At 58.2% G+C, this 57,328-nt stretch carries 53 protein-coding genes and 1 pseudogene (2 of these 54 only partly in view); 22 read left to right on the plus strand and 32 right to left on the minus strand.

The window, feature by feature from the left end; genetic code table 11:
* Positions 1–820 carry the end of an efflux RND transporter permease subunit gene (locus CU103_RS10295; RefSeq protein WP_106663793.1) on the plus strand. Its footprint begins 2,324 nt before the window's first position, so 820 of the gene's 3,144 nt are visible here — the last part of the coding sequence; its start codon lies beyond the left edge, outside the window; the stop codon is at positions 818–820.
* 124 nt (positions 821–944) lie between these two features.
* Here CU103_RS10295 and CU103_RS10300 read toward each other — a convergent pair whose 3' ends face one another.
* Positions 945–1,892, minus strand: a complete 948-nt coding sequence (locus CU103_RS10300; protein ID WP_106663946.1) for a homocysteine S-methyltransferase family protein — start codon at positions 1,890–1,892, stop codon at positions 945–947.
* Positions 1,893–2,188: 296 nt separating this feature from the next.
* Here CU103_RS10300 and nuoH point away from each other — a divergent pair, with 296 nt between their 5' ends.
* The 3 genes from nuoH to CU103_RS10315 are packed head-to-tail and all read left to right on the plus strand — an operon-like array spanning position 2,189 to position 4,258.
* The gene (gene nuoH / locus CU103_RS10305; protein WP_106663794.1) at positions 2,189–3,175 is read left to right on the plus strand and encodes an NADH-quinone oxidoreductase subunit NuoH; all 987 of its coding nucleotides are present in this window, start codon (positions 2,189–2,191) and stop codon (positions 3,173–3,175) included.
* 30 nt (positions 3,176–3,205) lie between these two features.
* Complete coding sequence (locus CU103_RS10310) at positions 3,206–3,772, plus strand: NADH-quinone oxidoreductase subunit I (protein WP_106663795.1); 567 nt, start codon at positions 3,206–3,208, stop codon at positions 3,770–3,772.
* 45 nt (positions 3,773–3,817) lie between these two features.
* Positions 3,818–4,258: a CBS domain-containing protein gene (locus CU103_RS10315; RefSeq protein WP_106663796.1), complete on the plus strand. Its 441-nt coding sequence runs from the start codon at positions 3,818–3,820 to the stop codon at positions 4,256–4,258.
* Positions 4,259–4,320: 62 nt separating this feature from the next.
* Here the strand turns inward: CU103_RS10315 and nuoG are convergent, their stop codons facing one another.
* From nuoG to CU103_RS10385, 14 genes are all read right to left on the minus strand, one after another.
* On the minus strand, positions 4,321–6,903 hold the full coding sequence (gene nuoG / locus CU103_RS10320; RefSeq protein WP_106663797.1) for an NADH-quinone oxidoreductase subunit NuoG: 2,583 nt from the start codon (positions 6,901–6,903) through the stop codon (positions 4,321–4,323).
* Between the two features lie 21 nt (positions 6,904–6,924).
* The gene (nuoF, locus tag CU103_RS10325; RefSeq protein WP_106663798.1) at positions 6,925–8,190 is read right to left on the minus strand and encodes an NADH-quinone oxidoreductase subunit NuoF; all 1,266 of its coding nucleotides are present in this window, start codon (positions 8,188–8,190) and stop codon (positions 6,925–6,927) included.
* Positions 8,191–8,194: 4 nt separating this feature from the next.
* Positions 8,195–8,707: an NADH-quinone oxidoreductase subunit NuoE gene (locus tag CU103_RS10330; protein ID WP_106663799.1), complete on the minus strand. Its 513-nt coding sequence runs from the start codon at positions 8,705–8,707 to the stop codon at positions 8,195–8,197.
* An 18-nt stretch (positions 8,708–8,725) separates the two neighbouring features.
* Entirely contained in the window at positions 8,726–9,940 is a 1,215-nt protein-coding gene (nuoD, locus tag CU103_RS10335) for an NADH dehydrogenase (quinone) subunit D (protein ID WP_106663800.1), read from the minus strand.
* A gap of 27 nt (positions 9,941–9,967) precedes the next feature.
* Positions 9,968–10,498: an NADH-quinone oxidoreductase subunit C gene (locus CU103_RS10340; RefSeq protein WP_106663801.1), complete on the minus strand. Its 531-nt coding sequence runs from the start codon at positions 10,496–10,498 to the stop codon at positions 9,968–9,970.
* A complete protein-coding gene (locus CU103_RS10345) occupies positions 10,495–10,998 on the minus strand; it encodes a NuoB/complex I 20 kDa subunit family protein (RefSeq protein WP_106663802.1) in 504 nt (167 codons plus the stop codon). Before CU103_RS10345 ends, CU103_RS10340 begins: the two co-directional genes overlap by 4 nt.
* Positions 10,986–11,351 carry an NADH-quinone oxidoreductase subunit A gene (locus CU103_RS10350; protein WP_106663803.1) on the minus strand — a complete coding sequence of 122 codons (366 nt, stop codon included), beginning with the start codon at positions 11,349–11,351 and terminating at the stop codon, positions 10,986–10,988. The genes CU103_RS10345 and CU103_RS10350 overlap by 13 nt, the downstream gene beginning before the upstream one ends.
* Positions 11,352–11,501: 150 nt before the next feature.
* Complete coding sequence (locus CU103_RS10355) at positions 11,502–12,941, minus strand: NADH-quinone oxidoreductase subunit N (RefSeq protein ID WP_106663804.1); 1,440 nt, start codon at positions 12,939–12,941, stop codon at positions 11,502–11,504.
* Positions 12,938–14,413 carry an NADH-quinone oxidoreductase subunit M gene (locus CU103_RS10360; RefSeq protein ID WP_106663805.1) on the minus strand — a complete coding sequence of 492 codons (1,476 nt, stop codon included), beginning with the start codon at positions 14,411–14,413 and terminating at the stop codon, positions 12,938–12,940. The genes CU103_RS10355 and CU103_RS10360 overlap by 4 nt, the downstream gene beginning before the upstream one ends.
* A gap of 8 nt (positions 14,414–14,421) precedes the next feature.
* The gene (locus tag CU103_RS10365; RefSeq protein ID WP_106663806.1) at positions 14,422–16,182 is read right to left on the minus strand and encodes a Na(+)/H(+) antiporter subunit D; all 1,761 of its coding nucleotides are present in this window, start codon (positions 16,180–16,182) and stop codon (positions 14,422–14,424) included.
* Positions 16,175–16,429: a hypothetical protein gene (locus CU103_RS10370; RefSeq protein WP_106663807.1), complete on the minus strand. Its 255-nt coding sequence runs from the start codon at positions 16,427–16,429 to the stop codon at positions 16,175–16,177. Before CU103_RS10370 ends, CU103_RS10365 begins: the two co-directional genes overlap by 8 nt.
* Positions 16,426–17,889 (minus strand): monovalent cation/H+ antiporter subunit D family protein, encoded by a 1,464-nt coding sequence (locus CU103_RS10375; protein ID WP_106663808.1) that lies wholly within the window; start codon positions 17,887–17,889, stop codon positions 16,426–16,428. Before CU103_RS10375 ends, CU103_RS10370 begins: the two co-directional genes overlap by 4 nt.
* 4 nt (positions 17,890–17,893) lie before the next feature.
* On the minus strand, positions 17,894–18,196 hold the full coding sequence (nuoK, locus tag CU103_RS10380; RefSeq protein WP_106663809.1) for an NADH-quinone oxidoreductase subunit NuoK: 303 nt from the start codon (positions 18,194–18,196) through the stop codon (positions 17,894–17,896).
* Positions 18,196–18,696 (minus strand): NADH-quinone oxidoreductase subunit J, encoded by a 501-nt coding sequence (locus CU103_RS10385; RefSeq protein ID WP_106663810.1) that lies wholly within the window; start codon positions 18,694–18,696, stop codon positions 18,196–18,198. The genes nuoK and CU103_RS10385 overlap by 1 nt, the downstream gene beginning before the upstream one ends.
* A 508-nt stretch (positions 18,697–19,204) precedes the next feature.
* Here CU103_RS10385 and CU103_RS10390 point away from each other — a divergent pair.
* The 6 genes from CU103_RS10390 to CU103_RS10415 all read left to right on the plus strand — a co-directional run bounded on the left by CU103_RS10390 (position 19,205) and on the right by CU103_RS10415 (position 23,686).
* Entirely contained in the window at positions 19,205–19,759 is a 555-nt protein-coding gene (locus tag CU103_RS10390) for a DedA family protein (RefSeq protein ID WP_106663811.1), read from the plus strand.
* Between the two features lie 268 nt (positions 19,760–20,027).
* Positions 20,028–20,753: a GntR family transcriptional regulator gene (locus tag CU103_RS10395; RefSeq protein WP_106663812.1), complete on the plus strand. Its 726-nt coding sequence runs from the start codon at positions 20,028–20,030 to the stop codon at positions 20,751–20,753.
* 32 nt (positions 20,754–20,785) lie between these two features.
* Positions 20,786–21,571 carry a transporter substrate-binding domain-containing protein gene (locus tag CU103_RS10400; protein ID WP_106663813.1) on the plus strand — a complete coding sequence of 262 codons (786 nt, stop codon included), beginning with the start codon at positions 20,786–20,788 and terminating at the stop codon, positions 21,569–21,571.
* Between the two features lie 84 nt (positions 21,572–21,655).
* Positions 21,656–22,327, plus strand: coding sequence for an amino acid ABC transporter permease (locus CU103_RS10405; protein ID WP_106663947.1), 672 nt, complete (start codon positions 21,656–21,658; stop codon positions 22,325–22,327).
* The gene (locus CU103_RS10410) at positions 22,324–22,983 is read left to right on the plus strand and encodes an amino acid ABC transporter permease (RefSeq protein WP_106663814.1); all 660 of its coding nucleotides are present in this window, start codon (positions 22,324–22,326) and stop codon (positions 22,981–22,983) included. Before CU103_RS10405 ends, CU103_RS10410 begins: the two co-directional genes overlap by 4 nt.
* Entirely contained in the window at positions 22,961–23,686 is a 726-nt protein-coding gene (locus tag CU103_RS10415) for an amino acid ABC transporter ATP-binding protein (protein WP_106663815.1), read from the plus strand. Before CU103_RS10410 ends, CU103_RS10415 begins: the two co-directional genes overlap by 23 nt.
* Before the next feature lie 195 nt (positions 23,687–23,881).
* Here CU103_RS10415 and CU103_RS10420 read toward each other — a convergent pair whose 3' ends face one another.
* Together CU103_RS10420 and CU103_RS10425 are read right to left on the minus strand one after the other, a co-directional pair.
* A complete protein-coding gene (locus CU103_RS10420; RefSeq protein ID WP_425350581.1) occupies positions 23,882–24,811 on the minus strand; it encodes a proline iminopeptidase-family hydrolase in 930 nt (309 codons plus the stop codon).
* 98 nt (positions 24,812–24,909) lie between these two features.
* Positions 24,910–25,671, minus strand: coding sequence for a helix-turn-helix transcriptional regulator (locus CU103_RS10425; RefSeq protein WP_106663817.1), 762 nt, complete (start codon positions 25,669–25,671; stop codon positions 24,910–24,912).
* A gap of 144 nt (positions 25,672–25,815) precedes the next feature.
* Here CU103_RS10425 and CU103_RS10430 point away from each other — a divergent pair, with 144 nt between their 5' ends.
* The 5 genes from CU103_RS10430 to CU103_RS10450 are packed head-to-tail and all read left to right on the plus strand — an operon-like array spanning position 25,816 to position 31,809.
* Positions 25,816–26,709, plus strand: coding sequence for a proline iminopeptidase-family hydrolase (locus CU103_RS10430; protein WP_106663818.1), 894 nt, complete (start codon positions 25,816–25,818; stop codon positions 26,707–26,709).
* Between the two features lie 42 nt (positions 26,710–26,751).
* Positions 26,752–27,690 (plus strand): ABC transporter permease, encoded by a 939-nt coding sequence (locus CU103_RS10435; protein ID WP_106663819.1) that lies wholly within the window; start codon positions 26,752–26,754, stop codon positions 27,688–27,690.
* A complete protein-coding gene (locus CU103_RS10440; RefSeq protein WP_106663820.1) occupies positions 27,687–28,538 on the plus strand; it encodes an ABC transporter permease in 852 nt (283 codons plus the stop codon). The genes CU103_RS10435 and CU103_RS10440 overlap by 4 nt, the downstream gene beginning before the upstream one ends.
* Complete coding sequence (locus CU103_RS10445) at positions 28,535–30,298, plus strand: dipeptide ABC transporter ATP-binding protein (protein WP_106663821.1); 1,764 nt, start codon at positions 28,535–28,537, stop codon at positions 30,296–30,298. Before CU103_RS10440 ends, CU103_RS10445 begins: the two co-directional genes overlap by 4 nt.
* A gap of 11 nt (positions 30,299–30,309) precedes the next feature.
* Entirely contained in the window at positions 30,310–31,809 is a 1,500-nt protein-coding gene (locus tag CU103_RS10450) for an ABC transporter substrate-binding protein (protein ID WP_425350589.1), read from the plus strand.
* 388 nt (positions 31,810–32,197) lie between these two features.
* On the opposite strand, the gene CU103_RS10455 is transcribed toward CU103_RS10450, so the two are convergent.
* Together CU103_RS10455 and CU103_RS10460 are read right to left on the minus strand one after the other, a co-directional pair.
* The gene (locus CU103_RS10455) at positions 32,198–32,824 is read right to left on the minus strand and encodes an exopolysaccharide biosynthesis protein (protein WP_106663823.1); all 627 of its coding nucleotides are present in this window, start codon (positions 32,822–32,824) and stop codon (positions 32,198–32,200) included.
* A 631-nt stretch (positions 32,825–33,455) separates the two neighbouring features.
* Positions 33,456–34,514, minus strand: a complete 1,059-nt coding sequence (locus tag CU103_RS10460; protein WP_106663824.1) for a GlxA family transcriptional regulator — start codon at positions 34,512–34,514, stop codon at positions 33,456–33,458.
* A gap of 210 nt (positions 34,515–34,724) precedes the next feature.
* Between CU103_RS10460 and CU103_RS10465 the strand changes: the two genes are divergently transcribed.
* From CU103_RS10465 to CU103_RS10475, 3 genes and pseudogenes are all read left to right on the plus strand, one after another.
* Positions 34,725–35,798 (plus strand): class I SAM-dependent methyltransferase, encoded by a 1,074-nt coding sequence (locus tag CU103_RS10465; protein WP_106663825.1) that lies wholly within the window; start codon positions 34,725–34,727, stop codon positions 35,796–35,798.
* A 649-nt stretch (positions 35,799–36,447) separates the two neighbouring features.
* Positions 36,448–37,498 (plus strand): annotated as a pseudogene (locus tag CU103_RS10470) (aldo/keto reductase).
* Positions 37,499–37,719: 221 nt separating this feature from the next.
* A complete protein-coding gene (locus CU103_RS10475) occupies positions 37,720–38,190 on the plus strand; it encodes an aminoacyl-tRNA deacylase (RefSeq protein ID WP_106663948.1) in 471 nt (156 codons plus the stop codon).
* 187 nt (positions 38,191–38,377) lie between these two features.
* Here the strand turns inward: CU103_RS10475 and CU103_RS10480 are convergent, their stop codons facing one another.
* A complete protein-coding gene (locus tag CU103_RS10480) occupies positions 38,378–40,093 on the minus strand; it encodes a cation:proton antiporter domain-containing protein (RefSeq protein WP_170117020.1) in 1,716 nt (571 codons plus the stop codon).
* A 226-nt stretch (positions 40,094–40,319) separates the two neighbouring features.
* Positions 40,320–41,258, minus strand: coding sequence for a hydrogen peroxide-inducible genes activator (locus CU103_RS10485; RefSeq protein ID WP_106663826.1), 939 nt, complete (start codon positions 41,256–41,258; stop codon positions 40,320–40,322).
* A gap of 289 nt (positions 41,259–41,547) precedes the next feature.
* Here CU103_RS10485 and katG point away from each other — a divergent pair, with 289 nt between their 5' ends.
* Entirely contained in the window at positions 41,548–43,743 is a 2,196-nt protein-coding gene (gene katG / locus CU103_RS10490; protein ID WP_106663827.1) for a catalase/peroxidase HPI, read from the plus strand.
* Positions 43,744–43,854: 111 nt separating this feature from the next.
* On the opposite strand, the gene CU103_RS10495 is transcribed toward katG, so the two are convergent.
* On the minus strand, positions 43,855–44,283 hold the full coding sequence (locus tag CU103_RS10495) for a hypothetical protein (RefSeq protein ID WP_106663828.1): 429 nt from the start codon (positions 44,281–44,283) through the stop codon (positions 43,855–43,857).
* Positions 44,284–44,447: 164 nt separating this feature from the next.
* Between CU103_RS10495 and CU103_RS32005 the strand changes: the two genes are divergently transcribed.
* Both CU103_RS32005 and CU103_RS10505 read left to right on the plus strand, forming a co-directional pair.
* Complete coding sequence (locus CU103_RS32005) at positions 44,448–44,528, plus strand: DUF6516 family protein (protein WP_245448724.1); 81 nt, start codon at positions 44,448–44,450, stop codon at positions 44,526–44,528.
* Positions 44,529–44,573: 45 nt separating this feature from the next.
* Positions 44,574–44,933 (plus strand): HVO_A0114 family putative DNA-binding protein, encoded by a 360-nt coding sequence (locus tag CU103_RS10505; RefSeq protein ID WP_106663829.1) that lies wholly within the window; start codon positions 44,574–44,576, stop codon positions 44,931–44,933.
* Between the two features lie 189 nt (positions 44,934–45,122).
* On the opposite strand, the gene CU103_RS10510 is transcribed toward CU103_RS10505, so the two are convergent.
* The 5 genes from CU103_RS10510 to CU103_RS10530 are packed head-to-tail and all read right to left on the minus strand — an operon-like array spanning position 45,123 to position 49,589.
* Positions 45,123–45,920 carry an amino acid ABC transporter ATP-binding protein gene (locus tag CU103_RS10510; RefSeq protein WP_425350582.1) on the minus strand — a complete coding sequence of 266 codons (798 nt, stop codon included), beginning with the start codon at positions 45,918–45,920 and terminating at the stop codon, positions 45,123–45,125.
* Positions 45,917–46,879 carry an amino acid ABC transporter permease gene (locus CU103_RS10515; RefSeq protein WP_106663830.1) on the minus strand — a complete coding sequence of 321 codons (963 nt, stop codon included), beginning with the start codon at positions 46,877–46,879 and terminating at the stop codon, positions 45,917–45,919. Before CU103_RS10515 ends, CU103_RS10510 begins: the two co-directional genes overlap by 4 nt.
* Positions 46,876–47,763 carry an ABC transporter substrate-binding protein gene (locus CU103_RS10520; protein ID WP_425350590.1) on the minus strand — a complete coding sequence of 296 codons (888 nt, stop codon included), beginning with the start codon at positions 47,761–47,763 and terminating at the stop codon, positions 46,876–46,878. Before CU103_RS10520 ends, CU103_RS10515 begins: the two co-directional genes overlap by 4 nt.
* Positions 47,764–47,811: 48 nt before the next feature.
* Positions 47,812–48,600 (minus strand): deaminated glutathione amidase, encoded by a 789-nt coding sequence (locus CU103_RS10525; RefSeq protein WP_106663832.1) that lies wholly within the window; start codon positions 48,598–48,600, stop codon positions 47,812–47,814.
* Complete coding sequence (locus CU103_RS10530) at positions 48,597–49,589, minus strand: substrate-binding domain-containing protein (RefSeq protein WP_106663833.1); 993 nt, start codon at positions 49,587–49,589, stop codon at positions 48,597–48,599. Before CU103_RS10530 ends, CU103_RS10525 begins: the two co-directional genes overlap by 4 nt.
* A gap of 101 nt (positions 49,590–49,690) precedes the next feature.
* On the opposite strand from CU103_RS10530, the gene CU103_RS10535 reads away from it, so the two are divergent.
* Positions 49,691–51,031, plus strand: a complete 1,341-nt coding sequence (locus CU103_RS10535; protein WP_106663834.1) for an aminotransferase-like domain-containing protein — start codon at positions 49,691–49,693, stop codon at positions 51,029–51,031.
* A gap of 141 nt (positions 51,032–51,172) precedes the next feature.
* Here the strand turns inward: CU103_RS10535 and CU103_RS10540 are convergent, their stop codons facing one another.
* The 5 genes from CU103_RS10540 to CU103_RS10560 form a co-directional block, all read right to left on the minus strand.
* The gene (locus CU103_RS10540) at positions 51,173–52,495 is read right to left on the minus strand and encodes an NAD(P)/FAD-dependent oxidoreductase (RefSeq protein ID WP_106663835.1); all 1,323 of its coding nucleotides are present in this window, start codon (positions 52,493–52,495) and stop codon (positions 51,173–51,175) included.
* A gap of 14 nt (positions 52,496–52,509) precedes the next feature.
* Entirely contained in the window at positions 52,510–53,397 is an 888-nt protein-coding gene (locus tag CU103_RS10545) for an ABC transporter permease (RefSeq protein WP_106663836.1), read from the minus strand.
* Positions 53,398–53,407: 10 nt separating this feature from the next.
* The gene (locus CU103_RS10550) at positions 53,408–54,358 is read right to left on the minus strand and encodes an ABC transporter permease (RefSeq protein WP_106663837.1); all 951 of its coding nucleotides are present in this window, start codon (positions 54,356–54,358) and stop codon (positions 53,408–53,410) included.
* Positions 54,359–54,454: 96 nt separating this feature from the next.
* On the minus strand, positions 54,455–56,131 hold the full coding sequence (locus tag CU103_RS10555) for a peptide ABC transporter substrate-binding protein (protein ID WP_106663838.1): 1,677 nt from the start codon (positions 56,129–56,131) through the stop codon (positions 54,455–54,457).
* Between the two features lie 109 nt (positions 56,132–56,240).
* Positions 56,241–57,328, minus strand: the 3' portion of a protein-coding gene (locus CU103_RS10560; RefSeq protein WP_106663839.1) for an NAD(P)/FAD-dependent oxidoreductase. 244 nt of this gene lie beyond the right edge of the window; the window shows 1,088 of its 1,332 coding nt (coding positions 245–1,332); its start codon lies beyond the right edge, outside the window — the gene reads right to left on this strand; the stop codon is at positions 56,241–56,243.

Raw genomic sequence — 57,328 nt, forward strand, 5'->3', positions numbered from 1 at the left:
TCAGTTTCGCCTTACCCCGGAGAGCATCAACAGTCTGACGGTGCGCAACAAGAACGGCGACATGATCGCTCTTGGGACTGTTCTGACCATAACACCAAGCGTCGGCCCGTCGCTGATCAGCCTCTATAATCTCTATCCATCCGCCTCGATCACCGGCATACCAGCGGCCAACTTCTCATCGGGCGAGGCAATGGCCTTGATGGAGGAAATCGCTGCCAAGACCTTGCCTCCTGGCCTGGGCTTCGATTGGACGGCGCTGTCCTTCCAGGAGAAGATCGTCGGCAACCAGATGTATCTGGTCTTCGCTCTTGCGCTGCTTCTTGTCTATCTCGTTCTTGCCGGACAATATGAGAGCTGGATTGCGCCAGTGTCGGTGTTGTTAGCCGCGCCATTGTCGCTGGTCGGCCCGGTATCGATCCTTCTGGGCGCGCATGTGCCGATCAACCTTTATGTGCAGATTGGACTGATCCTGCTCATTGCGCTGTCGGCAAAGAACGCCATTTTGATTGTCGAAATGGCGCGTGAGCTCAGAGCATCGGGCAAGTCGATTGCTGACTCGGCGATGGAAGCAGCGCGGTCGCGTTTCCGGCCGATCCTGATGACCTCCTTCGCTTTCATCCTCGGCGTCGCGCCGCTGGTCGTTGCCTCCGGTGCCGGGGCGAGTGCCCGTCGGTCGATCGGCATTACCGTCTTCAGCGGAATGATCGCCTCGACCTGTCTTGCCGTACTTTTCGTACCGTCATTCTTTACAATCATGCAGCGCTTTGAAGAGTGGCGTACTTCGCGCAAGCTTCCGGTCAAGGCGGACGTTTCCGGTTAGCGGCAGTTGACTTTGGTATCGACAAATGCGCAAACAGCGGCGAGAAATTCCTCAATCCCAATCCGTCCATCGCTGCTTTCCCCACGCAAAATGACCTCGGCAAATTCGATCGAGGGGTTCGTGATCAAACCACCTCCAGACACCTTAAACAAATCTGCTCGATATGACGGTGATCCGTGCCGCAGCAGCCGCCAAGCACGTTGATGTGCCCGAAACGGCGTCGCAGGTCACGATACTGGGCTCCAAGTTCGATCGGATCACCGTCGTCAAGTTCCGTGGCCTCGTCGAGTTCTGCGTGACTGCGTTTTGACGCGTTTGCGCGCAATCCGCCGATTCGGTCGACCCATGCTTTTCCCGGGGTGAGTTCACGCTCGAAATGAGTCGGGTGGGCGCAGTTGATCATGAAATAGGCCGGACCGCCTTCGGTTGCGCGGTCGACCGTTTCGATCGCTTGCCCCAGGCCTTCACCCGACGGCAGGCGCCCGTCTGTCTCGACAGTGAACGAGATGACCACGGGAAGCCCCAAAGCCTGCGCGGCGCGCGTGACGCCAATTGCCTCATTGGTGTTGGTCATGGTGATGGCCGTCACCAGATCGACTTCGGCTTGCGCAAAGACGCTGATCTGCCGAGCGTGATAGGCCTCGGCTTCCCCCACGCCCATGATCGTGCCCGCATCGTAGCCATCGCCGCGCGGACCTACGCATCCGCTGATCACCATCGGCGAGCGGTCTGTCTCGAATGTCACCTTTAGGTCGTGCAGGAGCGCGACAGCTTTGCGGTTGGCCTCGTCAAGTTCCGCCGGCGTGTAGCCGAGCTTGTTGCCCCAGTCGGCATTGGCTCGCCAGGTCGCGCTTTCCAGGATAAACCCGGTGCCGTTGTCCCGGGCGATGGCTGCGTGACGAGCATAGTAATTGCGCAGGGCCTCGGTGCCTTTTTCATCTTTGAGGAGATGGAAGGCGGCGAAATACGGCAGTTCAAGTCCCTCATGAAAGATCAATGTTGTCTCAATGCCGCCATCGGTCAAAAAAATACGATCACCGAGTTGCGGCAGACGATGTCTGGATCCGGTCATCATGCCATTCCTCTCAATCTTGAAGGGCAAAGCATCACGAACTATAGCAGAAACATACGCGAAATTCGCCTGTGGATACCCCACTCTGTCATGGGGCAGGATGATCGTGTCGAAGACATTCCTGAACCAAGGTCAGTGTCGATCATTGAATAAAGGCAGGCGACACTGTGATGGCATTGCGCGCGGTGCCTCACCGTTGTACCGTGCACACTGATAGATGCGAAAAGTGCTCGGTCAGTAACCGGAGCTAAAGTCCGGTCGCGCGTTTCACCCCGTTGAGTAAGTAGCCGCGGATCATGGAACTTATCGTCGCTCTTGGCCTGATCGTCTTCAAGGTCGCGTTGCTCATCGCGATCCTGTTGCTGCTGCCCTTGCCGCTCACCTGGCTGGAGCGCAAGATCGCCGGGCACATCCAGCAGCGGATGGGGCCGATGCGCGTGGGATGGCACGGGCTGCTGCAGCCGGTGGCGGACGGAATCAAACTCTTATCCAAAGAAGACCATATCCCGGCTGAGGCCGACCGTTTCCTGTTTAAACTGGCGCCAATCCTGGCGCTCGCCCCTCCCTTTGTGGTGTTCGTCGCCATCCCCTTCGGCGAAACTGTCTCGGTCCTCGGCGCCGAGATCACGCTCTACGTTTCCAACATGAATGTGGCACTTCTTTTCGTTTTCGCCGTGATCGGGCTTGAGGTCTACGGCGTCATCTTTGGCGGCTGGGCCGCAAACAGCAAATACGCTGTCCTTGGCAGCCTCAGGACCTGTGCGCAGATGATCAGCTACGAGATCCCAATGGGGTTCGCGGTCATCGGCGTGGTCATGCTAGCGCAATCCATGAGTCTGCTCGATATCGTGCGGGCGCAGGCCGATGTCTGGAACATCGTCTACCAACCGGTCGGCTTCTTCGTGTTTTTCGTCGCCGGATTGGCCGAAGCGCAGCGCATCCCCTTCGACCTGGCGGAAGCGGAAGGCGATCTTGGCGCCGGGTTTCATACCGAATACAGCGGTATCCGCTTTGCGTTCTTCATGGTCAGCGAATACGCCATCGTGCTGCTGGTATCAGTGTTGGTGGTGATTTTATTCTTCGGCGGTTGGAACGGCGTACTGGTGCCCTTGCCACCACTCCTGTGGTTTGTGCTCAAGGTCGCATTCTTCATCTATTTATTCATATGGTTCCGCTTCACTTTCCCCCGCTACCGCTACGACCAACTGATGGCGATCGGATGGAAAGTCTTGCTTCCTTTGTCGATGGCGAACATAATAATAACCGGTATTGTTTTGTTTTAGGGGGCCGCAGCGGCTCCTAGCGAGGCGGCGATGTCGCGCGCACAGGAACGAATAGGTGCATGGATTGGATGGGCGTTCTTCGCCGATCTGGCGAGCGCCTTGGCTTTAACGTTCGGCTACATGTTCTCCAGATCCGTGACCATGCAGTATCCGGACAAGGAAAAATGGTTGCCCTACGCACGTTACCGCGGGCATCATTTCCTCAAACGCGACCAAGAGGGCGAGATCAAATGCGTGGCCTGCGAACTTTGCGCGCGGATCTGTCCCTGCGACTGCATCGAAGTCATCCCCTACCAGGACGACAAGGGTAATCGTCGCCCGGCAAAATTCGAAATCGACATGGCGCGGTGCCTCTTTTGCGGGCTGTGCGAGGACGCCTGCCCGGCGGACGCGATCGCACTTGGCCAGCAATACGAATTCTCTAGTTTTTCCTCGCGTGACCTGGTGATCGGGCGTGACAACCTGCTCGGCAAGCCGGGCAAAGCGGCGACCGGCGGCGGCGTGGTTGCTGCGCGACTGAACACCGAACAGGACGTTCTCGTCGAGACGAGCGAGCCGCACGGGTACAACTGGTGGCGCAATATCCGGCAAACGTGAACGCGCGCTTGCCGTCAAGCCGGCGCGCGCAGACAGGAGGCTCAGATGCATGTCTGCCAAATCTTGAAGACCAAGTCGCCCGAGCTCATCTCGGTCACACCGGATCAGCCGATGATAGAAGCCTTGCAGCTGTTTCGGGACAACAACATCGGCTTCGTGGTCGTCAGCCGTTCGCCCGGGGAATGCCTGGGCACGCTGTCGGAGCGCGACTGCTGCTATGCGATGGCTGAATTCGGAACCGAGGCACCCTTAATGCGGGTCGCCGACGTCATGAACCGCAGTGTGGCGACCTGTTCGGCACAGGATTTCCTGCCCTTTGTAATGGCGGTGATGACCGAGCGGCGCACGCGTCATGTCTTGGTCATGGATGGCGACGAGGCTGTCGGCGTGGTGAGCATCGGCGACGTGGTCAAGCACCGGCTCGACGAAGCGCTTCGCAACGAGCAGGCGCTGCATGAATACATTGCCGGGACCGCCCATCACTGATGTGACCAGATCGAGGTGCAGGCGCAGATCCAGGCTGGTGGCCGCGGGATCCCCGTCATGCCTTATCTCAGATTTTCAGGTCCCGTCCCTGCTGCAGCGACGGCGGCGATCTCGAAGACCGCCTGCGCCTTTTGAACGTCCACCGGACATGGGTATTCGCCCCGCCGCATCAGTGCGTTGAGACGCAGGGCCCGGTAATTTTCGGGAACGAACACAAGGCCCTTGGGAAAGTGCTTGTTGACCTTAAGCTGGGCGGTAAGCTCACCCTGGGCCGATCGCACGACCACCTGATCACCCTCCTGGAGACCGAGCTGCACGGCATCCCACGCGCCCATCTCGACATAGGGGTCATCGGCGACCGTATTGAGGATTTCCGAGTGCTCGGAAAGATATCCGTTGTGGAACAGGCAGTTGCCGGTCATCAGCATGAGGCGGTCCGTTGCAGTGGAGCTGGCAGGCGGAGGGGTGAAGAATGCCCCACCTGGCGGCACCAGGGACGCCCTGGTGAATGCTCCCTCGCTACCAAGCCCGGTAAGCGTTAGCCCCGCATAGGCAGGAACCAGCCGGGCAATCTCGTCGAATATCTCGCTTTGCACCGATGACCTTAAACTTGGGTTGCGAAGCCCCGCGACAAAGTCGAAAATCGCCAGATTGCCCCGTGCCGCAAAAGTTGGTTCGCGGAACTTGCAGACCTTCTGGATACGGCCTTCGTTGTTGGTGAAAGTACCGGACTCCTCGCCATAGCTTGCTGCGGGCAGCACCACATCAGCAAGGCCCGCAGTATCGGTGAGGAAAGCGTCCTGCACGATCAGGAGATCGGCGGCACGAAGCGCACGCTGCACGAATTCCCGGTCGGGGTAAGACATCACGGGATCGCTTGCGGCAATATAGAGCGCGCCCATTTGGCCCGTGTCACAAAGCTCCAGCATGGCATCGAAATCCGCGCCCGGTTCAGAGGGGATCTGAGCGCCCCAGGCGCGTTCGAGTGTCGTACGCGCCGTGTCATCGGCAACGGCGCGAAGGCCCGGCAGCGCCGCCGGCAAAACCCCCATATCCCAGGCACCGAGCTGGTTGGCACGGTCGAAGAGGAACTGCACCGCAAGTCCCTTGCCGAGTGCGCGCAGAACCTGCAAAAGGTTGTGGAGCTGTTGTAACGTCGCGCGTGCGAGCGGCGGCCTCAGAAGATCGGCGCTGACAAGCACGGTGACGCTCCCGCCTTCCAGCAGCGCGGTGGCAAGACGGCCTGGTTCGTCACTGTCGGGGTGCGTTGCTCGCCCGTCAATGCCCGCGCGCATGTTCGCCGGCAAGGCCTGACCGGCCGCTGCCACAAGCGCGGCCACCACCGCAGCAATGCTCGCGGCCTCACCGCCTGGCGCAACGCGAACGACCACGCGGGCATCGGCGTCCAGACGCGATGGCCGGGCCGAGAGCATGAGTAACCCCGTCCGGCGCCGCCGCGCGCCGTCCCGCAGCAGGTATTCGGTGACCGGGTTTTCGTCGGTCACGTTGCCACCAACGACAAGCACGCAGTCGTTGCCGATCACTTCCTCCAGTGGCGCGCGCGTGTAGAAGGCCGCCACCAACGGCCCGAGCGTATCGAAAGGCGTGGACCAGCGCGACGCGCTGTCTATGTTGTTGGTGCGAAATACCGTCCGCATCACTTTTTGAAATTGATAAAGCACCTCGTTGGGAAGGCGCGGCGATGCCAGCCCACCCGCAGCCTTTCCCTCGACCGCCGACAGGCGCCCTTGCAGATAATCCCCCGCCTCCTCCCAGGAAACCGGGACGAGGGCGTCATCGCGGCGGACCATCGGGCGCTTGATCCGCTCCCGGCTCATGACGAAATCGAGGCCGAAGCGCCCCCGTACGCAGAGCGTTTCGCGGTTAACGCCGTGATCTGCTTTCGAGCGAACCCGCATGAACTCGCCCTTGCGCGTGCCGACGGTCAACTGGCAGCCGGTGCCGCAATGCGGGCAGACCGTGTCGGTCTCGGCCAGATCCCAGGGCCTCGCCTTGTAGCGATACGGAAAGCTCATCAGCGCGCCAACCGGACAGACCTCGACGCAATTGCCGCACTGGTCGCAACTGGCAAGACTGCCCTCAAAGCCCGTCACTGCGGTATCCATGCCTTTTTCAACCGTGCCCAAGGCGACTGCACCGACCACCTCCTCGCACATCCGCACGCACCGCTGGCACTGGATGCAGCGGTTGACATTCATGATGATGACCGGGCTGAGACGGATGTCCCTGGAGTGGAACACACGTTTGGCATCGCGGAACCGGCTTTCCCGCGGCCCGTATGCCATCACCAGATCCTGAAGCTCGCACTCGCCGCCCTTGTCGCAAATGGGGCAGTCAAGAGGGTGGTTGGCGAGCAGCATGTCGAGCATGGAAGAGCGTGTTTCGTCGATCAGCGGCGTATTCGTCCGCACGACCATGCCGTCTGTGACAGCGGTGGCACAGGACGGCTGCAGTCTGCGCTGCCCCTCGACCTCCACCAGACACATGCGGCATGAGGCCAGCGCCGGCAACCGCTTCAGATAGCAGAAGGTCGGGATGTCAATGCCCAAACGCTCGGCAGCCTGCAGTACCGTTGAGCCGGGCTCCACTTCCAGCGTTTGTTGATTTATCGTGATGCTGACCATGACTGTCCTGCGGCCTTCTCCTCAGTGAAACGGGCACCTTCGCGCCTCGATATGGGCGACAAATTCATGCTCGAAATGCGTCAGGGCTGCTCGCAGTCCCATGGCAGCGCCGTCGCCCAGGGCGCAGAACGTATTGCCGAAAATGCCCTTGCAAAGCGCTTCCAACTGCTCCAGATCGCCCGCCCCCCCCTGTCCCGCCTCGACGCGGCGCAGCACTTTTACAACCCAATTTAGTCCTTCGCGGCACGGCGTGCACTTGCCGCAGGACTCATGGTGAAAGAACTCGATAATCCGGGTGGCAACCTTGACCATGCAGGCAGAGTCGTCGATCACGATGACGCCGGCCGAGCCGAGCATCGAACCGGCAGCGGCGAGCGAGTCGAAATCCATCGCAACGTCCAATCCAGACGCCGGGATTAGCGGCGCCGAGACCCCGCCGGGAATCACTGCCTTGATCTTGCGCCCCGGCAGCGGACCGCCGGCGCACTCTTGCACCAGTTCGCGCAGCGGTATCCCCATCGGCAGCTCGTAAAGTCCCGGTTTGCGCACCTGACCGCTCATGCAATAGAGCTTCGGGCCAGGGCTTTTGTCGGGGCCGATGCCGCGGAACCAGTCTGGGCCCCGTGCTATGATATGCGGAACGCAGGCCAACGTCTCGACATTGTTGATCACGGTCGGGCTTGCGTAGAGTCCTTCGACCGCTGGAAACGGCGGTTTCAGGCGTGGCTGCGCTCGCTTGCCTTCGAGCGAGTCGAGCATTGCCGTCTCCTCGCCGCAAATATACGCACCGGCGCCGCAATGGATGTGAACGACGAAATTGAAATCCGAGCCCAGAATCCGCGGTCCCAGATAACCCTTGGCGTGGGCCTCGGCGATTGCCTGCTCCAGCCGCCGGATCGCCAGGGCGTATTCCCCGCGGATGTAGACATAGGCGGTTTCGGCCCCGATCGCGTAGCCACTGATTGCCAGACCTTCGAGGAGCTGGTGCGGGTCGCGCTCCATGATGATCCGGTCCTTGAAAGTGCCCGGCTCGCCCTCATCGGCGTTGCAGCACAGGTATTTCGGCTTGTCGGCGCGTGTTGGCACGAAGCTCCATTTCATCCCGGTCGGGAATCCGGCTCCGCCGCGACCGCGAAGGTTGGATTGCTTGACCAGGTCAATGATCTCGTCGGGCGTGTGCTCGTGAAGCGCCTTTGCCAGTGCCTGGTAGCCGCCGCCGGCCAAATAGGTCGCAAGCAGGTGGCCATCGGGCACGTCCACATTCATCAAGAGCACCGGTTTGAACATGGGGCTAGGCTCCCGGCGGCGCTGACGCGGCGAAGTCGGCGCCCGTCGCTTGCGCCGTCACCGCGCGCAGCCCGTCCAGCAGCGCGTCGATCCGCGCGATGTCAAGGTCGCCGTGATAGTCGTCACCGAGCTGCATCACCGGGGCCATCTCGCACGCGCCGAGGCATTCAACGGTGGAAAGCGTGAAAAGCCCGTCCGGCGTCGTGTCGCCCCTGTTGATTCCCAGCACTGCCTCCAGGTGCGAAAGCAGGTCTTCGGATCCACGCAACATGCACGATAGATTGTCGCAAAGTTGCAGGTGGAACATCCCCACTGGCTCGGTATGGAAAAGCGTATAGAAAGTCGCCAGCTCATAGACCCAGATCCGTTCGACATCGAGGATGTCGGCGACCTCTTCCAGCACGGGGCCAGGCAGATGGCCATATTCCTTCTGTGCGATCAAAAGCGCGGGCATGATCGCCGAACGCTGGTCGGGATACCGCGCCGCCGCCGCTTCGATCTTTTCGCGCATGTTCATCGCGTGCAAAATCTCCTGTTACTTGTCCACCTCCGCCATCACCGGGTCGAGGCTGCCCAGCACGGCGATCATATCCGCCAGGTAGTGCGCATTGCTTGTCCCGAACAGTCCCTGAAGATTGACGAACGACGGTGCCCGCACCTTCATGCGGAACGGTTTTTCCGACCCGTCGCTGATGATGTAAAACCCCAGCTCGCCCTTTGGCGCCTCAATTGCCGAATAGACCTCACCCTTCGGCACTTTGAATCCATAGGCCGACAGGTCGAAGTGCTGGATCAGCGCCTCCATCGAGCAATGCACCTTGTCCTTGTCCACAGGGAAAGCGATCGTCGGCATATCGATCTGGAACGGCCCTTCCGGCATCTGGTCAAGGCATTGTTCAATGATCCGCACGCTCTCGCGCATCTCCTCCACCCGGCATTGCCAGCGCGCGTAGCAATCGCCCTCCTCGCGGGTAATGACATTGAAGTCGAGCCGGTCGTAGATCTCATAGGGTTCGTCGCGGCGGATGTCCCAGTCGACGCCCGAGGCGCGCAGGTTCGGGCCGCTCAGCCCGAGATCAATTGCGTCTTTCGCCGAGATAACCCCGATCCCCTGTGTGCGCTTGAGAAACACCCGGTTGTTCTCGACCAGCCGTTCATAGTCACGGATCCGGTTCGGGAAGATGTCGCAGAACTCCCGGATCTTTACGAAAAAACCGTCGGGCAGATCCTCGCGCACACCGCCGACGCGGCAAAAGGAGGTGTGCATCCGCGCACCGCTGATCATCTCAAACAGATCCATGATCATTTCGCGCTCGCGCATGGCGTAAAGCAACGCGGTCATTGCGCCGAGGTCGAGTGGCAGTGCGCCAGTGATCAATAGATGACCGGAGATCCGCGCCAGTTCGGCCATCAGCACGCGGATATATTGCGCGCGGATCGGCGCTTCGATGCCAAGGAGCTTCTCCACCGCCAGCGCGAAGGCGAGGTTGTTGGAAGGCGGGCAGAGGTAATCGAGCCGGTCGGTTAGCGGAAAAATCTGGGTATAGGTGAAGCTTTCGGCCAGCTTTTCTGTGCCGCGGTGGAGATAGCCGATGTGCGGGTCGACGCGCGCAACATATTCGCCCTCCAGTTCAAGGACAAGCCGCAGGACGCCATGCGTGCTGGGATGCTGCGGGCCCAGATTGAGAAGCACCTCCTTGGTGTCGAGCGCTTCGCCTTCCGGCCTGGTGAGTTCCGTGACTTCGGTCATCTTACGTTTCCGGTGCAGCGGCCTCCTTTATGGAATGTTCTTGGTGGCGAGATCGGGCTGTGACGGCGGCGGGCCTTCGGCACCAAACGGGTTGAGCTTGTCCTTGTAGCCCCGCAGCGGAAAGTCCTTGCGCTGCGGGAAGCCCTCGAAGCCTTCCCACATGTAGATCCGGCGCAGGTCTGGGTGGCCCTCAAACCTGATCCCGTACATGTCCCAGGCTTCGCGCTCATGCCAGTTGGCGGTCCGCCACACCCCAATCACAGATGGAATCTGCGGCGGATCGCCGAGGCGGCACTTGATGCGAACGCGCCATTTGTTCGGCAGCGAATAGAGGTGGTAGACTGCCTCGAAGCGCGGCACGTCAGGGTAATGGTCGACCCCGCAGATGTCCGATAGGAAATTGAACTGCAGCGCCGGGTGTTCCTTCAAAAATCGGCAAAGCGCGAGGATCAACTCGGGCGCAGCGGTGAAGGCATGAACGCCATGAGCCAATCCAAGATCCTCGATTGCCTCGCCGAAGCGCTCCGTGATCAGGTTGAAGGGCATGCGCACGCTCATGGCACTGCGATCCGGTCCAGGGGCGTCCCGGCCAGCGCCCGGGATTTCTTGATCTTCTCCTGAAGCAGAAGGAAGCCATGCATCAGCGCCTCCGGCCGCGGCGGGCAGCCGGGCACATGCACATCGACCGGCACGAAGGTCTCCGCCCCCTGCACCACCGCATAGGTGTTGTAGACCCCGCCCGAGATCGCGCATGTGCCCATCGCGATAACCCAGCGCGGCTCTGGCATCTGGTCATAAAGCCGGCGTACGACGGGAGCGAATTTCCGCGTCACGGTGCCGGCGATAATCATGACATCGGACTGGCGCGGCGAAGGGCGGAAGACCACGCCGAACCGGTCGAGATCATAGCGCGCGCAACCGGCCGCGATCATCTCGATGGCACAGCAGGCAATGCCGAAGGTCTCAGGCCACAGCGCCGACCGTCGGCTCCAGCTGATAACGCTGTCGGCCGTGGTGAACAGCACGCTGTCGCGGATCGTATCGTTTACGCCTCCCATTCCAGCGCTCCCTTCAGCCAGGCGTAGGCAAAGCCCACAATAAGCAGCAACATGAACACAAACATCTCGACATAACCGACCAGCCCGATGTCTTTCAGCACGACGGCCCAGGGAAAGAGGAACATCGTCTCGACATCGAAGACCACCAACAGGATCGCCAGTATAAAGAACTGCACCTTGAAACGGCCGCCGGCGGCTTCGCCAGCCGGGTCCATGCCGCACTCATAGGGCATGTTCTTATCGAAATAGGGATTGGACGGGCGCAACAGCGAGGAGACAAATAGCGTCACTCCCGCCACCAGAACAATTCCAGCGACCATGAAAAGAACCGGCAGGAATTCCATTGCAGTCATATCGCATGGCCTCGGTCACTCCGAGCATTTTCCTCAGGGCCGCAACCGGTCCCAATTTGGACCGGTAATGCGATCGCCCGGGAAGCACTTGGGCAACCTTTCTTGAACTGGCAGTTTATTCCGCCGCGCGGTTCATTGCAAATCCAATGATCAGCCGCCAAACACCGACTGCTGAGCAAGCCTCAGAAACCACGCGGGAAATAGGCCGATGCCGATGGTGGCGGCAGCAGTCAAGGCGAGCGTGGCGCGAACCAAGGGCGTCAGCGCCGGGTCGAACGCCCTCTCCGGCTCGCGCATGTAGATCACCATGACGATGCGGATGTAAAAGTAGGCGGCAACGGCACTCAGCAGCACTGCAATCACCGCCAGCATGACGAAACCTCGCTCGACGAGCGCGACCAGCACGTAGAACTTGGCGAAAAACCCGGCTGTCGGGGGAATACCGGCCAGCGAGAACAGATAGAGCAGCATCAAAAGCGCCAGGGCAGGATGCAACTTGGCGAAACCCGTGTAGTCTTCGATAATTTCGCCCGAGAAATCGCCGTTGCGCATCATGATGACGGTGGCGAAAATACCAAGGGTCATGAAAGCGTAGATCAGCAGGTAGAGCATAACACTGGCAATCCCATCGGCACCGCCAGCCACCACCCCGAACAAGGCGAACCCGGCATGGGCGATGCTGGAATAAGCCAAGAGGCGCTTGAAATTATCCTGCACCAGCGCCACGAAACTACCGAGCGCCATCGTTGCTACCGCGATGACCGCGACGATAATCCATACGTGCGAGGATGCGACCAGCGGGTTGAGGAACACGCGCAGGATCACCGCAAACCCGGCTGCCTTGGGGCCCGCCGACATGAAGGCGGTAATCGTCATCGGCGCGCCTTCATAAACGTCCGGCAACCACATATGGAAGGGCACCGCGCCAACCTTGAAGACCAGTCCCGCGACGATGAAGACCACCGCCAACAACAATCCGGGATCGAGTGGATCGCCGGTCACCGCCGCTGCCACCGCGTCCAGCTGCGTGGTACCGGTCAGTCCGTAGATCAGCGAAACGCCGTAAAGGAAGATTCCGGTCGAGACTGCGCCAAGGATCACGTATTTCAGCGCCGCTTCATTCGACCGCCGCTGCTGGCGCAGAAAGCCAGTCAGGACATAGGTGCACAGCACCATCAGTTCGAGGCCGACATAGATCGACAGAAGATCGGTCGCCGAGGCCATGATCATCATTCCCGACAGCGCCAAGAGCAAAAGGACGTAGTATTCGCTGCTCTGGATTCCTTCGATATCGGCATATTTTGGCGAGAGGAGAAACGTCAACACTGTGGCTATGTAAAACAAGAGCTTGAAGAAGGTTGCGAAGCGGTCGACAATGAACATACCCGCGTAGGCTGGCCGCACCTCGTTTGCCAGCATGAGTGTCCCCAAGACGGCAATCAACACGATCGCGATGGAAGCACAGACCAGGAAATATGCCTGCCCCTTTGGCACAAACTGTCCCAGGATCAGCAGGACGCATGCCCCAGTGACCACGACGATCTCGGGCAGGCTTGCCAGGATCGATTCAAAGAGCGCGGCTTCGGTCATTGGCCGCTCCCCTTGCTGTGCACCTGAGCCAGCAAATGCTTCACAGAGGCGTCGATGATGTTGAGAAAGGGCTTTGGATAGAGCCCGACCCAAAGCACGAAGAGGGCCAGAGGCAGGATCGCAGTCATCTCGCGGCCATTCACGTCGCGTATCTTGAAGCGGGCGCCGACGCTGGCTGGACCCAGCGCAACGTTCCTGTACATGCCCAGCAGATAGGCCGCGCCCAGCAATGCCCCGAAAACGGCGGCCGCACCGACGGCCAGATTGGCCGCAAATCCGCCCGACAGCACCAGCAACTCACCTACGAATGAGTTGGTTCCCGGCAGCGCCATCGACGACAGGGTGAACAGGGCAAGAAACACGGTATAGACCGGCGCTACCTTCATCAGCCCGCCATAATCGGCTATGCTGCGCGTGTGTGTTCGCTCGTAGATCAAACCGACGAACAGGAACAACGCGCCCGTCGTTACGCCATGGTTGAACATTTGCAGGATGGCGCCCTCGAGGCCGCGGAAATTCAACGCAAAAATCCCAAGCGTGACAAAGCCCATGTGGCTGATACTGGAATAGGCCACCAGTTTCTTCAGGTCGTCCTGCGCCAGCGCAAGCAACCCGCCATAGACGATCGCAAGCGCCGAAAGCGCCAGCATCAGCGTCGAATAGTGCACCGATGCCTCCGGCAGCATGGGCAGTGAGAACCGCAGGAATCCGTAGGCACCCATCTTCAGGAGCACTCCGGCAAGGATGATGCTGCCCGCCGTCGGCGCCTGTACATGTGCGTCCGGCAGCCAGGTATGAACCGGGACCATCGGCACCTTGACGGCGAAGGCGACCAGGAAGGCAAAGAACAGAAAGGACTGGACTGGGAACGGCAAATCCTGGGCAGTCAGAGCGAGAATGTCGAAGGTCTTGCCGCCTTGCAAATAAAGCACGATGACACCGATGAGGAACAGCAGACTGCCCGCCAGCGTGTAGAGGAAGAACTTGATCGCGGCATAGACCCGGCCATTGCCGCCCCACACACCGATGATCAGGTACATGGGGATCAGCATCGCCTCCCAGAAGACGTAGAACATGAACAGGTCGAGCGCGCAGAACACGCCCAGCATCAGCGCCTGCATGACCAGCAGGCTGACCATGAACTCCTTTACGCTGCGTTCGATAGCGACCCAGGAGGCAAGCACGCAGACCCAGCCCAAGAGGGCAGTCAGAAACACGAAGAGCGCGCTGATCCCGTCGACGCCAAGCGCGTAAGTAATTCCGAGCGCTGGCACCCACGGGCGGCTCTCGGTAAACTGCATCTGGTGGGTATCAGTGTCAAAGCTGGCCAGCATCGCGACGCACAGAGCAAGATCGAGCATGGTGACACCCAGCGCTGTCCACCGCGCCGCTTCGTCGCTGCGCAAAAACATCAAAACCGCTGCCCCTGCGGCCGGTGTGAATATGATGAGGCTAAGCAGCGGGAACCCCATCGCACCTCCTACCGCCACGCCACGGCGAAGACGACGATGGCTGCGATCACACCGACAATCATCGCCAGCGCGTAATGGGTCACGACACCGGTCTGGAGCTGCCGCAGCATCCCGCCGCCGCGCAAGACCGAGCGGGCGACGCCGTTCACAACGGCGTCCACGCCGGTGAGATCGATCCAAAGCCCCACACGTGCCGCCCCATGCAGGAAGGGGAGCGCCGTGGTCTCGGACACGTCGCTCACCGCCTTCTCGTAGCGCGCCAGCGGTTTTTCGGCGAACCACATGAAGCGCCGCGCGCCCTTGCGGTAGAACCAGTCAGTGTCGATGCTGATCGTGTTCTCGGGGTCGAGCGCTTTCAAGAACAGCACGAACCCCAAGGCGGTAAACATCAGCACACCAAGGCTCTCGGTGATATGAACACCGGTGTAGGGTTCAAAATCGACCCGATAGGGCAGCAATGCGTAAAGCGGCTGGGGAAACACCCCGATCGCAATGCACATCACCGCGGCCATGCCCATCGCAACCAGCATGTTGCGGGGCGGCTCCCGCGCCTCCAGCCTTCGGTCAGTGCCAAAGAACATGTAATACGGAAGCTTGAGTCCCGTGTGCAGGAACGTCCCCGATGATGCCATGGTGAGTGCCAGCACCACCAGCGCACGCTGGTCCTGTCCGGCGGCAGCCACCACCATCGATTTGGTGACGAAGCCTGAAAAGAATGGAAATGCCGAAATTGCAAAAGCGCCGACCATGTAAAGGACAACGGTCACGGGCATGGTCTTGTAGAGCCCGCCAAGCTCGGTGAGCTTGCGCCGCCCGGTGACGTGGATCACCGCCCCTGCCCCCATAAACAGCAGCGCCTTGTAAAGGATATGAGCGAAGGCATGGCTGACTGCGCCGTTCACCGCCATCTCGGTGCCGATGCCGACGCCGGCCACCATGTAACCCACCTGGCTGACGATATGATAGGCCAGAAGCCGGCGGCAATCGTTCTCCAGAACCGCGTAGACGACGCCGTACAGCGCCATCGCGGTGCCCAGCCAGACCAGAAGCTCGGTCCCCGGAAACGCCCGTGCCAGAACATACACGGCCGTCTTGGTGGTGAAGGCGCTCATGAACACCGCTCCCGTGACGGTTGCCTCCGGGTAGGCGTCTGTCAGCCAGGCGTTGAGTGGTGGCACTGCGGCGTTGAGTGTGAACCCGGCAAGGATCAGGTAGGCAGCCACGCCCTTTTCCCCAAAGATCGGGCCGAAGAGCACCGAACCGGTGGCGACCCCGTAAAGAATGATGCCACCGAGCAGAACAACGCCGCCGGTGATATGGACCATGATATAGCGGAATCCAGCGCGGATCGCCTGTTCGCCGCGTTGCGCGAAGATCAGATAGGCAGAGGCAAATGCCATACCTTCCCAAAACAGGAACAAAGTGAGGTAGTCGCCGGCGAATACCACGCCGAGCGCACTGCCGACGTAGATGAATGCCGCCACATGCTGGCCCGGGCGCGTCAGGTGCAAGGCATAGACGATCCCGATCTGCGCCATGACCGTGAATACGGTGGCAAAGACGATACTCAGCTTGTCGACCTTCGCGATAAGGATTTCCTGCCCGATGATCTGTGCTGTGCCGTAGTTGCCCGGCTGCATCGTGAGCACGGCAAGGATTGCCAATGCCGGAATCAGCAGCAGATAAGCTTTGCGGATCGGGCCTTTGAGGAAAGGGATCGGCAGGGCGCCGAGAACGAACAGCAGGGTCGGATGGACAAAATCAGTCATAATAGTCCTCGCGCCGCATCAGCCCACCCTGATGGCCAAGGAATTTGGAAACGAAAATCAGCAGCACGCAGGAGCCGAAGCCGTAGAAGGCGGACCAGCCAGGCAGGCGCTCCCACAGGTAATGGGCGTGGTTGCGGGAGACAAGAAAGTCGGCGGCAACGATCAGAACGAGAACCAGGTAGAACAGCCGGTGGCGCTGGTTGACGTATTTTCTGTCACCAAAGAAATCGACAATGTGTTTGATCATCGGACAACTCCTTCGGCCAGGGCGAGGAAATACTCGGGAAAGATGCCCATCAATACCGACAGGACGGCGGTTGCGACGAGCGGGATCGTCATCATCGGAATTTCGCGCACTGTTGCCGGGCTTTCCTGCGCTTCCGTTCCGAAAAAAGCGAGGTAGCTGACCGGCAGGAAATAGGCAGCGTTCAGCACCGAGCTTGCCAGGAGCACGATCAGGAACGCAATTTCCCCCGCCTCCACAGAGCCAAGCGCCAGATACCACTTGCTGACAAAGCCCGCCGTCGGCGGCACCCCGATCATGCTGAGCGATCCGACAAAAAACGCCCCCATCGTCCAGGGCAGTCTGCGGCCAATACCGGCCATGTCGCTGATGTTGCGCTTGCCAGACGCGCAATAGATCGACCCGGCGCAGAAAAACAGCGTGATCTTGGAAAATGCATGCGCTGCAATGTGGATGATCCCGCCAACCATCGCGACTGGAGACAGAAGAACCGCGCCCAGCACGATGTAGGAGAGCTGGCTGACCGTCGAATAGGCGAGTCTCGCCTTCAGATCGTCCCGCGTCAGGGCATAGATGGACGCCATCAGGATCGTGAATGAGACCAGATAGGCCGTGGTAATCCCGAGGCCCAGCCCCTCCACGAGACCCGCGCCGAAGATGTGAAACACCACCCGCAGCACGCAAAACACGCCCATCTTGACCACTGCAACGGCATGCAAGAGCGCGCTGACGGGCGTCGGCGCCACCATCGCGGCAGGCAGCCAGGCGTGCATCGGCATCACGGCGGCCTTGGCGAAGCCAAAGAGATAGCAGAAATACACGACCGTCAGCAGTGACGCCGAGGCATTGACCCCGGCCAGCAGTCCCCCCGCTACAAAGTCGAGTGACCCTGCAAGGTGGTAGGTCAGCGCCAGCGCGGCGAGTAGCACGCTCTTCGACGCGCCCATCAAATAGACGAGGTATTTGCGGCTGCCCGTCCATCCCTCCTTGTCCTCGTGATGGTAGACAAGCGGATAGGTTACGAGGCTGAGCACCTCGTAGAAGATGACCAGCGTGAACAGATTGGCGGCGAAGGCGCCCCCGACGGCCGCCGCGAGGCTGGTGGCGAAACACGCGAAGAACCGGGTCTGTGCATGTTCTTTCAAATGCCGCATGTAGCCGATGGAATAGATCGCAGCCACGATCCACAGCAGCGACGAAACGGTGGCAAACACCATGCCAAGGGCATCGACCCGGAACGCGAAGTCGATACCGGGCAGAATCTCAAACAGGTGCAATTCGACCGTCCCGCCTGCAAGCACGGTTGGCGCCATCGAGACGACAATGGCGAACATGGCGGTTGCGGCCAAGGGCGAGACGACATCGCGGAGTTTCTCGTGCCTGTTCAGAAGTAGAACTGCCAGGGCCGCCAGACCTGCGACGGCGACGGCAAGCAGCGGCCGGATCGATACCACCGGGTCCAAGCCGCTATCCTTTCATCATGGTCACATCGTCGACCTTGAGCGTGGATTTGTTCCTCACAAGGGCGACCAGGATGCCAAGGGCGACGGCAACCTCCGCCGCCGTGATTGCTATGACGAAGATCGCGAAGATCTGTCCGCGAAAGTCGTCGTAGGTCCGCCCGAAAGCGATGAAATTGATATTGACCGAGTTGAGCAGCAACTCCAGCGACATCAGCACGACCAGAATATTGCGCCTGAGCAACACGCCCGCGGCTCCGATCACGAACAGGACCACTGCGAGCACAATATACCAGGACAGCGGAACCATCACCCCGGCTCCTTCCGCGCCAGCATGATGGCGCCTACCAGAGCCGCCAGCAGGATGACGGAGGCGGTTTCAAACGGCAGGAGGTAGTCGGCGAAAAGTGTCGTGCTAAGCTGCCTGATTTCATCGCCGCTTGGCCTTGCGATGGGTTCTGTGACCGAAAAGCGGGCGCTGGAGAGCACCAGCACGAGCATCTCAACCCCAAGCAGGACGACCAAGACGAGGGCTGGCAGATTGCCGCCCGGCATGAACCGCTGCAACACGGCTTCGCGAACATCGATCATCATGATCACGAAGAGGAACAGGACCATGATCGCGCCGACATAGACGAAGACCTGAATGACCGCGAGCAACGGCGCGCCGAGCAAGACGAAGATTGCCGAGATCTGCAGGAAGCACGCCATCAGCGCCAATGCGCTGTGAACCGGATTCCGCGCCAGGACCACCGTCAGGGCGGTAATCACGGACACCGTAGCGAACAGAAGAAAGAACCCCTGATCCATCGACGCCGAGCCTCCAACGCGAACTGTCACTCGGCGCAAGACGGGCGTAGTTGAGACAGCGCCGCACTTCAGATGCGTTCACAAAGTGTGCCCTAGTATCGGATTTTTCACAAGATTATTGTCATTGTGGGCGTTAAACCATGCCACTGCCGATGTGGCGAGGGCAGCTTGCGGACCGCGCCCTTGCGATCCGTTCGTTGGCCAGGAGGGTTTTGAGCGCGCCGATATTGTCGGCTGCGACTCGTGCAGCAGGCGAGTTTCGACGCCTCGGAAGGTCGTTTCACTTTGCCCCGCTTCGAGGGCTCGCGGGTCTGTCCAGGTAAGGTCTCGGCATCCTTGTCTTCAACTCCTTGTGTGCGATCCGAATGCACAAATTCATTGCCCGCACAGCTATGATCAGGCTTTCGATTTTCGATCGGCTCGGTGACTATTGCTCATCCCGATCAACTGACGCAGATCCAGCCCCAATCAGCGCCTTTTCGTCCTGAGTCTGAAAGGTTACGATGCGATGGCAAATGACGTCCAAACTGAAGGACTGCCCGTGGATTTCCTGCACGACGGCGCCTTGTTCATCGAACCCTTTATCCGCCGGTATGGGCTATATGCGGTCTTTGTCGTAATCTACTTAGAGTCGTTAGGCGCGCCGCTGCCTGGCGAAAGTGCGGTGATTGCGACGTCGCTTCTCGCCATTCGAGGTGACTTGGCCGTCACCAGCCTGTTTCTGGTGGTCTGGATTGCCGCTGTCCTTGGTGACAGCACCGGCTATGCCATTGGGCGCTTCGGTGGCCGGCCGTTGCTTGTGCGATATGGCTGGCTCGGCAAACTCACTGCCGAACGGCAGGCAAAATTGGAACAACTGTTTCGGCGCCGCGGGCCAATCCTCGTCGCTGGTGCACGTTTCGTCGTCGTCCTGCGCCAGTTGAACGGCCTGGTAGCGGGGTCGGTGGGGATGCCTTGGCGCAGTTTCCTTTTGGCAAACGTGCTCGGCGCCGCGCTCTGGGCCGCGCTCTGGAGTTTTGGACCCTACTTTCTTGGCGACCTGGTCAAAGCAGTCGGGCATTAACCGCAGCAAGCCCTTTTTGCTTAAGGGGCGCGCGAGATTGCACTGGTGTACGGCGCCGGCATGAAACGGGCAAGCGTGCGCTGAACCTGCCTGGCCACCTCGAGGATGCCCTGAGGACAAGACCAGCCTTCCACGGCGACGTGCCCGCTTGCTGCCTAAACATTGACCCCGCCTGCATAAAAATGGTCAGAACTGACGGGAGTTAAGCAATAACCCGTTGAAAAGATTGGATCATACATCTGGCACGAGACTTGCTTACCTGTCTTGTATGCAAGATGCACATGTTCAGATCACATCGCAGGACGCAATCGAAACGGCCATCGTCTCGGGGATTCTCTCCGCGCGCATCAAGCCTGGTACCCGCCTGAGCGAAAACCAACTTGCCACTTTATTCGAGGTGTCTCGCACGCGCGTCAGGGAAGCGATGATGCGCCTTGAGACCAGGTGCATAGTGCAGGTCAGCCCGCGGCGCGGCTGGTTCGTCGTGGAACCTTCTGCGGAAGAAGCGATGGCCGTGTATGAGGCTCGCCGCATCATAGAAGCCGGGCTTTTGCGCAGCATGCGCACGCTCACCGACAAGGGCATTACCGCCCTTCACGGCCATCTGGCGGAGGAGAAAGCCGCGATGGCTGCCGGTGACCGCCAACGGTTGACCTGCCTGATGGGCGATTTTCATATTCGCATTGCCGAGTTGGCGGGAAACCCTGTTCTCATCGAAATTCTCCGCGATCTCACGGCGCGGACAATTCTCATCTCCATGCTCTATCAGTCGGATTTCCATGCCATGCAATCCCATTTTGGGCATTGCCGGATCGTTGAGGCCATGGAGAAGCGTGACTTTTCCAAGGCTGCGAGGCTGTCCATCCAGCATCTCGATGAGGTCGAGACCGGTTTGGACCTGACGAAACGTTCCGATCCCCTGGCCGAACTGCGAAACTCGCTCTCGCTTGCTCCCAAAAAACGTCCGGCCACGGTTTCGGGCGGACACAATTGACAAACCCACCACCTCAAAGGAGAACAAATAGAATGCTTGCACGTAACATCTTCATCGCCTTGGCGACCTTTGCCGCAACCCTCGGATTCACTTCCCTCTCCTACGCGGACGCCTTGGCCGACATCACGTCGCGCGGCACAATCCGCGTCGCCGTGCCACAGGATTTTCCGCCATTCGGAAGCGTGGGCACGGACATGGCGCCCATGGGTTATGACATCGACATGGCCAATCTGATCGCCGAACAGCTCGGCGTGAAGGCAGAACTCGTGCCGGTCACCAGCGCAAACCGCATTCCCTATCTGCAGACCAACAAGGTTGATCTGGTTATTTCCAGCCTCGGTAAAAACCCGGATCGTGAAAAGGTCATTGATTTCTCAACAGCCTATGCGCCCTTCTTCAACGGCGTTTTTGCCCCTGCCGGGCTTTCTGCTGCAAAGGCTGACGATCTTGCGGGCAAGATGGTCGGTGTCACCCGCGGCGCCGTGGAAGACCTCGAACTTACCAAGATCGCACCGGCTGACACCGTGATCAAACGCTACGAGGATAACAACGGCACCATCTCGGCATTCCTTTCCGGTCAGGTCGAAGCGGTTGCGACTGGTAACGTCGTCGCAGCTGCAATCCTTGCCAAGAATCCTCCCAAACGCCCGGAGCTGAAATTTCTTATCAAGAACTCGCCTTGCTATATTGGCCTCAACAAGAACGAAACGGCACTGCTTGAAAAACTGAACGCCATCATCGCCGCCGCCAAGTCTGACGGGAAGCTCAACACCGTCTCGCAAAAGTGGCTCGGCACCGATCTTCCAGCTGACCTTTGACGAAGGCGCCATTTATGGCCGGGTCGTCCCACAATTCGTCGTGGGATGACAAGGCTGCCATCGGCCAAAACAGGGGGCATTCTCTTGAGCTATCATTTTGAATTTAGCTGGCTGCTTCAGTACTACCCGCAAATCCTCAAGGGTATCCTGATCACTCTCGAGCTTATCGCGATCGGAGGAGTGCTCGGCATTTCGCTCGGCATCATCTGCGCCTGGACCCGGGCTCTTGGGCCCGCATGGCTAAAACCCGTCGTGGCGGGCTATGTCGAACTTATCCGGAACACACCCTTTTTGATCCAGCTCTTTTTCATCTTCTTCGGCCTTCCATCCCTCGGGTTACAGCTTGACGAACTCACTGCCGCCAACATTGCCATGGTCGTCAATCTCGGAGCCTATAGCTGCGAAATCATCCGGGCGGGCATCCAGGCGACGCCCAGGGGTCAGTTCGAGGCTGGCGCGAGTCTGGCCATGACACCTTTTGAGACCTTCAGGCATGTCGTGCTCGTGCCCTCACTGCAGCGCATCTGGCCGGCATTGTCTTCGCAGGTCGTCATCGTCATGCTCGGCTCGTCGGTCGTGTCGCAAATCGCCGCCGAGGACCTGACATTTGCCGCCAACTTCATCCAATCGCGCACGTTCCGGGCTTTCGAGGCCTACATCGTCTCGACGGCGATCTATCTCGTGCTGGCGATCCTGCTCAGGCAGGTTCTTGGCATCCTTGGGAGGGTTATTTTTCCAGGGAGGCTTGCACGATGATCGAATTCACGACCTGGGATATTATCCGCAACCTGCTGCTTGCAACGCGCTGGACGGTTCTCCTGTCGCTCGTCTCCTTCGTGGGCGGCGGCACAGCCGGACTGCTTCTTCTGTTCCTGCGCATAAGCAAGCGCAAGGCACTGCGCGGTTTCGCCAGATACTACATTGAGCTCTTTCAAGGCACGCCGCTTTTGATGCAGCTCTTTATTGCCTTCTTTGGGCTTGGACTTTTCGGGATCGACGTGCCGGCATGGCTGGCTGCCGGACTGGCTCTCATCTTGTGGACCGCATCCTTTCTTGCTGAAATCTGGCGCGGCTGTGTCGAGGCGGTCGCCAAGGGACAATGGGAGGCTTCTGCCAGCCTTGGCATGGGTCGATTCCAGCAGATGCGCTACATTATCCTCCCCCAGGCATTGAAAGTCGCCATACCGCCGACGGTCGGCTTTTCCGTTCAGGTCGTCAAGGGTACTGCGCTGACCTCCATCATTGGCTTCGTCGAATTGTCGAAGGCCGGAACGGTCGTAACCAATGCAACCTTTCAGCCCTTCACCATCTACGGGCTTGTTGCTCTCATCTATTTCGCGCTCTGCTGGCCATTATCCAAGAGCAGCCAGATTCTGGAAAGGAAGCTCAATGTCGCTCATCGAAATCACTGAAGTCAGGAAGAGCTTTGGTTCAACCGAGGTCCTGAAAGGCATCAATCTCGATGTCGAACCGGGGGAAGTGATTGCCATCATCGGCAAGAGCGGATCCGGAAAATCGACGCTGCTTCGCTGCATCAATGGGCTTGAAACGATCAACAACGGCTCGATTTCCGTGGCTGGCGCGCAGTTCATTGATGATGAATTGCATCTGAAGGCGTTGAGGTTGAAGGTCGGAATGATCTTTCAGCAGTTCAACCTCTTTCCGCACCTGACCGTTGGCGGCAATGTCATCCTGTCGCAGACTGTCGTCAAGAAAACGCCGAGGCCTGAAGCGGAAACAATGGCTCGCAAAATGCTCGAGCGGGTTGGGCTCGGGCACAAATTCGATGCCTATCCAGACGAGCTCTCCGGCGGTCAGCAGCAGCGTGTAGCGATCGCCCGGGCCCTGGCCATGCAGCCGATCGCGCTGCTTTGCGACGAGATTACATCGGCACTCGATCCGGAACTGGTGTCAGAGGTGCTGGCGGTCGTGCGCGAGCTTGCCACCGAGGGCATGACCCTCCTGATGGTGACCCATGAGATGAAATTCGCGCGCGACGTCTGCTCGCGCGTCGTCTTCATGCACCAGGGCCGCGTGCACGAAATCGGGCCGCCAGAAGGGGTCTTCGCCAATCCCAAGACGCCGGAGTTGAGGCAGTTTCTTGGTGTGCACTAATATGGCCGGATATTCGGTGGAGAGCATGATGGCCATTGTTAGAGGGAATATTGACCCGATCCGCTTTGACATATTGCGTTGGATTTAGGCTGGCTGCAGCCCTGTGTTTCCAATAGAGAGCTGCGAACCCCATGCACCAAGGCTGATGGCTGCAGTGCCTGGCAGAGCTCTGTTTCAAGCCCAATGCGAGGAACGCTAGCTCCGACGATATGGATCTGAGCGCTCACGCAAATCGCTGGATTCCAGAAATTCTGCGACCGTCCCAAGGCACAGTTCTTTTTCCTCGACATGCGGCATGTGACTGGACTGCTCAAAAACGACCCAACGGGCATCGGATATGTTTTCGACATAGGGTCTGACAACCTCTGGCGTAGCTTCGTCATAGCGTCCCGATATCACGAGTGTCGGTGCCTTGATCCGGTTCAGGCGATCGACAATTGTCCAATCTTTCAGTGTTCCAATGACATGGAATTCCGTCGGGCCGTTCATATTGCGATAGACTGTGGAGTCCTCGTCCATAATGGCAAATGTCCGTGCGACCTCTTGCGGCCATGGCGCCACCCGGCAAACATGACGATCGTAAAAGACGCGTGACGCGGCAAGGTATTCAGGGTCTGTCAGCGTCCCAGCCTGTTCGTGCTTTACAAGAGTGGCCTGGACCTCTTTTGGCAACTCACGACGCAGGCGATTGGCTTCTGCAACCCAGGTGTGCATGGAGGCAGGGGAATTGGCAATGATCAGAGCCTTCAGCCCGTCGGGCTGGCGCACAGCGTGCTCGGCGCCAAGCATACCGCCCCACGACTGGCCGAGGAGGGCATAACGGTCTTCAATACCAAGATGTTTCAGCAATGCATCAAGCTCTTCGAGGAACAATGAGACCGTCCAGAAATCCGCGCCTTTTTCCGGCAAACGGGTCGAATAGCCATTGCCGAGCTGATCGTAATGGATGACGGCTCGGCCGCTAGCGGCCGAAAGATGTTTAAATGAATCGACATAGTCATGCGTGCAGCCGGGTCCGCCGTGAATGACCACCAGTGGCAAAGAGGAAGAGTCAAGTGACCCGGTTATGCGGTACCAGGTCCGGTAGTCGCGAAAGGGCAGATAACCTTCCTTTGAACTGACCATTTGCAAATTTTTCTCCATCAATTGCAGACAATGGAGAAAAGGATAGCGTGCCGGGAACGCGCAAGGCAGCTATCATAAGTTATAGGATGAGGTCCGCTCTAATCGAGCAACCGGTAATGGGCAGCACGAACAACCGCCTGGACCCGGTTTCTTGCTCCGAGTTTTTTAGCCGCCGCATTGAGATGCATAACGACTGTGGGCACGGAACGCTGGATATGGCGCGCGATTTCCTTGGCGGAGAGGCCATCTGCCGAGTAACGCAGGCACTCCCGTTCCCTTGCGGTCAGATGAACGGTGGCACAGCTTCGCGTCTCCTCATCGAATACCGAAAATGCCGCCTCGTGGAACACATGCGCCAGCAGACCGAAATCGGCGATATGACGGGCAGCATCGCGTTCGTAGCCCCTGCCTGCACCAAACCGGACGCCCGTCACGGTCGCATAGTCGCCGCGAGGCAAATGAATCGGAACTGTTGTCCCGCAGAGCATGTCGCGCTCGCGCAGATAGTGTACGACCGGCGCATGATCGTCGTTCATGAACCGGTTAATAACCGTGTCCGCTTCGGCGCTGTAGTTCCAGAAAAAAGGCGTGGTTGTCCCGATGGCTTGCTGTTGTACCGGATCGATGCGGAAATATTCCCTTTCGCACCAGTATTCACGCATTTCATCCGAGATATTCCTCAGTTTGAGCAGCGACGGTATCATCAAGGCACCGTCGTGGTCGAACGGAACTGGCGTATAATCGTATATGAGCGCATCGAAGCCGAAGGCTTTCATCGCCTCGAACGCTTCATCGATCCTTCCTTCCAGCGTCTCCCGCGCGGTGAACTGCCCCTTGATGTGATCGATATCGTTTAGCATCCGTGTGCCTGTCAATCAGAAACTCAGGCAATCCGCCTGGGGAGACCCTATCACTTCTTATAGCTGGTGTTGAGTGCGGATATATCTAAAAATTAGCCATGCTCAAATCTTGAGCAAGGCTAAAGATCCTTCGGAGACAGCTGAATGTGGCGTGAAATGAAGCCGGACCAGCGGCACGAAGTGCAAGTCGATGGCTATCGTGTCATCGCCTACAGTTTTGGTGCTGGCGATGAGGTGGTGTTCTGCCTCAATGGTGGCCCCGGTTTGCCATGCGACTATCTGCGCGAAGCCCACTCCTGTCTGGCTGACAACGGCTATCGCGTCGTGGCCTTCGATCAGCTAGGCACCGGTGAATCCGATCGTCCGCAAGATCTTTCGCTGTGGACAATCGACCGATACGTCGAAGAGACGGAAACTGTGCGCAAGGCGCTGGGTCTTGGCAAGGTGCATCTGCTCGGCCATTCCTGGGGCGGCTGGCTGGCTATTGATTATGCCCTCGCCTATCCACAGAACCTGAAAACTCTCATCCTTGAAAACACGGTTGCCGACATGCCACATCTGATCTCGGAGCTTGAGCGCCTGCGATCAGCACTCGGTTCCGAGACGGTTGGCATGATGCACAAGCACGAGGCGCAGGGAACACTCGATCATCCGGAGTATATGGCGGCAATCACCATCCTCAATTATAGGCATGTCTGCCGGCTGGCCGACTGGCCGGCACCGGTAAAACGCTCGCTGGATGACTGGAACATGGATCCGTACGGCACAATGCAAGGTCCCAATGAGTTTCTCTACACCGGCAATCTGAAAGACTGGAACCGGCTTGCAGACCTTCCCAAAATAGCAGTTCCAACGCTCGTCACCGTCGGCGAAAACGATGAGCTTACACCCGCCTGCGCCTTGCGCATGAAGCTTGCCCTTCCCGATGCCGAATTGAAAGTCTTCGCCAATGCGAGCCACATGCCATTTTATGAACAACCGCAGAGCTATTATCCAGTTCTTCTAGACTTTCTCTCGCGCCACAGGACGGCGCTATGAATCGGGCAATGTTGCTTCAAACAAATCACTGGGCGCGCAACAATGCACCGCTATAAATTCATCCTTTATCGGCCCCTGCAGTTTCTGCCCGTTATTTTTGGCGTCAGCCTGATCACATTCATCCTGGTGCGGCTCATTCCCGGCGACCCGGCAAGGGTTCTTCTTGGCGCCCGTTCCACACCCGCGGCAATCGCCAACATTCGCGCGCAGTATGGTCTGGATGAGCCCTTGTGGCTGCAATATTTCTATTTTCTTAAAAACCTTGCCAATGGCGAGATGGGAAAATCAATACTTTACAAGATCGATGTGCTGAAGCTGATCGCCACCCGCATCGAGCCGACGATCACGCTCATCGTGTGCAGTGTTTTCCTGTCAATTTTAATTGCCATCCCGCTCGCTGCAATTGCAGCACGCAACCGCGGCGGCATACCGGATCACGCAGTCCGCCTCATTTCGACGATGGGCATTGGCTTTCCGCCATTTTGGCTGGCACTGATGCTTATAATCTTGTTCAGCGTCAAACTCGGCATTGTGCCAGTGTCGGGCTACGGCGAGAACTTCGGCGACAAGCTGGCGCACCTCATCTTGCCCTGCCTCACCATCGCCCTGTGCCTGTCCTCGGTCCTGACCCGCAGCCTACGCGCCAGCATGGTTGTTGAGTTGCAGTCAGATCTTGCAACCGCGGCGCGCGCGCGCGGAATGCCCGAAAGCATCGTATTCTGGCGGCACGTCCTGCCCAACTCGCTTGTTCCTGCGGTCAACCTCCTTGCCGTCAATATTGGTTGGTTGATCGGCGGAACGGTGGTCGTCGAAACAGTCTTCGCCATCCCGGGCATGGGGCAGTTGCTGGTGCGCGCCATATTCTCTCGCGACTACATGGTGGTTCAGGGTGTGGCGATGGTCTTTGCCTGCGGCACAGTGCTCGTCAACTTCCTCGCCGACATTTTGACAGTGACGATCGATCCGCGGGTGAAGCTATGAGCACCGGTCACGCCTTCAGCGCCAAGATTGGCTGGAGCCGGTGGCTGGGTCAGCGGTTGACGCTTGTCGCCGGCATGGCCATCCTGGGACTCTTCATTTTCATGGCGATCGCAGCACCGATGATCGCCCCTTATGACCCCATTGCCCAAAATGGTGATCTACGTCTCGTTCCACCGTCATTTCTTCATCCGTTCGGCACCGACAATTTCGGCCGCGATATCCTGTCCCGCATCATCTGGGGCGCGCGTATAGATCTTCAAATCGCCTTTATTGGAGTGGCCTTTCCCTTCCTCATCGGAACGGTTCTCGGAACGATCTCCGGCTATTTCGGCGGAATTATCGACACCGTCTTCATGCGGTTGATCGATATTATTCTGGCCTTTCCCTTCCTCGTCCTGATGCTATCGATTATAGCCATTCTCGGACCGGGGCTTCTCAGTTTCTACATCGCCATGGCGCTCGTTGGTTGGGTATCCTATGCCCGGCTTATCCGGACACAGATGCTTGTCCTGAAGAACAGCGACTATGCTGTCGCTGCCGTGAGCCTAGGCTTCAGCAATGCGAGGATCATGTTCCGGCACTTGCTTCCCAATGCCATCGCTGGCTCCGTTGTCTTCTCCATGTCGGACGCCGTCCTCGTTCTGCTAAACGGAGCGGCAATCAGCTATCTCGGACTAGGCGTTCAGCCCCCGTTGGCCGAATGGGGCGTCATGGTTGCAGAAGGGCAGAGTTTTATCAGCACCGCCTGGTGGATCACTCTTTTTCCCGGTCTGTCCATCGTTGTCCTGGCCTTTGGTTTCAGTTTATTCGGTGACGGGCTTGGCGAAGTGCTGGGGGTACGCGAATGAGCACCCCCCTGCTATCGATCCAGGAGTTGACTATAACCGCAAGACTGGCAGGCGAAACACGCACGCTCATCGATGCCGTCTCTGTCGACCTTGCACGGGGCGAGATTCTCGGCCTTGTGGGTGAGAGCGGTTCCGGCAAGAGCATGATTTGCCGATCGCTGGTGCAATTGCTCCCCTCCCGCGCGATCGAGGTCACAGCCGGTGCGGTGATGTTCGAGGGATGTGACCTGACCAGGCTGGACGAGGTGGCCATGCGGGCTATCCGGGGCGGCGACATCGGCATGATCTTTCAAAATCCGACCAGTCACCTCGATCCGGTGATGCGGGTTGGCGAGCAGATCGCCGAAGGTATTCGTTATCATCAAGGTGTTTCAAAGCGTGATGCACGGAAAGCCGCCACTGAGATTCTGAGCCAGGTCGGTTTGCCCGATCCGAAGCGGCAGTACGACAATTACGCACATGAGTTTTCGGGCGGCATGCGCCAGCGCGTGATGATCGGCGTTGCCCTCTCCTGCAATCCAAAAATCCTGATCGCGGACGAGCCAACGACTGCTCTTGATGTGACGGTGCAGGCGCAAATACTGCGCCTCCTTATGGATATTCGCGACCAGCGTGGGCTGTCGATCATCCTCATTACCCACGACCTCGGCATTGTCGCACAGACTTGCGATTCCATTGCGGTACTGCGCGGGGGGAGACTGCTGGAACACGGACCGAAGCGATCAGTGCTTGCGGCGCCCAAGGATCCTTACACGATAAGTCTTATCGCCAGTCACCCCTCCATGCCGGCCGGGACTGAAAATGGGTCAAAAGAATTTTCTTTGGAAATATCGCCGTATGCAACCAGACCGCCAATCGCGCCGCTGCTCGAAATCGATGATCTTGTCGTGCGGTTCCCTGCTTCCGGTACCAGTCTCTTCAACGGTTCTGGAAAGGTCATCACCGCCGTCAATGGTGTCAGCATGCAGGTCATGCCCGGCGATACGATCGGTATTGTTGGCGAATCGGGCAGCGGCAAGAGTACTCTTGCCCGCGCCATACTCGGCCTGACACCACTCACTTCCGGACATGTCACATTCGACGGAGCCGATCTTGCCCTGCACCGTGCGAGAGCATTGGCAAAACTGCGCCGTCAAACAGCTATGGTGTTTCAAGATCCGTATAATGCGCTGAATCCGCGCCTGACGATCGGCGACATGCTGGCGGAAGTTCTCAGGGTCCAGAACAAGGTTCCTGCGGACGGCATCCACACAAGGGTCCAGGAACTTCTGGATCTGGTTGGTTTGGAACGCGTGTTTGCTACCAGAAAGCCGCACATGCTGAGTGGCGGCCAATGCCAGCGCGCCGGCATTGCGCGTGCGTTGGCGGTCGATCCCAAACTGATTGTTGCCGATGAATGTGTCGCCGCGCTTGACGTGACAATTCAGCGACAGATCATCGATCTGTTCCGCGACCTTAAAGAGCGCATGAACCTCACGCTGATCTTCATCGCTCACGACCTCGCCATTGTGCGCAACCTGTGTGAGCGGGTTGTCGTCATGCACCGGGGTAATATCGTCGAGCAAGGCCTATCCGAAGAGGTCTTTGCAAATCCGCGTCACCCCTATACGGCCGCGCTCATCAGTGCGATCCCGGACATCAATCCCGACAAGCGGTTGCCGCGTCTGCCCGAGCCCATTCAGGCCGATCGGAGCGATTTTGCAACTGGACTAAAGCACCCGGTCACCACGAACTCAACAACAAGGGAACTTCCGATATGAACAGGAAATGGATGCGTCTCAGCATAGCGACGACATTGGCGGTGTTGACATTCGGTGTCAGCATGGCAGAGGCCCAGGGGGTGCTGACCATTGGCAGGCGCGAGGACAGCACCACATTCGACCCGATCAAATCCGCACAAAATGTTGACAATTGGGTATTTTCAAATGTGTTTGATGTCCTCGTGCGTGTCGACAAAACCGGCACGAAGCTGGAGCCGGGCCTTGCTCAGAGCTGGACGGTCTCTGAAGATGGGCTGACCTATACGTTCATCATGCGTGGCGCGAAGTTCTCCGATGGCTCGCCTATAACGGCAAATGACGCTGCCTATACCTTGTTGCGTATCCGTGACAATGAGGGCTCGCTCTGGAGCGACTCGTACAAGGTCATAGACACTGCCGAGGCAAAAGACGACAAGACCCTTGTCGTCAAGCTCAAAACGCCATCCGTGCCCTTCCTGTCGACCCTGGCATTGCCGAATGTATCGGTGATTTCGCAAAAAGCTATGGAAGAACTTGGCGAGGACACATTTGCCGAAAAACCGGTCGCGTCCGGCGCATTTGTCGTGAAGGAATGGCGTCGCGGTGACCGCGTCATTTTGGAGAAGAATCCGAATTTCTGGCAGGCGGACCGGGTGAAACTCGATGGCGTCGAATGGATTTCCGTGCCCGATGACAACACCCGTATGCTGAACGTCCAGGCCGGCCAGCTTGACACGGCAATTTTCGTGCCGTTTTCCCGCGTAGAGGAATTGAAGAAAGACCCGAACCTCCATGTCGAAATCAACACCTCGACACGTGAAGATCACCTTTTAATCAATCACGAACATGGTGCGCTGGCCAAGAAGGAAGTCCGCCAGGCGATCGATATGGCTATCGACAAGAAAGCGATTGTTGACACTGTCACGTTCAACCTTGGTGAGATTGCCTATTCCTATATTCCGAAAGGCTCGCTCTACCACTATGCCGGCAATCTTCAGCGTCCCTATGATCCGGAAAAAGCCAAACAAATGCTAGCGGATGCCGGAGCAAGCGCACTGTCGCTCAACTATGTCGTCAATGCAGGAAATGAGACCGATGAACAGATTGCCGTTCTTTTGCAACAGCAATTGCAGAAAGCCGGAGTGAGTGTCAATCTGCAGAAGGTCGATCCAAGCCAGAGCTGGGACATGCTGATCGCCGGCGATTATGACATCTCGGTCATGTACTGGACCAATGACATCCTCGATCCCGACCAAAAGACAACATTCGTCCTCGGGCATGATACCAATATGAATTACATGACCCGTTACAGGAACGACAAGGTCAAGGATCTGGTTGCCGCGGCCCGCCTGGAACAGGACCCGAAGCAACGCGAAGCTATGTATGTGGATTTGCAGAAGATGGCCAAGGACGACGTCAACTGGATCGATCTTTACTACAGCCCCTACATCAACGTCACACGCAAGAACATTGAAAACTTCTACCAGAATCCATTGGGAAGGTTTTTCCTTGAGGACACGGTGAAAAACTGAGGAAGCGGACGGCCATACGAGAAATCTCTGGCCGTCAACTCTTATTGCCAAGATCTCAAAACAGGCCGAATTCGCAAAACAAACCGCGTTTTGACAGATCGGAGAAGGTGGTGCCCCGGTTTAGCCGTGGACGATGAGCGTGCTGTGGGCTGATGTCAGGCCGCACCCCGCGAAGGGGTGCCCTGCCGATGCATCACCCGCCGCCTCCAGGAGCAGCGGATACGCATCCCGGCGCGAGCCGGCTATTATGACGATCGCGCGCAGGAGGCCGAGCCGTCCGGTCATGCGTCCTGATCTATAGCATATCCGTTAGAGTTGGTATGCGGGCAGGTTCCCTTGCAGTGGGGCAAACATATGCTTGCGACCCGCCTGAAGTTATGACAAGCGATTAGCCGACAAGCAGATCCGTCGCTGACATGACACCATAGATCAGCCCTGCTGTGGTTCCCAGAGCAACAATGGCAACGCCCACACCAATCAGGGCCGCCAGTCCGTCGCGTTCGAGCAATGCGCCCGCAATGATGACAAGCGCAAGGACAGGCAGGACGTTACCGAATGGAATAGGCAGCGCGATGATGATGGCTAGAACGAAGACCGGGATGCCAAGCATCATCTGAGCTTTGCGTCCGGCCAGCGTCCGCAGCCTATCGGGACGCAACACTCTCTCCACCCGTGCAATCATTGGAGCGGTGTAGCGCACGATAAGGATGACCGTAGCGGCGGACAGTCTGCGTTTGCCGACGAATTGCGGAAGTTGCAGATGCTCGGCGCCGACAGTGATCTGCAAAGAGATGATGGCAAGACAGCTGCCGAAGACCATGCCGAATGGGCCCGGCAGGGGTGCGAGCGCGGGCAGCGACAGTATAAGGATCGTGAACGCGATGCTTGAGTTTCCCATCACGGTCAACATCTCCTCGATGGTGATGCTGCCGGCCCGGGCAGCGTGCTCGGCCACGTTGTGAAGAAGGGTGGACGTTGTGCCCCGAGGTTTGGTATCCGTGTGTTCGCCTCTCATATTCCCGCCACTGGTATAGTCGCCGATCGTTATGTCGGTTGAACGCCATATGAGTTCAAAGTTTTTCGATCTGTTGTCAATGTGTCGCTTTGATGGGCTTCTCCTGCCTGTTCCACACAGGCCTGCTGTCAGTCTTGATGTCAATCGCGGCTGGAGTATGACTTTCTCCGGCCAAGGGTCGTACTTAAAGCTTAGTATCCTCAATTGATGTTCCAATTACCAAAGGCTTATGGTCATACCTGAGCAATGACGCTCACGGCACCTTTAACGTCACTATCCATTGCGAAGAGATCCGGTGGCGCCCCACGTCGGCTTTCAGCGCAAACGTCAGTAAGCCCGTGGGTCATGTAAAAAGTGCAGATTCTTTGCCTAAGAGATCAGCCTTCTCCTGTTCCAAGCGCTATCGCTGGCCCTTGGTTGTACTCATCAATGCCAAGATCAGTAAAATGGCGAATTCGATAAACGATCGACGCCGCAAAGCGCCTTTGCAACCTCAGTGAAGTCGCGTTTGGCGCGCGTTGCGACTTTCGCGGCGGAAGGCTGCCGTGCTGGGCCGCCGCGGTGCAAATGCCGTCCAAATATCGAGCGTCAGCATTAGGTGCGTAAATGGCTCTGGCAACCGCTAGTGGGCCTATCGCGGTCTGGTCGAAAGGCCCGGCTGGGCATAATCGGGAATTTTGAAGCGGCGGCGGTAGGCCCCGGGTGCCAAGCCGGTAACCCGCTTGAAGAGGCGGCGAAAAAAAGCGGATTCCTCGTAGCCGATCTGCCAGCTGATTTCATCGACCGAAGCCTCCGTGCGCTCGAGACGTCGCTTCGCATCCTCGATTCTCAGGCGCTGCACATAGGCAAGCGGACTGAGCCCGGTTGCACTTGTAAACCGGCGCTTGAAGGTGCGCTCGGAGAGTCCGGTACGTCGGATCATCTCTTCCAGAGGATTCGCCACCGGAAAATTCCCGGCGATCCATTCCTGAGCAGCCTGGACTGCCAGGTCGCCATGATCGTTGCGCCCTTCGAACACGATATAGGGGGCAAGCCCGTCCTGATGCCACTGCAGAGCGAAGAACCGGGCCACGGCCTGTGCTTCGGTCGCACCGGCATAGCGCCCTATCAGGTACAACACCAGATCGTGCCATGTCATGGAAGCACCGGAAGTGACGAGGTCTTCATGTTTGCCCGAGATGACCAGCACACGCTCCGGGTGGATTGGCACCGCAGGAAAGGCAGCCGCGAATGCACTCGCGTAGCCATAGTGCACCGTCGCGTCCATACCGTCGAAGAGGCCTGTCTCGGCAAGCAGGAAAATGCCCGAGCAGGCTGAGCAGAGAATGGCGCCGCGGCGATGCATCGCTCGCAGCCAATTCACCAGTTCCGGATGGCAGCCTTTTTTCCAGCCCCCGGGCTCGAGCAGGATCGAAGGGACGATGATGATATCGGTTGCATCGAGTGCGGCGACGCTACGCTGCACCATGACAGGCACGCGACTGGCGAGCTGAAGGGAACCGGGCCGGAGCCCCACGATCTCGACGCGAAAGGGCGGCGCGTGAAACCTGGTGTTGCCCGAGGCAGGTATCATCGCAAAGGCGTTCATCACGTCGAATATACCGCTGAGCGTCGACATGACCGCCTCGGGAATAGCGACGAGGCTGACATGAATTGGCTCCGATGTCATCGAGGCGGCGTGAGGCAGCATTCCCGATCCCCTGGATACAGGACGACACAATAACATCCGCACTGCGGTCGTGCCACCATTTGGGAAACCGGGGGTATTCAACCATGTTGCCATGCCAAGTGGCATGAACGACCCGATTGTGGCCAGTGTGGCTCTGCCACTTTGCCAATGCAACTGTAATCCTTTGCCAAGCCTCAGGCCCTTCTGGGGTGGTTAACAGGAGACATGGACATGGACAGCATCCAAGTCGGGGCAATCGACCCTGCAAAACTCGATGCGTTCCTCGCGCGTGCAGTCGGCGATCTGTCGGCCGGATACGGGGGTGTGATGGTAAGCATTGGCAACAGGCTCGGCCTCTATAAGGCGATGGCAGGGACCGGCCCGCTCAGCTCACGCGAAGTGGCAGAGCGCACGGGCTGCGCTGAACGCTATGTGCGCGAATGGCTGGGCTCACAGGTTGCCGGCGGCTACATTGTCTATCACGCCATCAGCGACACCTATGAGTTGACACCGGAGCAGGCCTTTGTCCTTGCCAACGAGGAGAGTCCCGTCTTCATCCCCAACGCCTGGGCGGTCCCCGCATCGATGTGGTTTGACGAGGACAAGGCGGTGGAGGCTTTCCGAACCGGCAAAGGTATCGCCTGGGGGGATCATGACGGTCGGCTCTACTGCGGCGTCGCAGGCTTTTATCGCAATGCCTATCGCGCCAGCCTGGTTTCGCAATGGCTGCCGGCCCTCGATGGAGTGGTTGACAAGCTCCGGGCCGGCGCTTTGGTGGCCGATGTTGGCTGCGGCCATGGTCATTCGACTGTGCTGATGGCCCAAGCCTTTCCAGCGTCGCATTTCCGCGGCTTCGACACACATGCGCAATCGTTGACCGAGGCTCGGCAGATCGCGGCTGAGGCAGGCGTTGCACGGGCAACCTTCACCACAGCTCGGGCGGACGAATATCCGGGAACCGGCTACGACCTAATCTGCTTTTTCGATTGCCTGCATGACATGGGCGACCCACTCGCCGCAGCGGTACACGCCGCCAGCGCGATTGCACCCGGCGGCACCGTGATGCTTGTGGAGCCGTTCGCCAACGACCGTATAGAAGAGAACGTCTCTCCGGTGGCCAGACTCTACTACGCTGCATCGACCACAATGTGCTGCGCCCACGCGATCTCTGAAGGTGGTCGCTTGGTGCTTGGAGCCCAGGCCGGTGAAGCCCGCCTTGCCGAAGTATTCCGCAAAGCGGGCTTCGCCCATTTTCGCCGTGCTGCCGAGACGCCTTTCAATCTTATCCTTGAAGCGCGTCTCTGATATTTCGGTCAAGGGGAAGGCGACTGGGGTCGTCGCGCATGATCGGCTGGCACAGGTTGTGCGAAAACCTGCCCCGGCGCCTTTCTCCTGCGCGCATCAACCCACCGCCAGCCACTTCGCATTTGCGAGCGATAAACGTGCCCGTGCAAAGCCGAAAGACGTCACAGCAGCGCCAATGCTTGTTGCAACCATAGAAAAAAGGCCGATACCATGAATACATCATTTCTCGCCAGAGCAATCGGGTTTGTGCGGCGGCATCACGCGCCAAGCGCGTCCGATCAACGCCTGCTCGAACAGCTTGATGATTATACCTTGCGCGACATCGGTTTGTGCCGCGGGCCTTCAATCCGCGTGCGAATTGATGGATACCGACTGACGCCAAGGCGAAGTGCCGCTTTTTATAGAGCGCCCCCCACAATTTAGATTATAGTCCAGGCGATCTTTTGACGAAGAAACAACAGTTGCAATGACGCCGCGTTGGCATGCTCCTCTCACGCAGCAACAGAACATGAATCGTCACGGATGCTATGGAGCCACGGCTGCAGGTTCCCGATAAACGTCTACTAGCAACTGTCTTGCGCGCCATGCCCGAGGTTGGATATGGACTGTTTCAGCTTTCAAATCGAATTGGGATTGAAAGGAGAATGCGTTGAGAATTCGTCGTTTCGATCGCGTGGGTAACGGTGGTCTTGGCTTTACAGAGCTAGGTTTTGGCGGCGCACCGCTCGGCAATCTCTTCAAAAACGATCTCCGATGAGGACGCCTTCGGCATCCTGAACGCTGCTTGGCAAAGCGGGGTGCGATACTACGACACGGCGCCCCTTTAGGGGCTCGGTCTTTCAGAACGTCGCGTCGGCAGATTTCTGACCACCAAACGTCGAGACGACTTTATCATATCAACAAAGGTTGGCAGACTGTTGCAAGTCTGTCCTCCAGGACAGAGAACTGGCATCGGCAAATTCTTTGATACGCCCAATCGCCGCGAGGTTTACGATTACAGCTATGACGGCGTCATGCGCTCTTTCGAGATATCGCTGGAGCGGACGGGGCTCGATAGGTTCGACATTCTTTTTGTCCATGATCTGGATGTCTTCAATCACGGAACGACCGATAAGTGCCAAGCTTATTTCGACCAGTTTATGTGTGGTGGCTACCACGCGATGCTGTCGCTCAGGGATCAGGGTGTGGTGAAGGCCATCGGCGGGGGCATAAATGAATGGCAAATGTGCCAAGCTCTGGCCGAGCGGGGCGACTTTGATCTCTTCCTGCTCGCAGGCCGATATACATTGCTCGAACAGGATGCCTTGGAAAGCTTCCTGCCCCTGTGCGAAGAACGCCAGATAGGCATCGTGTTGGGAGGTCCTTACAACTCCGGGATCCTCGCTCGCGGGCCAGCCACAGATGCCCAATACAACTACTCACAAGCGCCACTGAACGTCATTGAGCGGGTAAGGCGTATCGATTCCATCTGCAAGAAGCACGATGTTGCATTGATCGAGGCTGCACTGAATTTTCCACTCTATCATCCTGCTGTCGTCTCAGTGATCCCGGGAGGGCAGAGCATTTCAGAGGTCACGGCCAATAAGGCAATTCTTGGAAGAGAACCGCCGAGCGCACTATGGGCCGAGCTTAAGGCCGCTGGATTGATGAGACGCGATGCGCCAACCTTGGGAAATGTTGCTTTCAACGGCAAAGGTTGATGTCTTGAAGGCAATCGTCCGAAGACCGGTCCTTGCACGATTGTTCCCGGTGGGCGGTTGGCCCAATTGCCGTTCAGCGGTCAGTGGCAGCACCGAACATGGAGGCCAACAGAACTGAGTCATGGCTTGCATTGGGCTGTTTAATCGCCGTTGACTTCGCAGGTTATGAGAGGAAAATGTCTTTTTATGCCTCACCACACAACAAAGGGGGCGGTCCTTCCATGACAATTGCAAGGAAACTTCAGGACTATATCGACGCTCAGGGCATCGCCTACGACACCCTCGCGCATCATCGTACAGCAACAACCAGCCAGTCGGCGCACGCGGCGCGGGTTCCGGGCAGCAAGCTGGCCAAGTCCGTGGTCGTGCATCACGAAATGGGCTACGTCCTGGCCGTTGTTCCAAGCACGCACCGGATCGAGCTCTCCACCTTGCAGGAAGTGGTGGACAGGCGTCTTGGTCTCGCCTCGGAGGAAGAGGTCAGCGCGCTCTTTGCCGATTGCGACATTGGCGCAGTGCCGCCCATCGGATCGGCCTACGATGTGCCGGTGATCCTCGACGAAAGTCTCGGTGAGGCCAGCGACGTCTATTTCGAAGGCGGGGACCACAAGACACTGGTGCATGTCAGTGGACCGAACTTTCGCAGCCTGATGAAGGATGCGCGCCTCGCCCGCTTCAGCCACGTATCCTAGACGGCGTGATCGCTGGCCCCAGAATACCTCCGTCGCAATTCCGACTATGGTCGATGAAGACCGATCCTTTCGACTTTGGCGGAACCGGCCGCCCTCGTATCGCATATGATCTTCTTGCCATCATCGATCTCCACCCTCATCTCGCCGTTGCGAACGTGCTCCCAAGGTCTGTCGATCTGGATCTGCTTCAATGCTTTGTGCGGCTCGCCCGAATGTGTTGGACAATGCCGCGCGCAATTTCTTGCTCTCCCATGATGATAAGGTTCGCTCCAAACTTCCCAAGGTGTTCAACCTCAGCGTCAGTGTGCGCACGTGCAATGATCTCCAGATTCGGATTTGCAGCCCGCGCCTGTTGGACCAGATTTCCTCCTTCGAAAGGATTGGGGATGGCACTGATAAACCAGCGCGCGTGCGCAAGATTTGCGGCATTCAAGATATCAGGCTGCAAGCCATTTCCGGAAAATGCCTCTATGCCACGGGCATGCAACTGCTCGACAACTTCCTGGCGCTCTTCAATAACCAGCAAGGACACATGGTCAGCAAGCAAAGCTTCAGCGACACGGCTTCCAACACGGCCATGACCGACAAGGACCGCATGACCAGTGAGCTGTGTAATATTCGCTTCACCTTTCCTTGCAACAGATTCAGGCTGATCAGGCGTATTATCTTCTCGCTCATGTTCGGCAATCCACGGTATTGCACGATTGAGAACAGCAAAGAGTAACGGATTGACAAGAATTGATAGAATTGCACCAGCCAAAATGAGGTCGCGCCCCTCCTCTGGCAACAGCTTGAGAGCGACGCCAAGTCCGGAGAGAATAAAGGAAAACTCGCCAATTTGCGACATGCTCGCGCCCATCGTCAGCGCGGCCCGAAGCGGATAGCGGAGAGCAAGGGTTATGAAGAACGCGACCATGGCATTGCCGGCGACAATAACCAGGAATGTGGCAACGATCGGCACCGTCTCGCGCACGAGAATTGTCGGATCAAACAACATCCCGACAGAAACAAAAAACAGAACTGCAAATGCGTCGCGCAACGGCAGCGTTTCTTGCGCCGCCCGCTGGCTAAGCCTTGACTCTGCAAGGATCACGCCCGCGAAGAAGGCTCCCAGAGCAAGCGAAACACCAAATAATTCCGCAGCGCCATAGGCAACCCCGAGTGCCACGGCCAACACTGCTAGCCGAAAGAGTTCGCGCGAACCGGTGTGGGCGGAGTAATGAAGAACCCATGGGATTACCCGCTTTCCAACCACCATCATCAGCAGCACAAACGCGCCGATCTTGACGACGGTGAGGCTGAGCGCACCCCACACGGTTTGCGTCTCGAACCAACCGAACAGCCCAGTGGTCCGTGTCGTGCCTTGTCCCAGCCCTCCCAGAGTCTCGGCGAACAGCGGCAGCAATACAAGTGCGAGGATGACCGCTACGTCTTCGACGATCAGCCAGCCAACCGCGATGCGTCCCCGCTCCGTTTCTAACAATCTGCGCTCTTCGAGGGTCCTCAAGACGACGACGGTACTTGCAACCGATAGCGAAAGACCAAAAACGATGGCTGCTCCAATGGTCCAGCCCATCGCATGAGCCAACCCGCCGCCGAGCAGCGACACGAGCCCGATTTGGCCAAAGGCCGCGGGCACTGCGATTGCCCGCACCGAGAGGAGTTCCTGAACCGATAGATGAAGCCCAACGCCGAACATTAGGAGCAGAACGCCGACTTCAGCGAGTTGTTGCGCGAGCGCCTGGTCTGCAACGAAACCGGGGGTGAAAGGCCCAATCACCACGCCCGCGATAAGGTAGCCCACGATCGTCGGCAGGCGCAGCCTATTGGCAATCGTACCAAAAACGAATGCAAGCCCTAAGGTTGCGACCAAAGTAGCAATCAGCGGTGTTTGGTGGATCATTCTGCCCTTATGCGTCTCTTGACGGTCGATGCGTTGTCTAGAGACAGCGCACCCTCAAGCCTCCGTGCCGATGCAATGCATGATAACGGTGCCACCCAAGATTGAAAGCGGATAACGTCGGAAGGAAAGGTTTGTCAGAGAGAAATGCTCTTCTTTTGATCCTGATTTCCATGCAGGCGCGTCACCCGTCATTGGCCATACAAATGTCGCACAACCGACTTGGACGTCAGGACAGAGACATGCGCGATGTCGATGCTTGACTGTGCTGCTCGCGCAACGCGGCGGCCGACTGACGAACGACTTCAGAAATCTGCAACAGCTGTTTGGCAATCGGACTCGTCTTGCGCCATATCATGCCAATGGTCCGCGAGGGCTGGGGGCTCGTGAAACGGGAGACAGATACTGACGCCGAGCGTGTCTCCACCGCCACTGCCATTTCCGGGATCAGAGTAACACCGATGCCGGCGCTCACCATTTGCACCAGTGTCGACAAAGAGCTCCCATCCAGCAATTCCCGTGGCCGTGCCGAATGCAAATTGCAAAACGACAGTGCCTGATCGCGGAAACAATGCCCCTCCTCCAGCAGAAGCAGCCGCATTTCGCGTAACATTTCGCGATTGGGCACCGGCTTTCCCTCATCCTCTCCTGGCCGGACCAACACAAAATTCTCTGTAAACAGCACAACCTCCGTCAGCGAAGGTTCGGACACCGGCAGAGCGACAATAGCCGCGTCGAGCCGACCTTCGGCCAGTTCTTGGATCAGCCTCTGCGTCAGCGTTTCGCGCACGTGAATATCAATGCCGTCATGCATGCTGGCTAGGTTGCCGATTATGGTCGGCAGCAGGTAGGGCGCGATCGTCGGGATCACGCCCAGTCGCAGCCGTCCCACCAGCTGGTCCCGTGAGGCGCGTGCCAGGTCGCCCAGTTCATCGACCGAGCGCAGGATGTCGCGGACGCGCAGGGCAAACTCTTGTCCGAAGTTGGTCAACCGAACCTGCCGGGCGCCTCTTTCGAAGAGCTCCGTGCCCAGCGTTTCTTCCAGTTCCTTTATTTGCACCGAAATAGCCGGCTGAGAGATCGAACAGGCATTCGCCGCACGTCCGAAGTGGTTAAGTCGTGCCAATGCCTCGAAGTAACGAAGCTGCTTCAGCGTCAGGTTTGTCATAACAATATATTATCCCAGCAATCAGTAAATCGAACTTAAATTAATCAATCCGCTCTGCTAAGGATTTGCAAGGGAGATCATGGGCAGCCAATGTCGCAAGCGCCTTGGGTTTTTTGCACTGATTTGTCCACACTGTCCGGATGATTGGCGCTCTCAGGCATTTTTGCTTCAGGCTTTTTGTCCAAGGCAGATCAAAATAGTGGGACATTCCACAAATTTGGCTGAAACGGACTGTTTTAAGGGCATTCCCGCAGCAGTTCCAGCAACGTAGACACGATCGGAGAGAACAATGGACGCAAAGACTGATGACAATAGCGCGGGCAAATGCCCGGTGGTGCACACAACCGCTGCGAGAGCCAACCGCGACTGGTGGCCGAACCAGCTGAACGTCCAGGTTCTCCACCAGCAATCCGCACTCTCCGATCCGATGGGCGAGGCTTTCGACTACGCCAAGGAGTTCAAGAGCCTTGACCTGAACGCCGTGATCAAAGACCTGCACGCCCTCATGACGGACTCGCAGGAGTGGTGGCCGGCTGACTTTGGCCATTACGGGCCGCTGTTCATCCGCATGGCGTGGCACAGCGCCGGCACGTATCGCATCGGCGATGGTCGCGGCGGTGCGGGAGCCGGCCAGCAGCGCTTCGCACCGCTGAACAGCTGGCCGGACAACGTCAACCTCGACAAGGCCCGGCGGCTGCTATGGCCAATCAAGCAGAAGTACGGCCGCAAGATCTCCTGGGCCGACCTCATGATCCTCACCGGTAACGTTGCGCTGGAATCGATGGGCTTCAAGACGTTCGGTTTTGCCGGCGGGCGCGCCGATGTCTGGGAGCCCGAACAGGACATTTACTGGGGCCCGGAAGGCAAGTGGCTGGCCGACGAGCGCTACAGCGGCGATCGCGATCTCCAGAACCCACTTGCCGCCGTGCAGATGGGTTTGATCTACGTGAACCCGGAAGGTCCGAACGGCAATCCTGATCCGCTTGCCGCCGCGCGGGACATTCGCGACACCTTCGCGCGCATGGCGATGAACGATGAGGAGACCGTCGCGCTCATCGCCGGCGGACACACCTTTGGCAAGACTCACGGGGCTGGCGATGCCACGCTGGTGGGCCCGGAACCTGAAGCCTCCGATATCGAGCAGCAGGGCCTCGGCTGGGTGAACAAATTCGGCACCGGCAAGGGTGGTGATACCATCGGCAGCGGCTTGGAGGTGACCTGGACCACGACGCCGACGAAGTGGAGCAACAACTTCTTCGAAAATCTGTTCGGCTACGACTGGGAGCTGACCAAGAGCCCGGCCGGTGCGCACCAGTGGACACCCAAGGGCGGCGCGGGTGCTGGCACGGTGCCGGATGCGCATAATGCGGCTATGCGCCACGCACCTGCCATGCTGACCACCGACCTTGCCTTGCGCTTCGATCCTTCCTACGAAACAATTTCAAGGCGCTTCCATGAAAATCCCGATCAGTTTGCCGACGCCTTTGCCCGGGCTTGGTACAAGCTGACGCACCGCGATATGGGCCCGATCGCGCGCTATCTCGGCCCGCTCGTTCCGACGGAGGAACTGCCCTGGCAGGACATCATTCCCTCCGTGGATCACGTCCTGATCGACGAGCAGGACATTGGCGCCCTGAAGGCCAAGATCCTCTCCTGCGGCCTTACAGTGTCGCAGCTGGTTGCGACGGCCTGGGCGTCAGCATCGACGTTCCGTGGCTCCGACAAGCGCGGCGGCGCCAACGGCGCGCGCATTCGCCTCGCTCCGCAGAAGGATTGGGACGTCAACCAGCCGGCTCAGCTGGCAAATGTGCTTGAGAGGCTTGAAGCGATCCAGAGCGAGTTTAATGCTTCGCAAACGGGCGACAAAAAAGTTTCGCTTGCCGACCTGATCGTTCTTGGCGGCGGCGCGGCGATCGAGAGAGCCGCGAAAGACGCCGGGTACGAGGTGGACGTTGCTTTCACCCCGGGGCGCATGGACGCGTCGCAAGACCAGACGGACATCCACTCCTTTGCTCCGCTGGAACCGGTCGTTGACGGTTTCCGCAACTATGTCCGCGGCAAGCAGCGCTTGAGCGTCGAGGAAGCGTTGGTGGACCGGGCACAATTGCTGACACTAACGGCCCCCGAGCTGACTGTCCTGATCGGCGGCCTGCGCGTTCTTGGCGCCAATGCGGGGCAGTCGAAGCATGGCGTCTTCACCAATCGGCCAGAAACGCTGTCCAACGACTTCTTCGTTAACCTGCTCGACATGGGTACGGAATGGAAGGCAACATCAGAGGCCAAGGACGTGTTCGAAGGACGTGACCGCAAGACGGGCGAAGTCAAATGGACCGGCACCCGCGCCGATCTCATTTTCGGTTCCCACGCACAGCTGCGCGCCATCGCGGAAGTCTATGCCACCGCGGACGCGAAGGCGAAGTTCGCCAGGGACTTCGTGGCGGCGTGGACCAAGGTTATGAACGCCGATCGCTTCGATCTTGCCTGATCTCGACATGAAGCGGGGGCTGTTGCGCGCGGTGGCGGCAGTCGATCGTGTCCGTTGCGGATATCATCCGCCTGCGACCCTGAGGACGTTGGTAGATTGAGACACTTGAAATCAGGGTGGCGTTTCAAAGCGAATTGAAACGCCACCCTGACCAAGCACCAGATCGCCTCGCTGGTGCAACATTCGGGTTTTGGTCGGCTCATCATCGGCTTGCTCTTTATCTGAGCTCGGTTTGCACAGAGTTGGAGTCCGTCGTTGAAACGCCATTAATTGCAATTTTGGATTGGGGCAAAAATTCGTCATGTGCTCATTCGTATTGGAGAGGTGCTTTGCCTCCGCTAAAAATTTTAGAAAGTCTGCTCTGGCATGCGCTGCGGACTTGCGACGGGACGACAAACGCGGGCGCAAGGCTGCCCGGAGGGCCAACGACAACGCATTGTCATCGTGAAATACCGCGCCTGCCTCGTCCGGCATGATCGAAAGAATACCGTTTGCGAGAAGGAGAAGACCGACCTTTGGTGAAAAATTCGTTGTTATCATTGACAACACTCTAATGTGTTGTTATGGAAAACAACATGAGGGCCAGGCTCATCGAAAAGTCGCCGACAGTGATTGATGACACCAGCTTTTTTTAAAATCGTTTTGTGGCACCTGCCCACCCGCTTCCGGGAAGCGCGCATCCCTTCAAGTACCGACTGGCTTTCATGGTGAACGGTAAATGCATCCTGCGCTATGATAACGAGCGCGCGAAAGGCGATCATCGGCACATTGAAGACGTCTCTTGAAGCTCTGTTCGATGGCTTCCTGTCTGACATGGAAAGGATACGCCAATGACAACATTGATCGTGCGCTTGAGTACCATAGCTGACGCTAAAGCTCGCTTTGTTGCGGCGGGAGAACGCGCTCTTGCGGGAGAAGTTGTCGATGCGGTACCTTCGGTTAATTTCGCCAGCTATGACGACATGCACCGCGTGCTCGCCCCTTCACGCCTTGCGATCGTCAAGGCCCTCGCCGGACGGGGCGCTTTGTCGATCCGCGAAGTTGCGCGGCGCGTCGATCGAGATGTACAGGCCGTTCATCGGGATATTACCACGCTTATCAATGCTGGTGTTATCGACCGTACCGAGAGCGGGGTCGAGTTCCCCTATGACCGCATACATTTCGAGTTCGACGTAAGCGCTGCCGCCTGAAAACGGAGACCGTGCCCCCTGCAACACCGGTGTGGATCGTTGGTGTCCAACGAAGACAGGGTTTCTTAGGAAACATGAGCACATCGCCCTTGCTTGCTGCTGCCCATCTTCCAGTACGTGCCAGTCAAGATGGCGTAGTAGGCCTGTTGTGAAACTTGTCAAACTGCAAAATATCAACGTTCCCGTATTCTAGATGAACCGGCTGAGGAAAGCCCGCGTGCGCGAATGCTGCGGGTTGCCAAGCACGTCATCCGGCCGTCCCTGTTCAACGATGATTCCGTCATCCATGAACACGACCCGGTCGGCTGCTTCCCGCGCAAAGCCGATCTCGTGCGTAACGACGATCATCGTCAGGCCCTGGTCGGCGAGATCGCGCATCGTCGTCAGCACTTCACCCACCAATTCTGGGTCAAGCGCCGACGTCGGCTCGTCGAACAGCATGAGCTTCGGCTTGATGGCAAGTGCACGGGCGATGGCAATGCGCTGCTGCTGCCCGCCGGACAATTGCCGGGGATAGGCGTCGGCCTTGTGCGTCAGCCCGACGCGAGCCAGCAGTTCCATCGCCAGTTCGGTCGCTTGCCTGCGGCTTTGCTTGTGCACGCCGATCGGTGCCTCGATGATGTTCTGCAGCGCCGTCATATGCGGGTAGAGATTAAATTGCTGGAACACCATGCCGATCTGCCGCCGCTGTACGGCAATTGCCCGGGCAGGCAATTTGTTGAGCCTGCCATTGTGCAGGGAATAGCCAATCTGCTCTCCAGCAACCACGATCGAGCCGCGGTCGATGGCTTCGAGGTGGTTGATGCAGCGAAGGAATGTCGATTTGCCTGAACCTGACGGTCCAAGAACGACGACAACCTCACCGGGCGCAACATCAAGGTCGATGCCTTTGAGCACTTCGACTTCACCAAAGGCCTTGTGCACATTGCGTGCCTGAACCAGCGGCTGGACGGCTTCAACAGTATTCATGGACAAAGCGGCGGTCATTTACTGCACTCCGGCACCATGGCTGAAATCTCTGCCACGACAACTTGCTCCTGCTTCCTCACTGCCGTCGCGGAGCCGCGCTCACCACGCCCGTAATAGCGCTCGATGAAGCCCTGGCCGACATTAAGGATGGAGGTGATGAACAGATACCAGATGACGGCAACCATGAGCATTGGGATGACTTCGAAGGTTCGGTTGTAAACAGCTTGCACGGAATAGAGCAGATCGGCCATGGCGATAACGCTAACGAGGGATGTTGCCTTGATCATGCTGATCAGCTGGTTGCCGGTTGGCGGGACAATGGAGCGCATGGCCTGCGGAATGATGATCCGCCAGAGAGCCCGGGCGCGGGTCATGCCGAAGGCTTCCGTGGTTTCGATCTGGCCCCTGTCGACGGAAAGCAGCCCGCCGCGGATAATTTCAGCCATGTAGGCCGCTTCATTGAGCGCAAGACCGGCAATTGCGGCGGTCATCGGTGTGATCAGATCATTGGTATTCCAGCTGGCCAGCGTCGGCCCGAACGGAATTGCAAGCGATATCTCCGGAAAAAGCGTGGAGAGATTGTACCAGAATATGAGCTGGACCAGCAGCGGCGTGCCACGGAAGAACCATATGTAAAGACCCGCCAGTGAACTGGCGAGCCGATCGTTAGACATGCGGGCAATGGCCAGAAGCAGCCCGATCACTACACCAATGGCCATGGCGACCACAGTCAGGCCAAGAGTAACGTAGAGGCCGCGCAAGATTGTTTCTTCCGTGAACCATTGCGCTACGGTTGGCCAGCCGAAGTTCTCGTTATGGGCGACGATCCAGAGGAAGTTGGCGGCAATGAGCAGCGTGATCCCCCAGAGAAGCCAACGGTCCGTTCGAAAGGGCTTGTGCGCATTCGCGACATCGCGAAGCGCCGCCTCTGCATCGCCCCGCGGGGGCGATGCCATTGTCCGGTTGTTCTGGGTCATTTCGCACCCTGGCCCGCAAGATTGATTCCGGGCGCCTTGATCATGTTCTTCTCAAGGCCCCATTTCTTCATGATGATGGCATAGGTCCCGTTGTCCATGAGAATTTTGAGGCCATCGCGAAGGACCTCGGCCAGCGGCGAGCCTTTCGGCACGACAGCGCCTTGATAGAGGTTATCAAAACCGTTCTTCTCCCCAGTTGCAGCAAGCTCAAGCTGGCCGTTCGTCTGCTGAACGAAATAGGTCAAGGGAGCCTGCGAAGAGAAGAAGGCGTCAGAACGCTTTGACCGGACCGCCAGGATAGAACTTGGCTGGTCGGTGAACGACTGTACCTCGATCGCGGCCTTTCCATCCTTGGTGCATTTTTCTGCCTGTGCCTTGATGACCTTTTCGGCCGAACCCGCCGCCATCACGGCAATACGATTGCCGCAAGCTGCATCAAGCGATGTAATGCCCTTGGGGTTGCCCTTCTGCACAGCGAACACAACATATTCCTGCACATAATCGACAAAATCATTAGCCTCCTCGCGCGTGGCGAAGTCGCCCACCGGGCCAAAGGCGAACTGATAGCGGCCGGAATTGATGCCGCTGAGCAGGGCCGACAGGCCGCTGACAGTGGCGTGCTTGATCTTAACCCCCAGAAGCTCACCAAGTGCATTGGTCAGGTCGGCACTGGCGCCGGTCATCTCGGTCGTGCCGGCGACGATCTCATAGGGCGGGAACGAGCCGTTGTTCACCGAGGTCATACTCCCGGCCTTGCGGATCTCCTCCGGCAGCTTTGCCTTAAGCGCCGCGTTTACGGTCTGTTTGGGTACCACTGTCTCCTCAGCCATGGCTGATCCCGCCAGGATGGAGGTTATGAGCAACACGGCTGATGCCATTTTCATAAGTTTCATTTTCATTCCCCTTTTCTTCATTCAGTAGAGTTCAGTTGGTCAGGCGAGTTCGGGTCGTGCGAAGCGGCGGTTTGCCAGGACCGGCAAGACCGATCGCGCGTGGCTGATGCGTTTTGGTTCGATGTCGGCGAAGATCAGTGCCCGTGCTTCCCCGGCGCGAACAACTGCAACACCCAGCGGATCGACAACCATGCTGGCGCCGATATTGCGCTCACCGCATTCACCGACGGCGACGATATAGCAGGTGTTCTCCAAGGCTCTCGCCGTGACAAGCACGTCCCAATGCGCCTCCTTGCCTGGTCCCTTCACCCAGGCCGCGGGCAGGATCAGCACATCAGCACCGTCAACAGCATGGCGGCGGGCAAGTTCCGGAAAGCGTAAATCGTAGCAGGTCATCAGGCCGAGTTTCAGGCCCGCAACCTCGATCAATTCCGGAATGACTGACCCGGGTTGAACATTCGTGGATTCCTTGGCGGCAAAAGCATCGTAGAGATGAAGCTTGCGATATTGCGAAACGATCTCGCCGCGCCGAATGGTCACGAGATTGTTGAAAACGCGCTGGCCACCCGTCGGCACATGAATACACATCACGATGGTCAGACCGCTCTTGCTGCTCGCGGCGAGAAGCTGCGTCATGAACGGCCCGTCAAGCGGTTGAGCTGTCTTCAGCACGATGTCCGGATCTGCAATATCGCGGGCAAGGACGCCTTCCGGCAGAACCAGCAGATCGGCACCGCCTTCCCCGGCCCGCCTGATCAGGTCCACACAGATATCGGCATTTTCCTGCCAGACCTTGCTGACGGCAAATTGTCCGAGCGCCACTTTCATGCTGAAACGCCCACGCGGCCCGTCTTGGAGGAATGCCTCATTTCATTGGGGAAGAGGTCGGTTGGCGTTAGCAGCATCGGTGTCAGTCCTTGCACATGCAGTTGTTCGGCAAAATCGGCGATCATTCGTTCGTTGGCGGCAAAGCCACTCTCATTCCAGCTTTGTGGAAGATCGCGCGCCACATGACCGAGTTCCTCGATGATCCATGGTGTCGTGTCGGCATATTTGCGGCGCTTGTTCAGCCAGATCCGCTGCGACTCGTCGAAGAGGTCACTCAACTCCCGAGCCAGCCAGGGATACTCGGCCGCAAAGGAGGCCTTGACACCGAGCAGATGCATCCCCGGCACGTAGCCAATCTCGCGGAAATAGGCGAGCTCTTCGGCGCGGAAATCTGGCAATACATGACGGACGTTCGAACTGGGGCCAAAGAAGCTGTCGGGCATGAAAGGCGTGAAAACCGCATCCAGCTCGCCGGTCTCGAGCAGTTCCATCATGGGCCGCTCGCCCGGCGCAGCTTCGATGCGGCCAGGACGACCGAAGCCGTCAAGCCGGTCGACAATCGGGTGCACCCCGGTCAAACGGCCGGCGTACCAATACGCATCCTCGATACCGACACCCGCATGAGCAAGCGCAGCACGCGTCCAGGTATTGCCGGAGTCGCGCCAGCCGGTGACGCCGATCTTCTTGCCTGACAATTGTTCGAGACGGATGATCGGGCTATCTTTGGCGGTTATGACGCAGCGATGGCGAAAACCACGCATGATGAAATTGGGAATGCCGAGTATATCTGTCTCGCCCTTCGCCCGGCCGCCGGCATAGCGGCTAAAGGAGATTTCCGCTGCGTCGTATTGCGGATCGGCGCCGAGATCCGCAACGAGCGTGCCAATCCGATCGATCTTCAGATCCAGCCTTTGTGAACGAACGTCGCCAAGCACAAGCGGTGTCAGATAATCCCAATCGCGGACAGCCAATCGAACAGTGATACGCAAGACATTTCCTCGCAGGTTTGTATTTTCCAACGGGACGCTAAATGTTCATTCTTGACTGATCAATTACTATTACGTTACTGAACATTAAAAAGGGGACTAAAATGAGCGAAATTGCCTCGGTTGAATGGTTTGCTGAAAAATTGAGTGACCGAACGATGCGCGGCATCGCCATCGAGACCAGCGCCCTTATCCGCGCAGGCGCCATCCCCGTCGGCACCAAACTACCGGCAATACGCGATCTGGCATTTATACTCGGCATCAGTCCGGCGACGGTATCGGAAGCGTGGAGCGAGCTGCGCCGGCAAAAGATCATTACCGGTCGCGGGCGCAACGGCACATGGGTGAGCGGCGACCGGATTGCACCACGTCCCGCCCGCCTTGCCAGCGCGGGCGACTATGGCGATGAAGTTCTCGACCTTTCCATGGCCGTTCCCGATGTTGAATTGCTGCCGCCGCTTGGCGAAGCTCTCCGGCACGGCGCTTCGGCAGAAAATCTCAACAGCTACCGGCGCGTTCGGATTCTTGCGGACCTGCAGGCGGCGGTGGCACCGCGATGGCCCTACAGACCGGAAGCCTTTCTTGCCACCAACGGCGGCTACAACGCCGTCTACGCGCTTTTGCATGCGCTGGTGATGTCGGGATCCTTCATTGCAATCGAAGACCCGACCGCCATGCGCCTCCTCGATATTCTGGAGGATCTCGGTGCCCATATTCTTCCCGTGCAATGCGACGCCGACGGTCCGCTGCCGGATTCGCTCGCAGCGGCATTGGAGAAGAAACCCGCCGCTTTCCTGTTTCAGCCCCGCACCCATTGCGTCACGGGATGTGGGGTGAGCAGTGCTCGCTTGGGTGAACTTGCCACTGTTCTGAAGGACAGTGACGCCCTTATTATCGAGGATGACGGCGTTGGCGATGTTTCAGCGCTGCCGCCGGCAACACTCGGCAATCACTTTCCCGACCGGGTCATCCACATTGTATCTTATTCCAAGAGCCTTGGCCCGGATTTGCGGCTCGCGGTGCTATCCAGTTCAACGCGCATCGTTGAACAGATCCAGTCCTATCGCAGTTTCAGTGCCGGTTGGACCAGCCGAGCTCTGCAGTCCGCTGTTGCCTGGCTGCTCCACGATGAGGAAACGGGCAAGAGCATGGTGCAAGCCCGAACCATCTACAAGCAGCGGCGAGACGGGCTGATGCGGGCACTCGGCGAGCGCAATGTTCATCTTTCTGGAGGCGATGGGCTTGTGCTTTGGATCCCCGTCGCGTCCGAACAATTTGCATTAGTGACCCTTGCGGCGCGCGGCATTGCAGTCCTGGCGGGTGAGAAATGTTCGGTCCGGCCGATCAACTATATTCGCGTCGCAACCAGTATCCTGAGAGAGCGGCAAGAGGAAGTCGCCGACGCGATCGCGCTTGCCGTCCGCAGTCCCGATCAACGATTTTGAGAGGGCTCAAGTACCTTCATTTACAATAGGTCGCTTCACATCCGCCCGGCCGAACGAACCTTCGGTCCCGCCCTCCAAGCGCTCGGCAGCCCAGTCGGACCAAAGGCAATTGGCATCCTGCAACCACTGTTCAACATGATATCAGGCGTGCGGCGGAAGCGGCGCGCCATCGCTTTTTGCTGCAAGCCAGTCCCGAACGCGGTAGTAGCGCAGTGTCAGCTGTGGTCCGAAACTCATGTAGAATGGTGCTGCCTTCAACGGTTCCAGTTTCAGCCCCAGCTCCTCCTTCGGCATTCCCATCGCCCACTCTGACAAAATGGCGCCCAGCATACTTCCTGTTGGAACACCGCGCCCGGAAAGACCCGTAAGGCCAACAACGCCCGGCGCGAGATTATAGAGCCTGGGAATCGTTCGATATTGCATATCCAACTCGCCAAACCAGAAATATTCCCAGTGGATTTCGTCAAAAATCTGCGGATGAAGCCATTTGAGGCGATCGGTCATCACTTGCTTGGTATAGGCAATGTCCCTGCCGCGCCGGCCCATCGGAAACATCGAGGCAACGATACGGCCTTCGCCATTATATTTATAGACGTAGATATCGCCTCGGCCGTCATGGATTGTGGTATTTTGCGGAAGGACGCACTGTCGCAGATCCTCGGCAAGTGGTTGGGTCGCTGCCACAAATACACGCTGTATCTTGAACGTCGTGTCGAGTCCCGGCCAGCCTCCAACCGTATAGGCGCCGGTGCAAAAGATGACCTTTTCGGCCAGAACTGAACCTTCGGGCGTGTTGACTGCCCATCCTTCACCGACACGTTCAAGCCCCGTTACGCGTGAATATGTATGCACGCTGCCGCCTTCCGACATCACAGCGCGCGCCAGTCCGCGCGCATAGCCGAGTGCATTTAGATGCCCGCCCTCTGCGTGAAACCAGCCGCCATGAAAGCGCGGACTTCCGGTCATTGCCTCAATCTCGTTCTTGTCGAGAACACGCGTCCTTGCGCCCACGCCATTGTACTCCCGCGCCTTGTCCCTGATCGCTGCCATGGCGCTAGGGGTATGTGCACCCATCACATACCCGTTTTGCTGCCACTCGCAGTCGATCTTGTAGTGCGCTATCATTTCCGAGACGCGGTCATTGGCGCGCGTCTGCCGTTTGATAAGTCTTGCCGCCCACGGTTCGCCCAGCATCTTACGCAGCTGCGGCAAACTGTAATGCGTGAACGTTGGCGTGCAGTGTCCGGCATTGCGCCCGGATCCGCCAAAACCGATTTCCTGTGCCTCGAGCAGCACGACGTTCACACCCGATCGCGCGAGCTCCAGTGCGGTGGTCAGCCCGGTGTAGCCGCCGCCAACAATACAAACATCAGCCTTGATCCCGCCTTCCAGCCTTGACGTCTCCGGTGCCGGCGCGGCCGTCGCATACCAGAGCGTTTCCTCGAAGGGGGAGAATTTCGCCATGGTTCTTGGATCCCTCAAATCAGGTCGCTACGGGCATCAAGCGCATCGCGCAGGCCGTCGCCGATGAAATTGAAACTGGTGACGGCAAGCGTAATGGCCACGCCAGGGACGATCGCCAGCCATGGAGCCGATTGGAGATACTGTTGCGCGCCATTCAACATATTGCCCCAACTTGGCAGCGGCGGTTGAATGCCGTAACCGAGAAAACTGACGTACGCCTCAAGAAGGATCGCCCGCGCCACGGTCAGCGTCGCTGCCACGATGATGGGACCCATCGCATTTGGCAGAAGCTCGCGAAACATAATCCAGCGATTGCTGAGACCAAGCATGCGCGCCGCCATGATGAAATCGCGTTCCCGCAAGGAGCGGACCTCCGCCTCGACAATACGGGCCACCTCCATCCAGCTCGTGATGGCAATGATGACCGTGATCATGATGGGACTGGGCTTTATAAATGCGGCGAGCGCCAGCAGCAGGAAAATGCTGGGAAACGACAGGACCGCATCGACGAAACGCATCAACACGGTCCCGATCCGTCCGCCATAGTACCCGGCCACGACACCAATCGTGGCACCGATGAGTGTGCTCAACACCATCGCTGCGAACCCGACCAGCATTGAAATGCGGCCGGCCATCAGAAGGCGAGCAGCAATGTCGCGGCCGAGCGGATCGGTACCAAGGAAATGATAGCCGGTGAGCGGTGGCGAAAAACGCGCGCGCAAGTCAATGTAGAGGTCGTTGTAGGGAAGAAGATAAGGCCCGATGACACAGGCAAGCGTAAGGACGCTCACCATGACAACGCCAAGTGCCGCGAGGCGGTGGCGCATGAACCGCCTGAAGGTACGGCTGTTCCACCAGCCGGATCTTACGGGCGGATTTGCGGGTGGCGAAGAAACGGACATGACAATTTCCCTACGTTAGCCGGATGCGCGGATCAACAAAGGCGGTCAGCAAGTCGGCCGCAAGGTTACTGAGGAGGACGAGAATGGCAGAGAACATCAGCAGCCCCATCACCACCGGGTAGTCCTGATAGCCGAGACTATCGAGGAACAGCCGGCCCATCCCCGGCCACGTGAAGACCGTTTCGGTGACAAGTGCCCCACCAAGCAGCGTGGGGACCTGCAACCCGGCCAGCGTGATCATGGGCAACAGGGCGTTGCCCACCACATGTTTCATCAGCACGCGTCGGGGCGTCATGCCTTTTGCCTTGGCTGTGCGGACAAAATCTTGATTGATGACATCAAGCGTAGCCGTTCGCATGTACCGGCTCCAGACCGCTACATCGACCAGAGCCAGAACCATGGCAGGCATAATGAGATGGATGGCATAATCCAAGAACGATCCATTACCGATCGTGTACATATTGCCCGCCGGCAGCCATCCGAGTTTCAGCGAGAAAATGTAAATCGCCACGAGACCAAACCAGAAGGTCGGGATCGAGAGCGCCACCATAGCACCGACGGTCGCGGCATAGTCGAAGAGCGAATAGCGCTTGGTCGCGCCCTTGATGCCGACCCATGTACCGACCGTCACGGAGATGACGGTTGCTGTTCCCATCAAGAGCAGTGTGGCGCCAAAATGCCCGCCAATGACATCGAGGACCGGCCGGCTGTCACGGAAGGATCGGCCCCAGTCGCCGCGCAGCAGGCGCCAGGCCCAGTCCGCATATTGGACAATCAACGGCCGGTCGAGGCCCATTTGCACAGCAATCCGGTCAAGGTCTGCCTGACTCATGCCGGGCGTCAGCGCAAATTGTGACAATGGTCCGCCTGGGGCGAGGTTGAGAACGGCAAAGCCGATCATGGATACCAGCACCAGCAGCACGAGGCTTTGGCCGAGCCTGCTGAGAATGTAGCGGGTCATGGCATGGATCTCCAATAAAGTGGTCTGGGCACAGACTTGACCGGCGTCCGGTCAGCCCCAAGCTGGGGGCCGGAGCTGATCTCCGGCCCCCTCGCCCTACGCCTGTTCCCAGTACCAGGTACCGACATTCCAGGAATCGATGCGGTTGTTCACGTTTGGCGTGAAGCCGACCATGCCCTTCTTGTGGCCCCGGACTGTCGCGTATTGAAAGATCGGCAAAAGCGGCAGATCGTTGCGGATGACCTCCTGGATCTTCAGGTATGCCTTCTTGCGTTCTTCTGGAATAAAGACACGCCCGCCCTCTGCGAGCAGCCGATCGACTTCCGGATTGGAATATTGCGAGGTGTTCTGGCCCGCGCCACCCTTGGCGTTAATGGACGTCGACAGGAAGTAATCCGATGTGTCGGGATCCGGTCCGGTAAGGAAATTGATACCGACCACGACAGAATCGAATTTCGACTGCATCCAGTATTCACCCCACATGACAGCAGGCGGCAGATTGGAGATCGTCATCTCAACGCCGATATCCTTGAAGGATTGCTGCATATACTGCTGAACCTGTTCGCGGATGTGGTTGCCGGCTGTTGTCGAATTGGAGAAGGAAAGGCGCACGCCATCCTTGGCGCGGATACCGTCCTCACCCGGTTTCCAACCGGCATCATCCAGCAGTTTCTTGGCCTTTTCGATATCAAACTCATGCTTGGGCAGATCCGGATTAAAATAGAAGGACTGTTGCGGCATGTAGGTCTCCGTTGGTGCCGGCAAACCATAGTAGAGCGCATCGATGATGGTCGTCTTGTCCAGCGCATGGTAGAGCGCCTGGCGCACCGCAATGTCCTTAAACTGCGGCCTTTCCATATTGAATGTGACGGATTCGACGGTGGCGCCGGGGACGACCACCACGTCTTTGCCCTCCAAGGCCTTGGCCTCATCATAGTGATCGGGCGTGATCCACTGCAGACCCGTCACGTCGATGTCGCCGGTCTTGAACTGGGTGTAAAGGACGGTAAGGTCCGGAATATATTTGTAAATCAGCCGTTCGAGATAAGGACCGTCACCGTAATAGTCTGTATTGGCGGCAAGTTCGATATGATCACCGGCGACACGTTCGACCCATTTGAACGGTCCGGTCCCGACCGGTGCATTGTTGAACGGCGCAGCGTTGCGATCGGCTTCCGGTTCCAAAATATGCTTGGGCACGATAAAGGTGGCCGCGAGGATCGAGGGATAGGGCGCATAGGGTTTATCCATGCGCCAGGTAATTTCGGTCGGTGATACGACCTTGAGGTCGCGTACCAGGTCGTGACCTGCGCGCCTGCCACTGCGAAAATTCGGATCGACCACCAGTTCAAGCGTGAATTTGACGTCTTCGGCGGTGAAAGGTTTGCCGTCATGCCATTTCACGCCATCGCGCAGCTTGACTTTCCAATTGAGGCCGTCAGCCGAAATACCCCCGTTTTCGACACTCGGTACTTCGGCTGCAAGTGCGGGGGTGAATTTGCCTTCCGGATCAACATTGAAGAGCGGATCAAAGACACTGAAGTGAATCCCCTCATCCACCTCGATATGCAACATATGTGGATTGAAGACGGTCGGCTCCTGCGAAAAGCCGATGATGACCTGGCCTTTGGGTGCAGATGGCGGTGCGGCATAAGCCTTGTCACGGCCGAAAATCCCCGGCATGACCAGCCCAGATGCCCCCACCAAACCCATCAGGGTGAGAGTCTGGCGCCGGGTGGGACGAAGAATGGAATTTTGATGCTTATCGGACATTGTCATTTCCCTTCATTATTGGTTTGTTCAATGTTCAGGTCTGCATGCGTGTCTGCCCCTTTGCGGCAGATCATTCTTTGGTGGCGCGGCTCCTCAACCGTGCTGTTTGTCAAAACCCGCTGATCGGCTGCACCTTTGAGCCATCGCTGAAACGGGAAAATCGGAAATCGGCCGGGTCAACGACGGGCGAACGGCCAGTAACAAGATCGGCCATGAGGCGGCCGGCCGCCGGGCCAATACCAAACCCGTGACCTGAAAAACCCGTGGCAATATAAAATCCCGGAATCTGGTCCACGGCGGAAATCACCGGCACCGCATCGGGCGTCACATCAATATATCCGGCCCAGCGTTGCGCAATCTGTGCCTGATTGAAGACAGGGAAGGCAGATTTCAGATTGTCGAAAGCCCGGCTGGACATATCGAGCGAAGGTCTTGGATCAAGGACCCGGTTGTATTCGAACGGGCTGGCCTCATCCATATTCCAGCGGGTCGCCATACGCATTTCATCAAAGAAGCGCCCGCCAAGGCGAAACGACAATGAACGCCATTCCATTTTGAGCGCCGGCAGGAACCGGAATGCATAGCGGAATGATTTCGGCACGATATCGACAATATTCTCGTGGCCCGATGCGATGGTATAGCCACCATCTTGTCGCTTGCGTATCGCAAAATCCTTGGACCAGATGGCGGATTCAGGACCACCCTCCAAGGGTTGTGTCCGCATTACGGTGTTCATAACCTTCAGCTGTGGCAGATCGATATCGTAACGGCCGCAAAAAAGATTGGACCAGGCACCGCCAGCCAATACGACAGAATCGCACGCGATGCGGCCACGCTCGGTAACAACGCCGGACACCTTTCCTGCCGCAGTTTCAACGCCACGCACAGCACATTCGGTGAGGATCGCCGCTCCCTTTTCGCGCGCAGCCTCCGCCACGGCCGGCGCGGCCTTTTGTGGCTCGGCCCGACCATCGGCGGGCGTATAGAGCGCGCCTTTCAGTTTCATGTTGCCCCCGGGCAAGAGATCCTGAAGCTCCTTGCCGCTCAGCATGCGGCTCTCGAGCTGATATCCGTGGAGATTCCTGCCCCAGCGTTCATGCTCGTCATAGGACTTTTCGTCCGGACAGGTGAACAGGATGCCGGCGCGCTTATAGCCCGTGTCGCGGCCCAGCCTCTGGTCAAGCCCGGACCAAATGC

This window comes from Phyllobacterium sophorae (assembly GCF_003010965.1).
In the GTDB taxonomy this organism is placed as follows: domain Bacteria; phylum Pseudomonadota; class Alphaproteobacteria; order Rhizobiales; family Rhizobiaceae; genus Phyllobacterium; species Phyllobacterium sophorae.

Coding starts and splice junctions, on each gene's coding strand:
- CU103_RS10395 (WP_106663812.1), top strand. CDS start 20,028: ATGCAAGATGCACATGTTCAGATCACATCGCAGGACGCAATCGAAACG.
- CU103_RS10475 (WP_106663948.1), top strand. CDS start 37,720: ATGACAATTGCAAGGAAACTTCAGGACTATATCGACGCTCAGGGCATC.
- CU103_RS10300 (WP_106663946.1), bottom strand. CDS start 1,892: ATGACCGGATCCAGACATCGTCTGCCGCAACTCGGTGATCGTATTTTT.
- CU103_RS10330 (WP_106663799.1), bottom strand. CDS start 8,707: ATGAACATGCGCGAAAAGATCGAAGCGGCGGCGGCGCGGTATCCCGAC.
- CU103_RS10510 (WP_425350582.1), bottom strand. CDS start 45,920: ATGACCGCCGCTTTGTCCATGAATACTGTTGAAGCCGTCCAGCCGCTG.
- CU103_RS10355 (WP_106663804.1), bottom strand. CDS start 12,941: ATGACCGAAGCCGCGCTCTTTGAATCGATCCTGGCAAGCCTGCCCGAG.
- CU103_RS10365 (WP_106663806.1), bottom strand. CDS start 16,182: ATGACTGATTTTGTCCATCCGACCCTGCTGTTCGTTCTCGGCGCCCTG.
- CU103_RS10545 (WP_106663836.1), bottom strand. CDS start 53,397: ATGTCCGTTTCTTCGCCACCCGCAAATCCGCCCGTAAGATCCGGCTGG.
- CU103_RS10460 (WP_106663824.1), bottom strand. CDS start 34,514: ATGCTGCCTCACGCCGCCTCGATGACATCGGAGCCAATTCATGTCAGC.
- CU103_RS10465 (WP_106663825.1), top strand. CDS start 34,725: ATGGACAGCATCCAAGTCGGGGCAATCGACCCTGCAAAACTCGATGCG.
- CU103_RS10450 (WP_425350589.1), top strand. CDS start 30,310: ATGCGTCTCAGCATAGCGACGACATTGGCGGTGTTGACATTCGGTGTC.
- CU103_RS10310 (WP_106663795.1), top strand. CDS start 3,206: ATGTCGCGCGCACAGGAACGAATAGGTGCATGGATTGGATGGGCGTTC.
- CU103_RS10425 (WP_106663817.1), bottom strand. CDS start 25,671: ATGCTAAACGATATCGATCACATCAAGGGGCAGTTCACCGCGCGGGAG.
- CU103_RS10360 (WP_106663805.1), bottom strand. CDS start 14,413: ATGGGGTTCCCGCTGCTTAGCCTCATCATATTCACACCGGCCGCAGGG.
- CU103_RS10440 (WP_106663820.1), top strand. CDS start 27,687: ATGAGCACCGGTCACGCCTTCAGCGCCAAGATTGGCTGGAGCCGGTGG.
- CU103_RS10520 (WP_425350590.1), bottom strand. CDS start 47,763: ATGAAAATGGCATCAGCCGTGTTGCTCATAACCTCCATCCTGGCGGGA.
- CU103_RS10350 (WP_106663803.1), bottom strand. CDS start 11,351: ATGACTGCAATGGAATTCCTGCCGGTTCTTTTCATGGTCGCTGGAATT.
- CU103_RS10420 (WP_425350581.1), bottom strand. CDS start 24,811: ATGGTCAGTTCAAAGGAAGGTTATCTGCCCTTTCGCGACTACCGGACC.
- CU103_RS10525 (WP_106663832.1), bottom strand. CDS start 48,600: ATGAAAGTGGCGCTCGGACAATTTGCCGTCAGCAAGGTCTGGCAGGAA.
- nuoD (WP_106663800.1), bottom strand. CDS start 9,940: ATGACCGAAGTCACGGAACTCACCAGGCCGGAAGGCGAAGCGCTCGAC.
- nuoK (WP_106663809.1), bottom strand. CDS start 18,196: ATGGTTCCGCTGTCCTGGTATATTGTGCTCGCAGTGGTCCTGTTCGTG.
- CU103_RS10340 (WP_106663801.1), bottom strand. CDS start 10,498: ATGAGCGTGCGCATGCCCTTCAACCTGATCACGGAGCGCTTCGGCGAG.
- katG (WP_106663827.1), top strand. CDS start 41,548: ATGGACGCAAAGACTGATGACAATAGCGCGGGCAAATGCCCGGTGGTG.
- nuoF (WP_106663798.1), bottom strand. CDS start 8,190: ATGTTCAAACCGGTGCTCTTGATGAATGTGGACGTGCCCGATGGCCAC.
- CU103_RS10410 (WP_106663814.1), top strand. CDS start 22,324: ATGATCGAATTCACGACCTGGGATATTATCCGCAACCTGCTGCTTGCA.
- CU103_RS10535 (WP_106663834.1), top strand. CDS start 49,691: ATGAGCGAAATTGCCTCGGTTGAATGGTTTGCTGAAAAATTGAGTGAC.
- nuoG (WP_106663797.1), bottom strand. CDS start 6,903: ATGGTCAGCATCACGATAAATCAACAAACGCTGGAAGTGGAGCCCGGC.
- CU103_RS10385 (WP_106663810.1), bottom strand. CDS start 18,696: ATGGATCAGGGGTTCTTTCTTCTGTTCGCTACGGTGTCCGTGATTACC.
- CU103_RS10485 (WP_106663826.1), bottom strand. CDS start 41,258: ATGACAAACCTGACGCTGAAGCAGCTTCGTTACTTCGAGGCATTGGCA.
- CU103_RS10390 (WP_106663811.1), top strand. CDS start 19,205: ATGGCAAATGACGTCCAAACTGAAGGACTGCCCGTGGATTTCCTGCAC.
- CU103_RS10435 (WP_106663819.1), top strand. CDS start 26,752: ATGCACCGCTATAAATTCATCCTTTATCGGCCCCTGCAGTTTCTGCCC.
- CU103_RS10505 (WP_106663829.1), top strand. CDS start 44,574: ATGACAACATTGATCGTGCGCTTGAGTACCATAGCTGACGCTAAAGCT.
- CU103_RS10345 (WP_106663802.1), bottom strand. CDS start 10,998: ATGGGAGGCGTAAACGATACGATCCGCGACAGCGTGCTGTTCACCACG.
- CU103_RS10480 (WP_170117020.1), bottom strand. CDS start 40,093: ATGATCCACCAAACACCGCTGATTGCTACTTTGGTCGCAACCTTAGGG.
- CU103_RS32005 (WP_245448724.1), top strand. CDS start 44,448: ATGGTGAACGGTAAATGCATCCTGCGCTATGATAACGAGCGCGCGAAA.
- CU103_RS10455 (WP_106663823.1), bottom strand. CDS start 32,824: ATGAGAGGCGAACACACGGATACCAAACCTCGGGGCACAACGTCCACC.
- nuoH (WP_106663794.1), top strand. CDS start 2,189: ATGGAACTTATCGTCGCTCTTGGCCTGATCGTCTTCAAGGTCGCGTTG.
- CU103_RS10515 (WP_106663830.1), bottom strand. CDS start 46,879: ATGACCCAGAACAACCGGACAATGGCATCGCCCCCGCGGGGCGATGCA.
- CU103_RS10550 (WP_106663837.1), bottom strand. CDS start 54,358: ATGACCCGCTACATTCTCAGCAGGCTCGGCCAAAGCCTCGTGCTGCTG.
- CU103_RS10540 (WP_106663835.1), bottom strand. CDS start 52,495: ATGGCGAAATTCTCCCCCTTCGAGGAAACGCTCTGGTATGCGACGGCC.
- CU103_RS10415 (WP_106663815.1), top strand. CDS start 22,961: ATGTCGCTCATCGAAATCACTGAAGTCAGGAAGAGCTTTGGTTCAACC.
- CU103_RS10555 (WP_106663838.1), bottom strand. CDS start 56,131: ATGTCCGATAAGCATCAAAATTCCATTCTTCGTCCCACCCGGCGCCAG.
- CU103_RS10445 (WP_106663821.1), top strand. CDS start 28,535: ATGAGCACCCCCCTGCTATCGATCCAGGAGTTGACTATAACCGCAAGA.
- CU103_RS10315 (WP_106663796.1), top strand. CDS start 3,818: ATGCATGTCTGCCAAATCTTGAAGACCAAGTCGCCCGAGCTCATCTCG.
- CU103_RS10430 (WP_106663818.1), top strand. CDS start 25,816: ATGTGGCGTGAAATGAAGCCGGACCAGCGGCACGAAGTGCAAGTCGAT.
- CU103_RS10400 (WP_106663813.1), top strand. CDS start 20,786: ATGCTTGCACGTAACATCTTCATCGCCTTGGCGACCTTTGCCGCAACC.
- CU103_RS10495 (WP_106663828.1), bottom strand. CDS start 44,283: ATGATAACAACGAATTTTTCACCAAAGGTCGGTCTTCTCCTTCTCGCA.
- CU103_RS10370 (WP_106663807.1), bottom strand. CDS start 16,429: ATGATCAAACACATTGTCGATTTCTTTGGTGACAGAAAATACGTCAAC.